Below are 51,392 nucleotides of genomic sequence, written 5' to 3'. Positions count from 1 at the left end.
ACCACCGCCGACGGCAAGCGCAGCATGACGTCCATGGCGAACACCTCCAACAACGGCACCGTCAACACCATCCTCGGCGGCACCCTCGAGGCCGCGTTCTGCGGCACGACCACCGCCAAGGCCACCACGCTCAAGACCACCGAGGGCGAAACCTTCACCGAGGACATCGCCCCCCAGGTCGTCCGCCGCTGACGTAGCCTCACCCGCGCTGGGTCCCCGGCCGCGGGGCCGGGACCAAGGGGCCGGCACGCCATGCAGGGCACCGCGGTCGTCCAGTGGCCTGTGGTCGGCCTGTGCCGGACGGCGCGGAGCACACTGCCGGTGCTCCGCGCCGCGGGAACATGCCTCGGCGGTGACCCGAGCAGGGAAGTCCCGGACCTGCCCCTCTGCCGCCGGGTGGGCACGGCGGCCTCCGGGGTCGATTGCCCGACCGTAGGTGCGGCACCGTCGCGGATCTTGCGCGAAGGCGCACGGGATCTTGACCGACGGCGCAGCTCCGGACCGGTCGCAAGGCGACTTCCGGTGGGCGAGGAGAGGGGCGCGCACATGACGCGTCCCCGATCGGTGCCGGTTCGTGGCGGCTCGTGTGCGAGCCGGTGAGCGGCCCGGCCGGGGCGATCGGGGACGCGCGGTCACGTCGCGGGAGTTCCGCGAGCCGCGTCAGGCCTGTGGCACCACGCCCTCGGCCGGGGACCGGGCGGGCCTCGGCGCGGCGCGGTCGTCGGCCGACTCCTCGGCGCGGCTGAGCGCGGCGTTCCTGGTGTCGGGCATGAGGACGTAGGTGACGAGGGAGACCAGCGCGCAGGCCGACACGTACCAGAAGAAGGCCGTCTCGTGGCCGGCGTCCTTGAACCACAGGGCCACGTACTCCGCCGTACCGCCGAACAGGGCGTTGGCGATCGCGTACGGCAGGGCCACGCCGAGCGCCCGTACGCGGGTCGGGAAGAGTTCGGCCTTCACGGCGGCGTTGATGGAGGTGTAGCCGGTGACGATGACGAGTGCCAGCAGCGAGAGACCGAGCGCGGGCCAGTAGGAGGTGGCCGAGCCGAGCGCCGTCATGATCGGGTAGGTGCCGAGGGTGCACCCCACCGCGAAGGTGATCAGCAGTGGCCGGCGGCCGATCCTGTCGGAGAGCGCCCCGGCCAGCGGCTGGAGCAGCGCGAAGACGAACAGTGCGGTGAAGCTGACCAGGGTGGCCGTGTTCTTGGCCATGCCGGCGCTGCCGATGAGGTACTTGGTGAGATACGTGGTGTACGTGTAGTACGCCACGGTGCCGCCCAGGGTGAGCGCCATGACCAGCAGTGCCTGCCGCCGGTGCTCCCACAGCAGCCGGAGCGAGCCCCGGGCGCTGTCCTGGGTGCCCGCCTCCTCGGTGAAGGCGTCGGTCTCCTCGAGCCTGCGCCGGATCCAGAAGACCACCACCGCGAAGGCCGCGCCCAGCACGAAGGGCACGCGCCAGCCCCAGTCGTGCAACTGGTCGGTGGTCAGCACGTGCTGGAGGGTGATGAGGATCGCCAGGCCGAGCAACTGGCCCGCCGTCATCGACACGTACTGGAAGGACGACCCGAGGCCGCGCCGGTTGCGGGCCGACGCCTCGGTCAGGTAGGTCGCGCTCGCCGCGTACTCGCCGCCGATGCTCATACCCTGCAGCAGCCGGGCGAGCAGCAGGACGAGCGCGCCGGCGTAGCCGGCCTGCCCGTACGTCGGGGCGATCGCGATCATCAGGGCGGCGACCGACATCATGGTGACGGTCAGCGTCAGCGCGCTCTTGCGGCCGTGGCGGTCGGCGGCGCGGCCCAGCACCCAGCCGCCGACGGGGCGCATCAGGAAGCCGACGGCGAAGATGCCGGCGGTGTTCATCAGCTGGGTGGTCGGGTTGTCGCCGGGGAAGAAGGAGTCGGCGAAGTAGATGGCGAAGCTGGCGTAGACGAACCAGTCGTACCACTCGACGAGGTTGCCGAGCGAACCTCCCACGAGGGCGAGGCGGCGCTTGCCACGCTCCTCGGCGGACGGGGACGCGGGCACGGCGGAAGTCGGCGACATCGGCGGCTCCTGTGGGAAAGGCCCTGATGGGGGACGGGGCGAAGTGCCCAGAGCATGTGGGCCCGCGCCGCGCGCGGACAAGGTCCGGCGCCGATGTCTAACGTCCCGCTAAGAATCCGGGTCACGGACGCCGCGTCGCCCGGGTACCCCGGGGAGCGCCGTCGACACGGTCGCGTTCGCGTACGTGGTGGTCGCCGATGAGCTTGGGCGAGCGCTGGATCACCACCATGGCGGCGTCGTCGCGCAGGGGGCCGCCGACATGACGGATCAGGTCGTCACGGAGGTGCCGCAGCAGCGCTTCGGGGCCGCTGCCGCTCCACCGGGCGACGCGCTCGGCGAGCGGGTAGAAGGAACCGCCGGGTGACCGCGCCTCGAGCACGCCGTCGGTGTGCAGCAGGAGCGTGTCGTCGTCATCGAAGGCGAAGCTGTCCGTGGTGAGGCCTTCCCTGGGCAGTCCGCACATCCCCAGGGGCGGGGCCGGGCGCCCGGGGTGGAGGGTGTGCACCTCGCCCTTGCGCAGCAGGAGGGGCGGAGGATGGCCGCAGTTGATCATCCGGGCGCCGGGCTCGCCGTCCGCTATGTCGAGCACGAGCGCGGTGACGAAGTGCTCGCTGAACTCCCCTACGGTCTCGTCGGCGGGCGGCGGGGAGCCGTCCGGCGCCTGCCCCGCGGACTCGACGTACTCGGCGTGCTCGGCGTGCTCGGCGTGTTCCGCCAGATGCCGGCAGATGCTCGTCTCCAGGCTGTCGCCGAGGTCCAGGAGGTCGGCGCAGCGGTGGGCGGCCTCCCGGAAGGCGCCCATCAGCGCGGAGGCGTCCCCGATCGCGGTCAGGCCCTTGCCCCGGACGTCCCCGATGATCAGGCGGGTGCCGGAGCCTCTTCGGGTGGCCGCGTACAGATCGCCGCCGATGTCGGCGTCGTGCTCGGCGGCCAGGTAGAGCGAGGCGATCCTCAAGGGGCCCATCCGATGCGGCAGCGGACGCAGGACGACGCGCTGTGTGGCCTCGGACACGGAGCGGACGCGTTCGAGTTCCCGCCTCCGGCACTCGCGCGGTCGGCACAGCCCCACGAGCAGCACGGTGATCACGGCCAGGGCGACGAGCTGCGCCTGGTGGTTGCTGGTGAACCCGCCGCGCAGCACGGAGATCGCCGCCTGCGCGGCCACTGCCAGTGCCCCGATGACCGCCGTGAGCGCGGTGCCCGCGAACCACGGGGTGATGGCGGGCGCGACGACCAGCAGGGGCCCGAGGTGCACATTGCTGGGCATAACCAGGTCCGTGACGGTGATCGCGACGACCAGGCCGAGCGGGATCGCCACCAGCGCGTGGCCCGGCTGCCACGGCTGCCCCAGGTCAGCGATGCGCCGCTGGAGGCCCATATGCGTTGTCTGCCCGGTGTGGCCGGAATGACGCGGCCCCCCCGGCCTAGGGAACGCCGAGTTCGAAGAGCACGTATCCGGCGTACGAACCGGAGGCCAGCGCGGCGCAGCCCAGCAGCGCGACCCGGGCGGACGGGCGGGCGCGGGCGAGGGCCAGCGCGGGCGGCACGAACAGCGGGAAGGCGGGCAGCAGGTAGCGCGAGACGTTGCCGAAGATCTGCTGCGTGCCCAGCACGGTGACGACGTTGAGGACCGTGTACACGACCAGGACGAGGGGCGGCCGCAACCCCACCAGGGCCGGGATCAGGCCGAGCGCGAGCACGACGACGCCCACGCCGACGAGGTCCTCGACCGGGCAGGCGGACAGGTAGTCGAAGTGACCCACCGGCACGGAGGTGAAGACCTCGAAGGTGTGCCGGCCCCAGTCGAAGGTGTGGGCCCAGGCGCCTTCCTGGAGTGTGAAGTAGCCCGCCGGATCGCCCATCCGGTGGCCCACCCAGGCGAGGTAGCCGAACAGGCCCAGCGGGGCGGTCGTGATCGCGGTCAGCGGCCGGCCCACGCCGTCCGTGCGCGGCTTCCGCAGGGCGAGCAGGCCGGCCAGGACGAGGGCACCGATCAGCGCCGTGGCGGTGGGCCGGGCCAGACCGGCCGTGAAGGTGAGCAGGCCCGCGGTGAGCCAGCGGCGGGTCATGACCGCATGGCAGGCCCACACCGCCAGGGCGACGTACAGGGACTCCGAGTAGCCGGACCACTCGGTGCCGGAGCCGGGCCAGACCGCCCACAGCCCGGCCGCGCAGAGCCCGGCGCGGTGGCCGCCGAGTCGGGCGGTGACGGCGTACACGCCGAGGGCCGCGACGAAGGAGGCGAGGACGGACACCAGCATCCCGGCCCCGTACAGGCCGAGGCCGGTCGCCTCGGAGGTCAGGCGCATCGCGGCCGGGTAGAGCGGGAAGAAGGCGGCCGAGTTGCCCTCGAGGGTGATCGGCCCGGTCGCGCCGGGAACGGGGACCAGCGCCGGGTGGTAGCCGTGGGCGGCGATCTGCTGGTACCACCAGCCGTCCCAGCTGGCGAGGACGTCCCAGGGGCGGGCTCCGCCGCCGAAGCGCGGGTTCTTGTCGCGGAAGTCGCCGGTGTGGTGCAGCAGGTACAGGAAGACGGCGAACCCTGCGAGCTTGAGCGTGCCGTAGACGGCGAGTGCACGCCCCCATCGGGCGGCGCGGGAGGGCTCCTCCCGCGGGCCGGCGGCGGTGGCCTCGACCGGAGTGGCGGCGAGCGTGCTGGTCATGAGGGGGTGGGTTCCGTCCGGGGGTCGTGCCGGCCGCGGAAGACCCAGGACCGGAGGAGCAGGAAGCGCAGCAGCGTGGCGGCCAGGTTGGCGGCGACGAGCACCGCGAGTTCGGCCCGGTGACCGGCGGCCGGTGCCGTGTGGTGCAGCGCGGTCAGCGCGCCGCTGGTGAGCCCGAGGCCGACGAGGAACGCGAGCAGCCCGCGCACGTGCTGGCGTACGGCGCCGGAGCGGCCGCGTACGCCGAAGGTGAGGCGCCGGTTGGCGGCGGTGTTGGCGAAGGCGCAGATCAGCAGTGCCACGGCGTTGGCGGCCTGGGGACCCACGGGCGGCCGCAGTGCCGCGTAGAGCAGCAGGTGGCAGAGGGTGCTGAGGGCGCCGACGGCCGCGAAGCGCAGCAGTTGGGAGAGGAGTCCGGCCGGGGCTTGGGTGCCCGCGAAGCCGCGGCGCAGTTCGGCGAGCGGGAGCCGGCCGGTGGCGAGCGCGCGGCCGATGCGGGCGATGCCGCGGAGGTCGGCCAGGGCGGTCGGGAGGATGTGCACCCGGCTGTCGGGGTCGTCGACCCAGTCGACCGGCACCTCGTGGATGCGCAGCCCGGCGCGCTCGGCGATGACGAGGAGTTCGGTGTCGAAGAACCAGCCGGAGTCCTGGACCAGGGGCAGCAGCCGCTCGGCGACGTCGCGGCGCACGGCCTTGAAACCGCACTGGGCGTCGGAGAAGCGCACGGCGAGCGTGGAGCGCAGCAGCACGTTGTAGCAGCGCGAGATGATCTCCCGCTTCGGGCCGCGCACGACCCGGGCGCCGCGGGCCAGGCGGGTGCCGATGGCGATGTCGGAGTGCCCGGATATCAGCGGCGCGACCAGCGGGAGCAGGGCAGCGAGGTCGGTGGAGAGGTCGACGTCGAGGTAGGCCAGGACCGGCGCGGACGACTGCGACCAGGCCGCGCGCAGCGCCCGGCCCCGCCCCTTGCCGGGCAGCCGGATCCACGCCACCTCCGGCAGGTCCGACGCGAGGCGCTCGGCGATCCGCGGGGTGCGGTCGGTACTGGCGTTGTCGGCGACGGTGATCCGGAAGGCGTACGGGAAGGTGTCGCGCAGGTGTGCGTGGAGGCGCCGGACGGACGGCTCCAGGTCCGCCTCCTCGTTGTGGACCGGAACCACCACGTCGAGAACGGGGTCCGAGTGCCGGGCGAGGAGGGGCGCGCGCTCCATCACGGCGACCGGGCGGTCTTCTCTCATGTTCTGTCCGCATCTGTTCGCTGTGCGCGGGCATGCCGAAGGCACGCGGGGACGGGCTGGACGACGACGGCGCGCACGGGACCGGGGTCCGGGCAGCCGGGGATCGGGGCAACGGAATCGGGGGGCCGAGGATCGGGGCGGCCCGGGTTCAGGGACTGGCGGTCCCGCTCGGGCTGACGCTGCCGGTCGGCGGGTTCGTGGCGGCGCCGGAGGCCGTCCCGGTCGGGAGCCCGCCGTAGCCGCTGTAGCCGCCGTCGCCGGTGCCGGCGAACGACGACGAGGGTGTCCGCGTGGGCGCGCCGGAATCGGTCGCGGTGGGGTCGGCGCCGCCCTGGCTCGTGGTCGGGGAGGCCGGGCTCGTGCTCGTCGAACCGCCGGGACTCGGATAGGGCGTGCCGGTCGCCGGCGGGGTGCCGGCCGGCTGCGGCGCCGGGGCGGCGGGCTCGTTCGCACCGAAGGCGCCGGGCCGAACGGGCCGCGGCCCGTGCCAGCACCTTGCGCACGTACGCCTCGGGCGCCTGGTCGGCGACCCGCGGCCAGGCGAACCAGAGTTTGACCAGGGCTTCCTGCAGCAGGTCCTCGGCGCGGTGCCGGTCGCCGCCGGTGAGCAGCCGGGCGAGGTGGAACAGGGCGGACCATCGGGCTGCCACGAAATCGTCGAACCCCCCATCGGTCCGGGAATCCCCCATCAGCACCGCCCGCCCCTTGCTCTCGCCGAACCCTTACGTCATGGAAAAGGCATCAGCATGCCTCGCGCTATGCAGGTCCGGGCTGTGATCCGGGTCACGCGGGCGGGGGCGGCGGCCAGGAGCCGGTCGAGGTCGCACCGCAGGTGAGGCCGTCGCGGTCCTCGGCCGGTACGACGGAGACCGGGGCGAGTCCGCCGATGCGGCCGGGCACCTGGGCGCCGATGGAGCGTGCGGGGCGGCCCTCGGCAAACCCGCGGCACATGTCCGCACCGGCCTCCGCAGGACACGTACGGCGCCGTGCCGCGCGAACCCCCCGGCACGTGGGGTGGGGTTGAAGGACCGCCAGGTGTGTCCCACGGGGCTACGGGATCGCCCCACGTTGAAGGAGGCGACGGCGCGGAGCGCCCCGGGGCGGCGGGCGCTGCGCGATCGGGGAGCGCGCACACTGGCCCTCGGGCCACTGTCGGCGGCGGCCCTGCGCCAGTTGGCGACGGACGTCCTCGGAGCGGCGCCGACGCCCGCCCTGTCCCGGCCCGCCTGACCCGGGGGGCGGCCGGTCCCTGATGCTGCTCGGCACCGGGGCGCCGGCGGATCTGGTGCGACGGCTCAGGTAGCCGCCCTCCGGGCCCTCGATCACGGGTTCCAGGCAACACTCACAGTCGTACGCCATCCGGACGGTCGCGGGCCGGCGGTTCCGGTGAGGTGGCGGAACCGCCGGACGCCGCGCGGACGGTCAGAGCCTGACGCTCCGCCGGCTGACGGGGACGCCGTCGCCGTCGACCCAGCCGAGGACCAGCCGGCGGAACTCCGTGTGGCTGATCATGCGGGTGGTGGTGTCCGCGGAGCCGCACTGGGCGCCGATCTCCCGGCCCTGGCCGTCCTCCTCGCCGTCGTCGGTGGCGAGGTAGAGGCAGCCCGGGTCGTCGACCTCCTTGGTGACGAGGGCGTCGACCTCCCAGCCGCGCCCGGCCCGGTGGACGGTGATCACGGCGTGGCCGACGCGCCCCGAGTCGTAGACGGCGAGTCGTACGCTCCGGCCGCCGTCGCGGTGCGGGGTCCAGCCGTCCGCGGCCCGGACGGAGGGCGCCGCGGACAGCAGCACGGCCGCGGACAGGACGGACACGGCGACAGGGCGGACACGCACGACGGCCTCCAGGTCGGATGCGACGGCCACCGGTCGGCGGCCGCCCCCATCCAAACCCCCGGACCCGGCCCGGGCCCCGGCGCGGCACGCCGGGCGGGCCCTTGATCACTCCGCTGGCGGCTTCCCCGCCGCGCCGGCCAGCAGTACGAGTGCCGCCGCGCCGGCGACGGCGGCCACCGTGCCCGCGGTGCGGAAGCCATGCGAGGAGCGCCAGGACAGCACCGACCAGCGCGACTGGGCGGACAGCACCGAACCCACGCTCAGCCAGGAACCGGCCGACAGCAGCGACAGGGCGGAACCGGAGGAGCCCGCGGACAGGGCGCTGCCGATCGAGCCGACGGACAGCACCGAGCCGACGGAGCCGATGGAGAGCACGGAGCCCACCGAGCCGATGGAGAGCACCGAGTCCTTCGACCACAGGGACAGGGTGGAGCCCCGGCCGGTGGAGCCCGCACGGGCGGCCGACCGCAGTGTGGAGGGTTTCGTCATGGTCTCCATCCTGCCGAACGCGGGCCCGTTCCAGCACGCCTGACGTCAAGTCAGGGAGGTGATGGCGCGTGAGCCGGGGCGGACCGGGAAGGCGCGCAGTGAGGGGGGTGGGGCGCACGGAGGACCGGCGCGGAGCGGACGGAGGCAGGTGAGGGCCCGTGAGCGCGACCGGGCACCGCGGCGGCGGTGACGAACGGGTGGGCGATCCGGTGCCCGCGCGTCGGAGCGGGCGTCGCGACCGGTGCGCGAGGAACTGCGGCCGGCCCAGGCGGAGATGGCACGCAAGGGCCGGCGCTCCGGCCCGGGCGGCCGCCTGTTCGGCGGGGCGGGCCTGTTCACGGCCGGGACCGCCATCGACAGCGTCAAGGCCGGCATCGCCGAACTCAGGGAAAGGGCACACCGATGACGAGCGACAAGTCACCCACGACCGACGAACTGCGACAGCGCGTCGAGGCGACGCGCGAGGAACTGGGCCGCACCGTCGCGGCACTGGCGGCGAAGACCGACGTCAAGGGCCGTCTGTTGGAGCGGGCGGGCCAGGCCGGGGCCAAGGCGCACGGGGCGGCGTCCCGGATAGCCGAACTCGTCCGGGAGAAGACCCCGGAACCGGCCCGCGACAGGGCGGTGAAGGCGGCCGTGCGGATGCGGCTGCGGGCCGTGCAGGCCGGCCGTACCGCCCGTGCGAAGGCACCGGCGGCACGGGCGCGTGCCGGACAGACCGCGCGGGCCGCCCGGGCCCACCGGGCGCCCCTGCTCGGCGCCGGCGCCGCGATGGGGGTGTTGCTGCTGGTGCGCCGCGCCAGGAGGAGGCGCGGGTGAAGGCGTCGAGCATCGTCTACAAGCCCGTGGGCATGACCCTGGGCGCGGTCTCCGGGCTGATCGCCGGCGCACTGTTCAAGCGGGCCTGGAAGACCCTCGGCCACGAACAGGACGCGCCCGGCGCCACCGACGAGGACCGCTCCTGGGCCGAGGTACTGGCCGCGGCGGCCCTGCAGGGCGCGATCTTCGCCTTCGTCAAGGCGGCGGTCGAGCGTGGGGGTGCGACCGCCACCCGGCGGCTCACCGGTGTGTGGCCCGGTTGAGGCGGACGTGGTGGCCGGCGCTCACGTGCGGGCCGGCGCTCACGTCGTACGGGCGGTCTCCCGCAGCCAGGCGTCGTACCACGTGGCGAAGGTGAGCAGGGTGCCGTCGGGCCCGGTGGCCGGGCGCAGGTCGAGGTCGTCGGCCCTCTCGTCGTCCCAGATCTGACCGGCCGCCGGGCCCGACACGACCAGCCACTGCCGCTGCGCGCAGCCCAGGTGGCACAGACAGACGGCACCGACGGTGCGGTCATCGCCCCACAGCAGGGGTGCCCAGTGCTCGTCCCATGCCTCGAAGGCGGCGTCGAACTCCTCGATGTCCTCGAAGTCCTCCTCCTCCGGGCAGGCGGCCGCCATGGCGGCCAGTTCCGCGGCCGTCGCCCGCGTCGTGGGGAAGGGTTCCGCCAGCCGGTCCAGGTCCGTGAGGTCGGCGCCGTCGCCGTGCCACGCCCAGCGGCCGTCCGCGCCGCGGCGGACCGGGAACACCCCGTAGGCAGGGCCCGCTCCGCCGGCGCCCATGAGGAGCAGGAACTGCCGGTACTCCTCCGGCAGGCGCACGCCGATCTGGCCCTCCAGCTCGGCCAGTTCGCCCGGGATGAGCGGCTTCTCCAGGCCCGTCACCCGTTCCCGCAGCCCGGCCCACCGTTCACTCGCACCGCTCATGGGGCGGACGCTACCTCACGGGCCGGATGTCAGTGGCGGCGCCTACCGTGGTGCTTGTCCCGATCCGTATGGCTTCTCGGAACCGGACCCCGGAGAGCCGGCCCTGTGGCGGGGCCGGCCTCCCTCATGGACAGGAGGCACGACGACCGACGGCGGCTAGCTGATCAACGACGGCAGCCACTCCTTCCGCAACCCCGCGGGCGCCCGCGCCCGGCCCGCCGCCCGGCTCGAGAGGATCGCACGGGCCCTGGCGCCCCGATCCCTGCCGCTCCCCCGCTCCCCCTGCTTCCCCGCCGTCGGCCGGGGCACATCGGGGGCTTCCGCATCACGCGGCCGAGGAGGCCGGCCGGGCGCCGGACGGGCAGCCCGCCCCCGCCGCGACGCGCGGGCGCGCGCTCTCCCGCGCACCGGGCGCCAAGCCGCCCTCCAGCACATATCATTCCGATGTCACCCCTTTGCCCGGAAATGTTCATGCGGGCCTCCGGGTGTCGTTCATGTCTTCCGATCTCTCCACGCCGAGGTGCCGCACGCACCGGCGCGCAGCGAAAGTGCAGGAGGTACGGCATGTCGGACCGGTCTCCCGATCTGCGGGTGCACTCCGTTCCCGCGGGGCCCGAACTCGCCGGGCAGCACGAGTCCCATACGCGCCTGACCGTCCTGCTCGGTCCCGGCGGCACCGCGCGCACCGAGGCCGTCCTGATCGGCGAGCTCGACGCCGGCACCGCGCCGGAGCTGCGCCGCGCCCTCTTCGCCGCCCTGGAGGCGGGCGACGGCCTCGACCTGGACCTGCGCGACGTCACCGGCTGCGACGGCGCTGGGCTGAACGCCCTGCTCGAGCTGCGCAACCGCGCCATGGCCGCGCACCGGACGCTGACCGTGACCGCCGCCAGCGACACCGTCCTGCGGCTGCTCGACCTCACCGGCAACCGAGGGGCGCTCACCCCGTCCCGCCCGTCGGCCCGCCGGCTCGGCGCGGACGTCCGGCGGCTGTACACGGCGGTGTGCCTGGCCCTGCTGGACGCGGGGCTGCCGCTCGCCCAGCACGGCGGCGAGGACCGCCCCGTCGTGGAGGCCGGGCCCCGGGGCGTGGTCGTGCGCTGGGACACCCTGCTCGGCACCGGCGCCACGGCGACCCATCCGCCCGGGGCGCACCGCCGTCCCCTGCACAAGGCGGTGCTGGACGCGCTCGCCCTCGCCGGTTTCCGCACCGTCGAGGACAGCACGGCGACCCGCGAGATCATCGTCACGGCCCTGCCGGAGCGGACCCGCCGCTGATCCCCCTCCGTGCCGCCGCTGCGTGCCCTGACGAAGTCGGGGTAGGCGGCAGCCAGGTACGCGGGCTTGATCCCAGGCCCCGGCCCCTCAGGAGGACGACGTGCTGCTGGCCCACCCCGCCGTGCTGAACGACCTGGTCGACCGTTTCGAGACGCTGCGGCTGCTCGACCCCGGGGACCCCGAGGTGCGGCGCCGGATGGCGGACGTCTCGTACACGCTGTGCGTGGCCACCGGCACGCGGGACGTCGACGCGGCGCTGATCGCGGCCCGGCTGCGGCTGCCGGGGGCCCGTCCGGAGGACGACTCGGTGCTCGCCTGACGGAGCGTCCGCGTCTGCCACCCCCCGGCGCAGTGCGGCACTGCTGCGGCCGGGGGCGTCGCAGGCCGCCTGACCCACCCGCCGGTCATGGAACCCGCGCCGGCCGAGGCCGTGGTCCGCGCCCTGTTCGACCACGTACGCGACGTCCTGGAGGGCAACGGCACCCGCGTCCGGCGCGATCCGTTCCGGCGCACCGGCGACCTCCGCGACGTGGCCGCGGCAGGCGTCCGCCGCACCCGCGCCTGAGCACGACCGTCTCCACTGTCACCGGGCCGCGTTCACCCACCGTTCGACCGCGCGCCACCCCTCGGCCCGCACGGGACCTCGTCAGGTTCCGGAACGGCGGCATACCATACGCATGCGTACGGAGCGGCACTTGGGGGAGGCACGCTTGTTCGGCAGCACGCGTGGAAAGATGCCGGAGCTGCCGCGCGGTGTGCGGCTGTACCGGCTGGGCCCGGACGGCTCCGTCGTCCTCGCCGATCGTGACGGCACCCGGGACCTGCGGCCCGAACAGGACCTCTTGCGGTTCATCGACGACGGACAGTTCGCGCACTACCTCGTGGGGGACGCCGCCACGTCCCCCGAACGCCCTTCCAACGCCACCGTCAAGCTCGGCATCGTCGGCCCGCGCAGCGCCTTCACCCCGCACGCGCACGGCGGGGAGCACTTCGTCCTCAGCCTCGGCCACGGGGCCTGCGGGCTGTACGACGCCGAACGCGGCCAGGTCACCGACGTCCCGCTCGTGCCGGGCGAGTTGATCCGGATCCCGGAGATGGTGCCGCACTCCTTCGCCAACCGCGGCACCGCCCCGCTGACCCTCCTCGCCGCCAACACCGGCTTCGGCATCGACCACGAGGACTACGCCATCACCGCCCCCGAGGCGGAGCGCAGGGCCGCCGGGGCGCCGCACGCAGCCGCCCCGCCCGGCGGGCGCACGGGCACTCTCGCCCGTACCGACTACCTGGTCCTCGCCGCCGCCCTGCGCGACGTCGAGCGGGCCCAGCGGTTACGCGGTCCGGGCGTCACGACCGCGCGGGAGCGACTGGCCGCCCGGCTGCGCCGGCTGGCCTGGGGACTGGAGGGCCGCCGGTGATCTGCCCGCACTGCGAGAAGTCGCTGCTGCGCAAGGAGCGGCCCGGCAACGTCTGCGGCAAGTGCGGGCGCCGGTACGCGCTAGATCCCAAGACCAATGCGATGCGCCTGAGCGACCTCCGGGTCCGCCGGATCGCGATGCGCCTCACGCAGGACGGACAGGTCCCGTGCACATCGGGGCAGTTGTGGTACGCCCTCTCGCGCACGTCGCTGCGGACCGCGTGGGGCACGGTGGGCTGCGCCGTCCTGCCGGCCATCGTGGGTGTCGTGGCCGGGCTCGTCGGGCTGGGCCAGGGCTCCGTCGCCTTCGGTGTCATCGGCGGTGCGGCGCTGCTCTTGGCGTGCGGGTTCGTGGTCGCCGAGGTGAAGGGGGTGGGCCGGGGCCGGCCGCGGCTCGCCCGGGACGCCTTCCGGGCCGGGCCGCTCGAGGACTGGAAGCGGGTCTACGGCTCGCTGCCGACCGGGGTGGTCGACGACAGCCGCTATCCCCGGACGCCCCACGAGGCCGGCGCCCTGGTGCTGGTCTGCCCCGACCGCTCGGTGGCCGTCTTCGTCGAGGCCTCGGGGCTGGCCGCCCGTCACCGGCTGACCCTCGTCGTCGGACCGGGGGCGCTGCCCGCCCCCTCCGGCCCGGGCCCCGTCCTGGTCCTCCACGACGCCGACGCGGACGGGCTGCTCCTCCCCCACCAGGTGCGCTCCGCGCTGCCCGGGCGCCGGGTCGTCGACATCGGCCTGCCGCTCGGCGCCGTGTACGGGCGTGACCGCGCGGTGCCGGTACGCGGCGACAGGCCCGGCCAGGAGGTCATGCGGGCCCTGGAGGCCACCGGGGAGTACAGCGGTGAGCAACTGACCTGGCTGCGCCGGGGCTGGGGGTTCCCGCTGGTCGGGGTGGCTCCGGCCAGGCTCCTGGCCGCCGTGGCCAGGGCCGCGGAACGGGCCGGGGAGCAGGCCGAACCGCAGGGCCGCCGGGCCGCCGCCCTCGGCTTCATGACCTGGCCGGGGGAGGGACCGTGATCTGCCCCAACTGCCGTGCGTCGCTGCTGCGCAAGGAGCGTTCCGACAGCGTCTGCGGCAAGTGCGGACGCCCGTTCGCCCTCGACCCCAAGGTGCACGGCAGGGGCATGCACGACACGCGGATCCGCCGCGTCGTGGAGAAGGCCACCGACGGGGGCCGCCGCAACGTCACCGTCACCCAGCTCTGGTACCTGGCACGGACCGCGAACCCCCGCCGGGCCGCGGGCCCGGACAACAGCATCTCCCCGCGGACCGCGCACTCCATCGGGGCTGTACTCCTCCTCGGGTTGGTGCTGCTCGGCTTCATCGTGCACGGTCAGTCCTTCGCGACGATCCTCCTGTGCGTGGGCACGGCGGTGTCCGCCCTCGTGTACGGGGCCGCGCTCAACGCGCGGAACCAGTCCGGGGCGCCCGCGCACGCCTCCGTGGTGCCAACGCAGGCGAGTTTCCGGTTGATGATCTGCAATCGATGGGCGCAGGTGTACGGCAGCCTGCCACCAGGGATCGTCGACGACCGGCGGGGCCGGGAGGCCCCCGCGTACGGGCACCGGCCGGGAACCGTGGAGCTGCTCTGCCCGGACCCGGCCGTCCGCGTCTTCCTGGCCGCCAACGACCTTCCGGCACGACTGGACCTGGCCCTCGCCGCCGACGTCGGGGAACTCTCCGGGACCGGGACCGGGACCGGGACCAGGCCCGTGCTCGTGCTCCACGACGCGGGTCTGCGCGGCCTCCAGCTGGTGGCGGACGCCCGCGCGCGACTGCCCCGGCGGGTGGTCGTGGACGCGGGGCTGCCGCTGCGGGTGGTCGTCAGCAACGGGAAGGCCGTGGTGCTCCACGAGGATCCACCGGCGAGCGTGCTGGAGGAGCGACCGGAGTGGCTGCGCCGGCTCGCGCAGGAGGCACCGGACGACGCCGAATGGCTGCTCCAGGGCTGGTTCAGCCCGCTCGCCGCCGTCCCGCCCGCTGTACTGGAGTCCGCGGTCGTGCGGGCCGTCCGGGAGGCCCGCGACGCTGCCGACCGAGAGCAACGCGAAGCCGAGGCCGCCGGTTTCCTGAACTGGCCGCGGTCCCCGGAGCCGGCGGTGGAGGATGGGTACTGACATGCCGGAACCCATACGTCCCGTAGGGCGGCTGCTGCTGGAGCGGGCGATCGGCGTCGCCGGTCGGCGTGCCGCGTCCCCCGGGGGTCTGCGCTTCACCGAGCGGCAGCTGTACTACGAGACGTGCCGCGTGCTGCGCCCCACGCCCGCACCGCTCCGGCGCATCACGCGCACCACGGCCCCGCCGCTGCGGCTGTCCCGTTTCACGCAGGCACTGCGCGGCAGGGAGCCCGCCGGGCTCCTGCCCGCCGCACCGACCGGTGGCGCCGGGATCGGCGGGATCGGCGGGCCGGGCCGGGAACCCGATCTCCACGACTACGGGCTGCCCCGGCTGCTGGTCTGTCAGGACCGTTCCATCGCCCGGATGCTGCTGGCGAACCATGTGCACCTGGAGGCGGGCTGCCCCGTACTGGACGCCGCGGGCGGCCTGCCGCTCGACGCGCGGCTCGTGGAGGCCCTGGAGCGCGCCGGGGACGCCACCGTGCACGTCCTGCACGACGCGAGCCCTTCCGGGATCGCCCTGCCCGGCCGGGTGCGCGAGGCGCTGGGCACGGAGGCGGTGCACGTCGTCTCCCTCGGGCTCGTCCCCCGGCACGCCGAGGCGATGCGCCTGGTGTCCGGGCGCGGGCGCCGTCCCGTCCCGCCCCTCGGGCCGCTGCCACAGGGCCTGCGGCCGCGTGAGGCCGAGTGGCTCGCCGCGGGCCGGTTCGCCGAGGTCGCCGCGGTGCCGCCGGCCCGGCTGCTGCGCACGGTGCTGCGGCTCACCCGCGGTCCGCGGCCGCCCCGTCACTCCGTGTGGGGCGATCTGCGGGAGCTGCGTGCCTCCGGGTTCATGACCTGGCCCGACGCATGAGCCGAAGGGGAACCCGTGCCCGCACCCGATCCAGCTCCCGTTCCAGCTCCCGATCCCGACGCGAGGACCGTATGCCCGGACAGCGCAGACCCCAGGACGGAGGAACATGATCCGCCCCCGCGAGATCGGTTACACCGACACCCTGCTCGCCGACTGCAGTGTCCACCGCACCTACGAGGACGGCCGGCAGGAGTGGCGCCGGCGCGGCCCGAACGGGGTGGTGCACTGGCACGACGGCCAGGGCGGCGACGGGACCGACGAACAGCTGGGCCACCGGATCGTCAAGCGCGTGCTCGCCGACGGCACGGTGACCTACGGGCGCGACATCGGCTACGGCCGGACCCTCTGGGGACGCGGCGACACCCTGACGGTGAACCGGACGTCCTTCGGCGGCCGGATGGGAGCGGCCCTCGTCGGCCTCGGGGTGGCGGGACTGGCGATCAGCGCCGCGCAGCTCCCGCCGCTCAGCCTCACGCCGGAAGAGGAAGAGGAGCTGCGCCGGCAGGCACAGGGTTCGTCGTCCGGCGGAGGGGCCGACGGCGGTGACGGAGGCGGTTGGGACGACGGGGACTGGGACGACGACGACGGCGGCTGGACCGACGACGACTTCGGCTGACCCGACGGCCGGACCCGGGCGACCGGCGGGCGGACCCTCCCGGCACGAGTACGCGACGACAGGAAAGGACTCTCGGATGGCGCGCTTCTGCGTCTGCCTCGCACCGGCCACCCCGCCCGCCGACGGCCCGCCCGCCGACGGCCGGCCCACGGCGGCCGACGCCCACCTCACGGCCATGGGCGCCCGGCCCGTCGGACCGGGGCTGGCCCTCGTACGCGAGGAACCCGGTTGCGCGCAGGGGCCGTTCGACGCCCACGGGATGCGCGCCGTCGGCGAGGTCACCCTGCACAACCGCGGCGCGCTCCTCGACGCCCTCGCCGCGGACCGCGCCCCCGCGCCGCCCGGCACGGGCGACGGCGAACTGCTGCTGCGCTGCTGGGCCCGGCTCGGCGAACGGGGCGTGGCGCTGGCCGACGGCATGTTCGTGCTCGCGGTCCTCGACGGCGACGACCTCGTACTGATCCGCGACCACGTCGGCGCGCGCACCCTCTTCTACGCCCGGGCCGCCGGCGCCTGGGCGGCCTCCACCTCCCTGCGGACCCTGCGCCGCTGGCCCGCGCTGGGCACCCGCATGAACCTGTCCGCCGTCCGTTCCTTCCTCACCTTCGCCTATCTGCCGGGTGAGGAGACATTGCTGGAGGGCGTACGCGAGGTGCTCCCCGGCCGGGTGCTGCGGCTGGCGGGCGACGGAACGGTGACGGAGACCGTCCACTGGGAGCCCCGCGAGCTGCCGGGCGGATCCGGCGACCCCGTCCTCACTCTGCGCGCCCTCCTCGAGGACGCCACAGCGCGGCGGCTGCCCGAGGCGGAGGCCGTAGGGGTCCTGCTCTCCGGCGGGATCGACAGCTCGCTCGTCACCGCGCTCGCCGGGAAGCTGCACAGTCACCCCGTGCACACGTACTCCATCAGCTTCGGCGACGAACTCCCCAACGAATTGGGCTACTCGGGACTGGTCGCCGCCCACTGCAACACCCGCCACCGGGTGCTGACGGTCTCCGGCGCCGCGGTCGCCGCCCGGCTCGCCGGTACCGCCGCCCTGCTCGACAGCCCGGTCGGCGACCCGCTGACGGTGCCGAATCTGCTGCTGGCCGAGGCCGTGGCAGGGGACGGGCTCGGGGTCGTCCTGAACGGCGAGGGCGGCGACCCGGTGTTCGGCGGGCCGAAGAACCTCCCGATGCTGGTGCAGGAGATGCACGCCTCCGCACCGGGAGCCCGCGGGGAGCCCTGGTACGAGGACCGGGCCACCGCCTATCTGCGGTCCTACCGCAAGTGCTGGACCGACCTCCCGGACCTGCTGACCGTCAACGCGCTGTCCGCGCTGGCGAACGCGCCGGCCCCGCAGCGCTTCGTCGAGCCCTACCTGACGGGCCCGGGCCGGATGACGCATCTGCTCAACCAGCTGCTCCACTGCAACCTGCGGACCAAGGGCGCGCACCACATCCTCACCAAGGTCGAACGGCTGACTGCCTCGCAGGGCATCGAGGGCCGTGCCCCGCTCTTCGACCGACGCGTGGTGGACCACGCCTTCGCCACCCCGCCCGCGCTCAAGCTGCGGGGCACGGCCGAGAAGTGGGTGCTCAAGGAGGCCGTACGGGACCTGCTGCCCGCCACCGTCGTGGACCGGCCCAAGAGCGGTATGAGGGTCCCGGTGCAGCAGTGGCTGAGCGGCCCGCTGCGCGAGCTGGGGGGCGACCTGCTGCTGGGCCGGGCCGCCCGGCGGCGCGGGCTGTTCCGGCCCGAGACCGTACGGACGTGGCTGCGCGGCGAGGGCACCCTGCTCCCCCGGCAGGGCGGCAAGCTGTGGCTGGTGCTCACGCTGGAGCTGTGGCTGCGGGCGTACGACCTGTGAACGGATCCCCGATGGAGGCGACCGCCCTGTGAACACCACCCTCGTCGACCCCCGCACCGGCCGTGTCCGGGGCAGCGCCCCCGTGGGCCGCGAGGCCGAAGTGCGGTCCGCGGTCGCGGCCGCCCGCGCGGCCCTGCCCGGCTGGCGCGCGCTCACCCCGAGGGAGCGGTCGCGCCGGCTGGAACGGCTGGCGGCGCTGGTGGAGGAGCACGCGGACGCCTACGTCGCACGGGAGGCAGCCGGGACGGGCAAACCGGACTCCGAGACGACGGCGGAGGTCGAACAGGTCGCGGACCTCTTCCGGTTCTTCGCCTCCGCCGTCCGCGCCCAGTCGGCCCCGGCCGGCGGACGGCTCGTCGCCGGCCACGAGAGCTGGGTGCGCCGGGAGCCGATCGGCGTCGTCGGTGTGGTCGTGCCCTGGAACTACCCGTTGCTGATGGCCGCATGGCGGTGCGCGCCGGCCCTGGCCACCGGCAACACCGTGGTGGCCAAGCCCGCGGAGACCACCCCCGACACCCTGCAGCTGCTGGCCGGGCACGCCGAGCAGGCGCTCGGTCCCGGTGTCCTCACGGCCGTTCCGGGCGACCGGCAGACCGGCCGGCTGCTGGTCGGGGCCGACGTCGACATGGTCGCGTTCACCGGCAGCGCGACCGCGGGGGCCGACGTGGCGGCGCGCGCCGCGGGTCGCCGGGTCAGTCTCGAACTCGGCGGGAACGCCCCGGTGCTGGTCCTGCCCGACGCACCCGACGACACCTGGGCACAGCTCGCCCGGGCCTGCACCTACAACGCCGGGCAGAGCTGCGCGGCGCCCGCCCGGGTCATCACGCTGCGCGAGAACCACGAGGAGACGGTGGAGCGGCTGGTCGCCGCGATGCGGGAACGCCTCGCGGGGCGGGACTTCGGCCCGCTCAACAACCCGGATCAGACGGCCCGTTACGACGGCCTCGTCAAGGCCTCGGCCGCCGGCCGGAACATCGCGGCCGACATCGCCCCGCGACCCGGCGAGGAGAACGGCTTCTGGCGCCCCGCCCGGATCCTGGCCGACCTCCCCGACGACGACCCGGCGGTGGTGGAGGAGGTCTTCGGCCCGCTGCTCACCGTGCAGCGGGCCACCGGCCTGGACGCTGCCGTGGCGCTGGCCTCCGGGGTCACGCAGGCCCTTGCCGCGTCCGTGTGGACCCGCGACCTGGCCACGGGGCTCGACCTCGCCGGCCGCCTGGACGCCGGCGAGGTCTGGCTCAACTGCCACCTCGTGCAGACGGCCGAACTCCCCCACGGCGGCCGCGGCGCCTCCGGCCACGGCACGGACCTGAGCACGCTGGCCCTGCACGAGTACCAGCGCCCCAAGACCGTGACCGCCCGGCTGACGGGCGGGAGCTGACCCGCGTGGCGGACGCCGGCACACAGACGTGGCCGCCGCGGCGGAGGGCGCCCGGCCGGGTGGTTCCGGCTCGGGCGCCCTCCGTTGCGGTCTAGAAGAAGCCGAGCTTCTTCGGCGAGTAGGACACCAGAAGGTTCTTGGTCTGCTGGTAGTGGTCGAGCATCATCTTGTGCGTCTCGCGGCCGATGCCCGACTGCTTGTAGCCGCCGAAGGCGGCGTGCGCCGGGTACGCGTGGTAGCAGTTGGTCCACACGCGGCCCGCCTGGATGGCGCGGCCGGCGCGGTAGGCGGTGTTGCCGTCGCGGGTCCACACGCCGGCGCCGAGGCCGTACAGCGTGTCGTTGGCGGTGGCGATGGCGTCGTCGAAGTCGCCGAAGGAGGTGACGGCGACGACGGGGCCAAAGATCTCCTCCTGGAAGACGCGCATGCGGTTGTCGCCCTCGAGGATGGTCGGCCGGACGTAGTATCCGCCGGCGAGTTCGCCGCCCAGGTCGGCGCGTTCGCCGCCGGTGAGGACCTTGGCGCCCTCCTGCTGGCCGATGTCGAAGTAGGAGAGGATCTTCTCCAGCTGGTCGTTGGAGGCCTGGGCGCCGATCATGGTGGAGGTGTCCAGCGGGTGGCCCTGGACGATCTTCTCGGTGCGGGTGACGGCCGCCTCGAGGAAGGCGTTGTAGTGGCCGCCCTGGATCAGCGCGCGGGACGGACAGGTGCAGACCTCGCCCTGGTTGAGGGCGAACATCGTGAAGCCCTCGAGCGCCTTGTCGTAGAAGTCGTCGTCGGCGGCGGAGACGTCGTCGAAGAAGATGTTGGGGCTCTTGCCGCCGAGCTCCAGGGTGACCGGCTTCAGGTTCTGCGAGGCGTACTGCATGATCAGCCGGCCGGTGGTGGTCTCGCCGGTGAAGGCCACCTTGGCGACGCGCGGGCTGGACGCGAGCGGCTTGCCGGCCTCGACGCCGAAGCCGTTGACGATGTTGACCACGCCGGGCGGCAGCAGGTCGGCGATCAGGCTCATCCAGAAGTGGATGGAGGCCGGGGTCTGTTCGGCCGGCTTGATGACGACGGCGTTGCCCGCGGCGAGGGCCGGGGCGAGCTTCCACGTCGCCATCAGGATCGGGAAGTTCCAGGGGATGATCTGCGCGACGACGCCCAGCGGCTCGTGGAAGTGGTAGGCGACGGTGTCGTCGTCGATCTCGGCAAGGCTGCCCTCCTGGGCGCGGATGGCACCCGCGAAGTAGCGGAAGTGGTCGATGGCCAGCGGGATGTCGGCGGCGAGGGTCTCCCGGACCGGTTTGCCGTTCTCCCAGCTCTCGGCGACGGCCAGTTCCTCCAGGTGCGCCTCCATGCGGTCCGCGATCCTGCCCAGGACATTGGCCCGCTCGGTCACCGACGTACGGCCCCAGGCCGGCGCGGCCGCGTGGGCGGCGTCCAGGGCCCGTTCGACGTCCTCGGCGGTGCCGCGGGCGATCTCGGTGAAGTCCTCGCCGGTGACCGGGGTCGGGTTGCCGAAGTACTCGCCGCGGGCGGGCGGGACGTACTCGCCGCCGATCCAGTGGTCGTAGCACGATTGGTACGACATGATCGCGTCGGTGGTACCGGGGTTGGCGTACCGGGTCATGGGGCGGCCTCCCATTGCGAGCCGCCCGCTCCGTCGCGGACGGCGGTTGGGGGGGACCGTAGGACGCCCAAGGTTGCAACAGGGTTGCGGCGGAGCGCCACCGCGGAACTACACTCGGCAGCACCCCACCCGGTGCCGCCGGGCACCGGTCCGTGCCGACTCCCGGGGACGGCCATGACTGTCTCGTACGCGGCGTCCTACGCGGCCTGGCCGCCGGGGACCGATCCGGACCTCCTGCGACGGGACGTCGCGCGCGCCCACGAGGAGTTCCTGACGACAGGACGCCCTCCGCGGCCGGTGCGCGACGTCGTCCTCGACTCCTGGCAGCGCTCGCTCAGCCGCGGCGTGGACCCGGAGGCCGACGGCCCCCGCTCCCCCGGGCTCGGCGCGGCGGAGTTGCGGGAGTACAGGCGGCAGCACCCGATGGCGGCGGTGCTGCCCGTGGTGCGCAGCCTGCTCGTCGAACCGGCCCAGGACAGCGACCAGTTGGTGGCGGTCGGCGACGAACACGCCCGACTGCTGTGGGTGGAGGGCACGCCGGGGCTGGCGGCGCGGGCCGAACGGATCGGCTTCGTCGAGGGCGCGGAATGGGCGGAGGACGCGGCCGGCACCAACGCGCCCGGCACCGCGGTCGCGCTGGGACGGCCCCTGCAGATCTACGCGGGCGAGCACTTCATCCGTCCGGTGCACCCGTGGAGCTGCTCGGCGGCCCCGGTGCGCGACCCGGACAGCGGCGCGGTCATCGGCGTGATCGACCTGACCGGCGGCGACCACATCGCGGCCCCGCACGCCCTGGCCCTGGTGCGGGCCACCGTGGCGGCGGCGGAGGCCGAACTGCGGCTGCTGCGGCTGCGCGGCGTGCTCCCCGCGGCCCCCGCCCCGGGGGCGAAGGCCGCGGGGGCGCGGCTGGAGGTACTGGCACGCGACCGGGCACTGCTGACCTCGCCGTACGGAACGGTCGAACTGAGCCCGCGGCACTCGGAGATCGCCTTCCTGCTGGCCCGGCATCCGCGGGGGCTGGGCGCCGACGCGCTCACCGTGCGGCTGCACGAGCACGAGTCGGCGCGGGTCACCCTGCGGGCCGAGATGTCGCGGCTGCGCCGGCTGCTCGGCCCGCAGGTGCTGGGCTCACGCCCGTACCGGCTGCTGCTGCCGGCCACCACGGACGCGGACGAGGTCCGCGCGCTCCTCGCGCGCGGGGCCCACCGCCGGGCTCTGGCCCGCTACCCGGGGGCGCTGCTGCCCGGCTCGGACGCCCCGGCCATCGTCGACGCGCGCGAGGAACTCCACTGGGCGCTGCGCCGCGCCCTGCGCGACCGCGGCGACGCCAGGCTGCTGCTCGACTGGCTGGACCGGCCCGGCAACCACCACGACGTCGACCTGATGCAGGCGGCGCTGCGTGCGCTGCCCCCCGAGTCGCCGCGGCGTCCCGTGCTGCGGGCGCTGCTCGACCGGGCCCGGCTGTGACCTGGCGGGAACTGCTGTGACCTGCCGGGACCTGCCGGGACCTGCCGGGGCACACTGGTGGGGTGGATGATCCGAGCATCGCGCACGTGAGCGCCGCGTCCCGGCTGGCCGACCCGGCCGAGGGCATCGGCATGGACGAACTGGGCCTGGCGGCCCGCAACCACGCGCTGCCCCTGGAGGCCCTGCGCTACGACGTCACACCACCCGGCCTGCACTACGTGCTGGTCCACTTCGACATCCCGCCGGCCGACGCCCGCACCTGGCGGCTCACCGTCGGAGGCAAGGTCCGTACCCCGCTGGAACTGTCCGTGGACGACCTGCGCCGGTATCCGGCCGTCACGCACCGGGTCACGATGGAATGCGCCGGCAACGGCCGGGCCGGGCTGACACCACGGCCGGTCAGCCAGCCCTGGCTGAACGAGGCGGTCGGCACCGCCGACTGGACGGGTGTGCCGCTGCGCACGCTGCTGCGGGAGGCGGGTGTGGAACCCGACGCCGTCGAAGCGGTCTTCACCGGCGCCGACCACGGCGTGGAACGCGGGGTCGAGCAGGACTACCAGCGCTCGCTCACGGTCGACGCCGCCACCGCCGAGGATCCCGAGGTCCTGGTGGCGTACGCCATGAACGGGGAGCCCCTGCCGCCGCAGCACGGCCACCCCGTCCGCCTGGTCGTCCCCGGCTGGTACGGCATGGCGCACGTGAAGTGGCTGCGCGACATCACGCTCACGGACACCCCCTTCGCCGGCTTCCAGCAGGCCGTGGCGTACCGCATCCGGCAGAAGCCCGACGAACCCGGCGAGCCGGTGACCCGCATCGCGCCGCGCGCGCTGATGGTGCCGCCCGGCTTCCCCGACTTCATGACGCGCACCCGTGTCGTCCGGCCGGGCCCCCAGCGTCTGGAGGGCCGGGCGTGGTCGGGCCGGGCGCCGGTCGTCGGCGTCGAGACGAGCACGGACGGCGGCCGCACCTGGCACGCGGCCGAACTCGACGACGCGGGCCACCCCTGGGCCTGGCGGCACTGGCACACCACCTGGGACGCCACCCCCGGCCGGCACGTGCTCAGCGTCCGCGCCACCGACGCGGAGGGCCACACGCAGCCGCTGGAACAGCCCTGGAACCGCGGCGGTTTCGCGAACAACCTCGTCCAGCGCGTCCCGGTGGTGTGCCTGGCGGCCGGCGCCTGAGGCCCGCGCGGGGCGCGGTCACCCGTCGAAGGCGAGCCAGTCGAGGGCGTCGTGGGGCAGGGGGCCCAGGGCACCGCGGTCGGTGGCCCCGGCCCGTACGTCGAACCGGTCCTCCCTCCGGCCTTTCGAGACGCTCAGGACGAGTCCCGGGGCCACGTGGAAACGCGTGGCCGACCTGGGCTCCAGGGGCCGGAGGGGAACCGGGCGCAGTTCCCGGACGATCGGCGTCCCGGCAGGGCCGATGATCATGGTCGCACCACCCACGGGGAGGCGCTCCGCAGTGGATGGGGCGCCGATCAGCGCCAGCGCACGTCCTTCGTCGAGCACGTCCCCGCGGGCGGGGCCGGCGTTCCCGTCGACCATGCGGCCATCCTCCCGGGCGGTCACCGGCGGGCCGTGACTGGGGGCGGCAGGGCCAGGCACGCGGGCGGGCGGCGAACTAGCGTGGGCGCATGGACGGCTCGAACGTGATCGGCGACTTCCTGCGGGCCCGGCGGGAACTCGTCCGGCCTGAGGACGTCGGCCTCAACGGCGGTGGGCTGCGGCGCGTGCCGGGGCTGCGGCGGGAGGAGGTCGCGATGCTCGCGGGCATCAGCTCGGACTACTACCTCCGGCTGGAGCAGGGGCGCGACCGCAATCCGTCGGTACAGGTCCTGGAGGCACTGGCGGGGGTGCTGCGGCTGGACGCCGACGCCTCGGCGTACCTGATCGGGCTGGTCGGACCGCGGCCGCGCAGGACCAGGCGACCGGTGCAGGAGAAGGTGCCGGGGCACGTCCTGCAACTGATCGACCAGTTGCCGATGCCCGCGCTCGTGCAGGGCAAGTACCTCGACGTCCTGGCCGCGAACGCCATGGCGCGGGCGCTGTCCCCCAACAATGTGCCGGGGGTGAACCGGCTCCGCGCGGCCTTCCTTGATCCGGAGGAACGGGAGCTGCACCGCGACTGGCAGACCGCCACGGTGAACGCCGTCGCGAGCCTGCGCGCGGTGGCCGGTCCCGATCCCGACGACCCCCGGCTGGCGGCGCTCGTGGGGGAACTGTCGCTGAAGAGCGACCGCTTCAGGAAACTGTGGGCGCGCCACGACGTGCACCGGCGCGAGGGCGCGCTGGCCCGGATGCGGCACCCCCAGGTCGGCGACATGGACCTGTACCGGGAGAAGCTGAGCATCAACGGTGCCGAGGGACAGGTCCTGGTGATCTACCACGCCGAGCCGGGGTCGGAGGCAGCGCGCTCACTGGCCCTGCTCGGCTCGCTCGCCGCCGGCACCGCCGACCCGGACGCCCGGCCCGCGGCCCCCGTCGTCGCGGACGGGGACCGGCGGGGGACGGACCAGGTCTAGCCCTGCGTCCGCGGCGCGCGGACCAGCAGGAACAGGGTCCGGCGGCGGGGACTGAAGCCGATCGACTCGTACAGCCGCAGCGCGTTGGTGTTGCTCGCGGCGGCGTGCAGCACCGGGGTGTCCCCGCGCTCCTTGATGCCCGCGGCGACGGCGCTCACCAGTCGGGTCGCCAGGCCCCGGCCGCGGTGGCCGGGGTCGGTGCAGACGGCGCTGATCTCCGTCCAGCCGGGCGGCTGGATGCGCTCCCCGGCCATGGCGATGAGCCGGCCGTCCTCCCGGATGCCCAGGTACGTGCCGAGTTCGAGGGTCTTCGGCAGGAAGGGCCCGGGCCGGGTGCGGGCGACCAGGTCCATGACGTCGTCGGCGTCGGCGGCGCCGAGCCGTACGGCCTCCGGGGCGTGCTCGGCACGGAGCGCGGTGTCCACCATCTGCACGCCCTCGCCGCCCTCCACGACCTCCCAGTGGCCGGGGACCACCGGTGAGCCGGTGACCAGGGCGGTGCCGCCGGGGCCGAGCAGGTCGGCCAGGTCGTCCCAGGCGGCGGGGTCGGCCGGGTCGGCGAGGCCCGCGAAGACGGACACGTCGGACCGGTAGCGGGCGGCGCGGCCGTGCACCTCGGCGAAGCGGGCGTGCGGGCCGCTGAGGGCGCCCCACACGATGTTGTCCAGGGCGGGTGCGGCGCCGTTCCGGGCGGGCTCCCCACCGGGCTCGGCGGCGTGTGCGTGATCAACGGTGGTGGACATGGGTGGTGCGGGTCTCCGTCCATCGTGGGGCCGGCGCTGTCCGCTGGATCAACGCCGGCGCGCCCGCCCGCAATCCCGGCCGGGGCCGGATCCACCGTACCTGCGGTGATGGTCGCGGGTCGGCGGCCGGGTTGCGCACCGCGGGCGGCGTAATAGCGTGGCCGGGAGGCGGGGGCTCGCGCTACGAGGGAGATGGCGCATGGCCACACTGGTCGCCGTCAGCGTCGGTTTGCCCAAGGACGTGCCGTGGCACGGCCGGACGACGTACACGGGTGTCTGGAAGGAACCGGTGTCGGGCCCGCGCATGGTCCGGCGCCTCAACATCGACGGCGACGGGCAGGGGGACCTCGGCGGGCACGGCGGCGAGCAGCGCGCGGTGCTGGTGTACCAGCTGGACTCGTACCGCCACTGGCAGAGGGAGCTCGGCCGGGACGACCTCACCTACGGCAACTTCGGCGAGAACTTCACCGTGGACGGACTGCCGGACGACGAGGTGTGCATCGGCGACCGGTACCGCATCGGCGGGGCGGTCTTCGAGGTCACGCAGCCGCGGGTGACCTGCTACCGGGTCGGGATGCGCATGGCGGAGCCGAGGATGGCCGCGCTGCTGGTGGCCCACCGGCGCCCCGGCTTCTACTTCCGGGTGCTGGAGGAGGGCGAGGTCGCGGCGGGCGACGAGATCGTCAAGCTCGGGACCGGGCCGGAGGCCATGACCGTCGCCGACATCGATGCGCTGCTGTACCTGCCCGGGCATCCCCGGGACCAGGTCGAGCGCGCGCTGCGCATCCCCGCGCTGAGCCCGGGCTGGCAGGAGTCGATGCGGACGCTGCTCGACAGCCCGGCGGAGGAGGGCGGCACCGGTGCCGGCAACCCCGGGTTGACCGGGACGGCGGCCCCTCCCCCGGCCTGGCCGGGCTTCCGCCCACTGCGGGTGGACCGGGTCCGCGACGAGAGCAGCAGCATCTTCTCGCTGACGCTGGCCGCGCAGGACGGCAGCCCGCTGCCGGCCGGGATGCCGGGGCAGTTCCTCACCGTCCGGATGCGGCCCGACCCGGAGGGGCCGCCGTTGATCCGCACGTACTCGCTGTCGGGGCGGCCCGGCGCGGCGGAGTACCGGATCAGCGTCAAGCTGGAGCCGCACGGCGCGGGCAGCGGCTACCTGCGGCGGCACGTGCGGGAGGGCGATCTGCTGGACGTCGCCGCGCCGCGCGGCACCTTCGTCCTCGGGGAGGGCGACACGCCGGTGGTGCTGCTGTCCGCGGGAGTGGGCGCCACGCCGGTGATGGCGATGCTGTACGCGCTGGCCGACGCCTGCGGCCGACGTGAGGTGTGGTGGCTGCACGTGGCACGCGACGGCGAGAGCCATCCGTTCGCCGCGGAGTCCCGGGCCCTGGTGGGACGGCTGTCGGGCGCGCACGCCTACGTCGCGTACAGCAGGCCGCGGGAGAGCGACCGCGCGGGCACCGACTACACCGGGGCGGGCCGGCTCGACGCGGCGCGCATCGCCGCCCTGGACCTGCCGCCGGACGCGGACGCCTACGTCTGCGGGCCGCAGGCCTTCATGGACGACATGGCGCAGGCGCTGTCCGCGGGAGGACTGGCCGCGGACCGCATCCACATGGAGACCTTCGGCACGCTGTCGTCGATCAACCCCGGCGTGGTCGACGCGACGGCCCGCCCTCCGCACCCGCCCACCGCTCCGCCCGGTGAGCCGTCCGGCCCCTCGGTGTCCTTCGCCCGCAGCGGCCTGAGCGTGCCGTGGCACCCGGGGTACGGTTCGCTCCTCGAACTCGCCGAGGCGTGCGACGTGCCGACGCGCTGGTCGTGCCGTACCGGGGTCTGCCACACCTGCGAGACCGCGGTGCTGACCGGCGGTGTCGCGTACGCCCCGGAGCCCGTTGACGAGCCCGCCGCGGGGAACGCCCTCATCTGCTGCTCCCGGCCGCGCACGGACCTGGTGCTCGACCTGTAGGGCCGGGTTCGGCACGGGAGCCGGCGGCCGACGCCCCGGGCGGTCAGCCGCGGACCGCGGGCTGCGGGAGGTCGTGGGCCTCCAGGGCCATGAGCTGGTCCGCGGTGGGGTCGTCCAGTTCGGCGACGCGCTGCGCCTGCCGTTCGGTCATCTCCTGGAACATCTGGCGCGCGGACCGGCCGTTGCCGAAGCCCTCGCCGCGCGGGAGGAGCTCGAAGAGCCGGGTGAGTTCCGCACGGGCGGTGGAGGTGAGTTCGTACTGGTGCTCCGCGGCCTGGTACTCGACGATCGAGACCAGCTCGTCCGCCGCGTAGTCCTCGAAGAGCAGCGTGCGGCCGAAGCGGGAGGACAGGCCCGGGTTGGAGCTGATGAAGCGGTCCATGTCGCCGGGGTAGCCGGCCGCGATCACGACGACGTCGTCGCGGTGGTCCTCCATGAGCTTGACGAGGGTGGCGACGGCCTCCGTGCCGAAGTCGTTGCCCGCACCGACGGGGGCGAGCGAGTAGGCCTCGTCGATGAAGAGCACGCCGCCCAGGGCGCGGTTGAAGGCCGCGGTGGTCTTGGGGCCGGTGTGGCCGACGTACTCGCCGACCAGCGCGGTGCGGTCGACCTCCACCAGGTGGCCCTCGCGCAGCAGTCCGAGGGCCTTCAGGAGCCTGCCGTAGAGGCGGGCCACGGTGGTCTTGCCGGTGCCGGGGTTGCCCGCGAAGATCAGGTGCCGGCTGAGCGGCGGGGCGGGCAGTCCGGCCTCCTCGCGGCGGCGGACGGTCTGCATGAGCTTCACCAGCGAGCCGACGTCGTGCTTGACGCGGTCGAGGCCGACGAGGGCGTTCAGCTCGCCCAGCAGGTCCTCCAGGCTCTCCTCGGGCACGTCCCCGTCGTCGCCGGTGGCCGCGGGGCGCGTGCCCGCGGGCGGTGCGGCGGGGACGCCCGGGGTGGCGGGCGCCGCCGGGGCGGCCGCGGGTGCGCCGAAGGTCAGCGGGGCGCCGTCGGCGGTGCAGTCGTCCAGTTCCGGTGCCGCGCCCTCGTCCGTGCCGAGCGCGTCGGCGCACTCGCGGATCCGGCAGTGCCGGAAGACGGGGTCCGCGCCCGTGCCCACGTGGAGCGCTGGGAAGCCGGAGCCGGACACCTCGAGGGAGGTGAAGGTGCCGGCGGCGCCCTCGGCGAGGAAGACGCCGTTCTTGGCGGGCCGGTCGATGCGCAGGTCCGCGACCGTGGACCGGGCCCCGGTCCACACGACGACGCCGGAGCCGGCGCAGTCCTCCACCGAGCCGCCGTTGAGGGTGGCCTCGGCGCCCTTGTCGACGACGACGCCCGCCGCGCCCGCCCCCGTGACCCTGATGCCGGTGAGGACGGCGGTGCCACCGGTCGCGACCTGCACCCCGATGTCCTTGGTGCCGGTGACCGTGGTGTGCTCGACCCGGCTCTCGGAGGTCGAGCCGACGCCGATGCCCGTCGCCACGTCGTCGATGCGGCAGCCGGTCACCGTCGCCACCGCCTGCTCGGCCACGGCGACGCCGGTCATGGCGACGTTCCTGATCCCGCAGTCCGCGAGTTCCAGACGGGCCTCGCCCGCCGCGTGGACGCCGTGCTCGGCCCCGTCGCGGACGAGGCAGTCGGTCAGCCGCCCGGTGGCGGTGCCGGACAGATGGACCGCGCTGAAGGCGCTGCGGTCGATCCGGCAGTCCGCGAGCCGGGCCTGCGCGGCACCCGTGACGAGCAGACCGTTGGCCCCGGCATCCGCGACGGCGCAGCCGTTCGCGTTCAGCACCCCGTTGTCCTGGACCACGACCCCGCTGGCCGAGGCCCCGCGGATCCGGCAGTCGGTGAGCTCGGCGCGCGCCGTGCCGGTGACGTGCACACCGGCCGCACCGGGCGACTCGATCCGCAGTTCGCCGGCCGTGGCCTCGGCGGCCTCCTCCAGCAGCAGCCCGGCCCGGCCGGTGCCGGTCAGCGTGGAGTCGGCGAGCCGCAGGCGTGCGCTGCCGCGCAGCCGGACGCCCGACCCGGTCGTACGGTCCAGCCGCAGGCGGGCCGCGTCCAGCCGGGCCGTTCCGGAGAGCACGACGCCGGTGCCGTCCACGCCCGTGACGCTGGTGTCCTCGGCCCGGGCGCGGACCGCCCCGGCCAAGTGCAGGCCGGCCAGCCGGGCGCGCTCGAGGCGGCAGCGCCGGAGGATCAGGGCGGTCGTCCCGCTCTCCTCGTCCTCCGGCCCGCGGGCCTGGACGCGGCCGCCCTCGACGGCGCAGTCCTCCAGCACCAGTCCGGCGCCGGGCGAGACGGCGATCGCGGGGGCCCCGTCGTCGGCGCCCCACACGGTGACGCCGTGCACGGCGCAGTCCGGGCCGTCGACGGTCAGCGCGGGACGGTCCCCTGGCGGCGCGGCCAGCACGACGCTCCCCCGGCCGTGCTCCGCCGTGAGCACGACGGCACGGTCCAGCACCACGGCCTCGGTCCAGGTGCCCGGGGCGATCACCACCACGTCGCCGGGCGCGGCGGCGCGCACCGCGTCGGCGATCCGGTGGAAGGCCCCCCGGCCGCCCTGTCCTTTCGGGGCCACGGTGTGACGCGTCATGTTCCGGATCCTCTACTGCTTCTACTGGGTGCCGGCCGGCGGCACCTGGTACCAGGACGGGTTGATGCTCGCACGGTACGCACCGGTCAGGTAAACCGACTGGATCGACTTCTCGAAGATCTTGAAGGGTAGCTGGATCCAGAAGTCCGCGAAGCCCTGACGGTGGAAGAGCCGGCTGCCGCCGCCCAGCACCACCACGTTCTTCACCAGCGCGGTGGAGGCCGACGTGGTCAGCGCCGCCGCGGCGTTGATGCCGCCGTCGAAGAAGGCGTCGGCGCCGCTGAGCTTGACCGTGTTCCCGTTGGCGTCGCTGACACCCCACACGGCCGCGTTCATGGCACCGTTGACCCACCCCGAGATCACGCTGGTGCCCGCGCTGAAGGTGAAGTCGTAGATCCCGCCGCGCCAGCGGGTGGGGGTCTCGTTCCCGGCCCACTCGTTGGTCCAGGTCTTGTCGTGGTTGAACGGCCTGCGCTGCGGGTGCTTGCCGCCGTCGATGTTGGCCAGCGTCGTCTTGGGGTTGCCGAGGTTGCGGAGCCCGGGGATCCGGTTCTCGTGCACCGCGATGCCGACGCCGGTCTTGACGCCCGAGGACACGGCGGCGTTGGCGAACGCCTTCAGCACGTCCTTGCCGGTGAACGGCTTGTCCTGGGCCGCGGCCACGATGCCGTTCACGGCCAGGTTGGCGCCGAACTCCAGGACGAACTCCTGGCCGAACTCCACGGCGGCCTTGTACGCCACCGTCCGCCAGTACGGTTCGTACCGGGCCTCGCGGAGCGCCGGGCCGGCGCCGTCGGGGACCACCGTCCCGGACCACGGCATGCGCTGGGCCTCGCGGATCCGGCGCCCCCAGCCGCGGATCTCGGTCAGCGGCCCGCGGTAGTCGTACTCGTTGCCGACCAGCCTCATCTGCCCGAACGGACCGCCGCGCTCCCAGACCAGGCCGCTGTCGGTGCGCTGGGCGACGAGTTCGCCGCCGGCGTCGTAGCGGTTCCACTGGCCGCGCCAGGCGTCGGTCTCCAGGTAGCCGGTGCCCTCCGCCCGTCGCTCGCGGACCACGGAGCCGTGGTCGAACTCCCTCCACACCGAGTGCGCGGTCGCGGCCGCGGGGTCGTACTCGCGCACCCGCAGCGGGCCGCCGAGGCCGACCGGTACCTCGCGGAGCCTGACGGCGGCACCGTCGGCGCCGGGCAGCGGCCGCAGTTCGTCACGGAAGTGCCGTGCGCCGCGCGACCACTGGTCCTGCCAGGCCGTGCCGTTCCACCAGGTGCGGACCTGCTGTCCCGGGGCGGTGGCGACCGGGTTCCCGTTCCGTTCGTACTTCGACGTCAGCCAGCGGTCGCCCGCGGCCGGGTCGCGCCATGCCTCCACGTAGCGGCCGTTGTCGAGCATGCGGCGCTCGCGCACCAGCCTGCGGTTCGCGTCGAAGTCCCGGAAGGAGTCGTCCCACGACAGCTTCGGGTCGCTGGAGCCGCGGAAGAACTCCCTGGTGCCGGAGGGGCCGAGAGCGGTGCCCTCGGCGTTCACCTCGCGCCACCTCCACTTCGCGGAGTCCGTCTTCCCCACACCCTCGATGAAGCTGTCCGCGACGCCGTTGGGGTTCCGGTACCGCACACCGGTCAGGTTTCCGTGCGCGTCACGGGTGACCCAGGCGCCGTGGCCCGCGGGGACGTCCACGGCCGGCGGGTCGGTGTACTCGCGCACCACCCCGCCCGGGAGGCCCTCGCGGGCCACCCGGTGCACGCCCGTGGCGTCGGTGAACTCGTCCCGCCACAGGATGCGGGCGTCCGTGCCCGGCACCCGGTAGCCGGTCCGCCCGCCGGCCTCCCACGGCTGGGACCCGGCGATCGCGGGGTCGTGCGCGGGACGCCCGGCGTGGTCGCCGACCTTGAGCGTCGTACCGTCGTGCAGCTTGGTCGTGAGGCGCGCGAAGTCGCCGTCCGCCGTCAGGTCCAGGACACCGCCGTCCAGGCCGACGTACCGCAGGCCCGAGGATCCGGTGCCGGTGCCGGTGCCGATCGGCCGCTTCTCCCAGCCGAACATCTGGTACGCGTTGTCGCCGAGCACATGGGCGTACGCGCGCTCCGCGTCCCCCGCGCCGGGGAGCAGGCCCCTGCGGACCCAGACGGGCGGGCGCTGCTCGCGCCACCGCTCGGTGACCAGCAGTTGACCGTCGACGACCTCTGCCTTGCCGGCCTCCTTGCCGTGCGGCGACTGACGCTCCCACGTACCCGGCAGCGAGCCGTCCCGCGACAGCGTCCACTCCTGGTACTGCCCGGCGCGCTCGGGCTGGTGGCCCATGCCCCACTGCCGCTGCACGACCTCGCCGTCCCGGTTGCGGTCGGTCCACCCGGAATCGTGCCGGTCCCGGGTGCGGGGGCCGGAGTCCAGCTCCTTGGCGGTACCGTCGAACCGGTGCCACGTCCAGGAGCCGTCGGTCTCCTTCACGGCCACGGTGTGGCCGGTGCGGCCGTCGTACTTCTGCAGTCCGTCCCGGTACTCGCGCAGCGCGCGGCCCAGGCCGTCCACGTCCTGCCAGCCGGTCCCCGCGGTGTCGTAGTGACGGGAACCGGAGCCGCGCAGCGAACCCGCGGAGTCCCAGTGCGCCCAGGTGGTCCGCGGGTTGGTGCGGCCGAACGCGATGGTGTCCGTGCGCCGGAAGGCGTCGAGCACCTCGCCCCCGGGCAGCGGACGCCGTTCGAAGACGGGGACCGGCGCGCCGGTGGAGGACAGCAGCCTCAGACGCCCGTTGGCGGCTCCCGCCGCGTCGACGGTGCCGTGGTGGAACACGCCGTCGCCGGAGCGGACGCCCGCCTCGTCGGTGCGCCGCCAGGTGCCGCCCGCGCGGTCCACCTCGTACCGGAATCCGGTGGGGCGGCCGCTGTCGAGCACGTTGAAGCCCTGCCGGACGATCGTGCCGTTCGGGTCCAGCCCGATGAACTCGCCGCGGCGCGGGCTGCCGGGCCGCGTGTACTCGATCCGTACGTCGCCCTGCGGCCCCGCCGTGACGTCCCAGTGCGCGAGGCGGTTGCCCGTGGCGTCCTCCAGCCAGTGGGCGCCGTTGGGGGCGTCCGGGCCCGGCGCCTGCGTGACGAGGACGCGGCCGCCCGGCTGGTCCGGCAGCGGGGTGCCGTGAGCGGTCAGGGCGCCGGTCCCGTCGTGGCGGGCGAAGGAGCCGTCGGCCGCGGTGACCTGGCGGCCGCCGCCGTGCAGCGGGGTGACCTCCTGCACCAGGTGGCCGGTCGTGCCGTGGAACACCTGGTGGCCGTTGCCGGGCCGGGCGATCTCGATGTGGCCGTTCGGGTGGACGGTCACGGCCCGCTGGGGGTCGGGCGTGAACGTGTCGTCCACCCACTGCCGCCCCGCGCCCGCCGGGCGGTCCAGGTGGCCCGCCGGTGCACCGCCGCGGCCGGTGAGCCGCACGCCGTCGCCGGTGAACGTCCCGTCAGGTGCGAACGTCTGGTGACCCTCGGCGTGGGTCACCCGGAAACCGCCGGCGCCGGGCAGGGTCCGGACCCGCTCGGGCAGCCGGGCGCCCGTGGCGTCGGTGAGCCGGTGGCCCGCGGTTTCGCCGGGAACGACGAACCGGTTGCCGCGCGCACCGTTCACCGGGTCGGCGAGTGCCGTACCGGTCTGGACCGGACGGGCCTGGGCGTCGTGGAGCACGGACCGCCCGGTGGTGATGTCCAGCGTCCGGAGGCGGCCTCCGCCGACGTCCGTCACGCGCTCGGTCAGCGGATTGCCCACGCCGTCCGTGAGGCGCAGCCCACCGTCGTCCGGCACCGCGATCCGGGCTCCGCGCGTCCCGTCCACCGGGTCCGCGAGGGCGGTCCCGGCGTCCTGCCACCGGCCGTTCGGGGCGTAGCGCGTGGTCGCGCCGGTCGCGTCGTCGGTGATCCGGAAGCCCGCGTCGCCCGGAAGGGTGGTGACGGTCCCGCGCTGCGGGACGCCGTGCGCGTCCGTCAGCGTACGGGTGCCCGCGCCGCCCTCCGGCAGGAACAGCCTGCCGCGGCCGCCGGTCTCGTCGGTGAGCGAGAGCCCGCTCTCCTGGAGCCGTCCGGCACCGTCGTGACGTCCGTACACTCCCGTGGCGTCGTCCGTGATCCTGTAACCGGCACCGTCTCCCAGGGGGGTCACCGTGCGGGCGACCTCGTCCCCTTGGACGTCGGTGAGGCGAGTGGTGCCGCCCTCGCGCACCAGCACGAGGTCTCCCTCGGCCGTGGCGCCGTCCGCCCCGCGCAGCCGCAGCCCCTCGTCGAGGGGGTGACCGCTGCTCCGGAAGCGGGTGGTGACGCCGGTACGGGTGTCGGTGACGCGGACCGTCCCGTCCTCCAGCGGTTCCGCGAGGTGGTGCTCGGCGTCCGGGCCGAGAACGCGGGCCGCGTCGGGACGGCCGCGGCCGTTGAGGTCGGTGTGCAGCCGCAGGCCGTTGGCATCTCCCGCGGCGTTGCGCAGTGGCACCTCCTGGGCGGTCCTGATGCCCGACTCGTTGTAGCGGACCACTGTGTCCGACTCGGTGTGCCGCACGTCGAACCCGCCGTCGCGGAAGGCAACGGTCCGGCCCTCGTCGGGCTCGAGCCCGCGGCCGAGGACGCGGTGGGTCACGCTGCCGTCGCCGGCCGCGACGCGCTCGATGACCAGTCCGTTGGGCCCGTCGACGCCGGAGTCGCTCAGGTGGACGCGAGGCCCGGCCGTCACTTCGGCGGTGTCGGGCAGTTCGTCCAGTGTCCCCGCGCCGGGAGTCGCACCGCGGTCGGCGGCGGCCCGTTCGTTGATCTCGCGGATCCGGTTCTCGACCTGGTGCGGGTCGATCCCCTGGTCCCGCAGGTCGTCGATCGCGGACGTGACCCGGTCGCGGGCCGCCAGCGTGTCGGAGCGCAGTTGCTCCTCGATCGCGCTGAGCCCCTGGGACGTGCTCGCCTCCCCGTGCGGAAGCGCGTCCTCAGCACTGCCGAGGTCCTGCCGGGCCCGGGTCAGTTCGGCCCAGCCCTCGCGGCGGGGATCCCCTTCGCGGCCGAGGAGTTCCTCCACCCGGCGGTAGTCCTCGGCCCACGGTACGTCGTCGGCGCCGCGCCCTGCGGCCGCCGGGGCGGGGGCGGGGGCCGGCGCTGCCGACACATCGTTCCCCGCGAGCAGGCGCAGGGCGCCGGCCTGACGTTCGGTGTCGGTGAGGGCCGTCTGGAGCCGGGTACGGGTTGCGTCCTGGAGGTCGCCACGGGCCAGGAAGGTACGAATGCGCTCCGCCAGATCGTCGAGGGCGGCCACGCCGCCGCCGTGGCCCGTGCCGGACCCGGCGTGCTCCTGCAGGAGCCGGTGGGCACCGCGCTCCGTCTCGGGGACGTCGTGGAACGCGGTCGGCCCGCCGTCGACAGCGTCGGTGCCCGAACGGGGGCCGGCACCGGTCGGGGTGGATGTCCGCGCCATGACGACTGCCGGGTCGAGCAGGTCGGACTCCGGCGAACCTCCGCTGCCGGGCACGGTCGTGTCCACGGCGTCGTGAGCGACGGGCGCACCGCCGCCGTCGACGTCGGCGTGCGGGGCCGCCGGCCGCGTGTCGGCCGGGAGCGGGCGCGTCCCGGGCCCGTCGACGAGCCGGCTGACGACGGCATCGGACGGCGTGACCGTGCTGTGCGGAACGGAGACACCCGGCGCCTCGGCGTCGCGCGGCGGCGGACCGCTCGGGCCCTCCCCGCCGTGACTGCCCTTGGGGCTCGCGGCGAACCCGTCGGCCGGGGCGGGGCTGTGCGGCACGGCGCCGGATCCGCTTGCCACCGCGGTGTGCGGCAGGCCGGAGCCGCCCGCGAGGGGCGGGACGTGGAGGTCCGCCGCCGGCTGCGCGGGGAGCAGCAGGTCGCGTCCCTGCTGCGTAAGGAACAGCCCCTCTTCCTTGCCTACGACGAGCTGCGCCTTGTCCAGGGTTCTGAACGCCCTGCTGAACTGCGCCTTGCTGAGACCGACCGCCGCGGTGGTCTCCAACGTGTCGTTCGCGTTGTGGAGCGGTCTGAAGCCGTCGGAGTAGGCCAGCACCCGGGCCATCTTGAGAACGTTCTCATTCGGCTTCGGCATCACCGTCGCCAGTGCGTCCTCCACCGGCTTCGCGGGACGCTTCAGCAAGTCGTCCACACTTACGACGTTCAGGTTCTCGCCGGCCTTCGGCGGCACTGTCTCCGGTGCGGCCTCCACCAATATCGCGGGACGTTGCGGCAAGGCCTGCCGGCTCTCCACGGTCAGCTTCCACGACGCCTGCTCCGCCTCGATTCTGGCCAGAAGGTCGCTGCGCTCCTTCAGAAGCCGTTCGGCCATCTGAAGGCGCGCACCGTCGGCGCCCTCCAGGAACTGCCCTGTGAGTTTGACGGACAGCTCCGCGTGGGTCCTGGCCTTGCGCAGGAGGAACGTCACCGAACCGGTGTGTCCGCTCGTCTTACCGTTGCCGGCCTGACGCAACTTGTCGGACGCTTCGTCGAACTGCTTGCCCGCGGCCCTGGCGATCGGGTCGACCGTGCCGTCGGCGAGGTACCGGCCGTCGCCGTCCGGCTCCACGACCTTCAGTGGAGCCGGCCAGTCGGAGAGCCGTGCGCCGCCGGACGGGTTGATGGGCAGCCCGGAGCCGAACTTCGCCTCAGGACGGAAGAACCTGGAGACGATGGACCCCAGGGCGTCCTGGTCCCCCATGACCTTGAACACGTGCGCCCGGAAGTCGGCCGCGACGGAGGCGACCTCACGCACCACCGAGAGGGACAGGGCCTCCTGCGCGTGCGCCCCGTGGAAGACCTCCTGTTCGAAGGAGACGTGCCGGGGTTCCCCTCCGCCGGGGTACTGGTACGTCCAGCGGGAGCGCTGACCGGTCTCCTTGAAGCCGTCGTCGGGCGCGGCCGTGCGGACGCTCTTGCCCTCCCACTTGAGGTCGCGCATCGTCTCCCGGTCCAGGGGGTTCAGCTGGTCGTGGAGCGAGACCCAACCGCCCTTCTCCTCGAGCACCTTGGCGTCGAAGATCAGGGTGGTGGGTCCGTAGCGCGTCTGCATCGCCTCGTCGCCGGCCTCCATCCGGAAGAAGACGAAGTCGTCGTTGCCGAGGTTGGACGTGTTCTTCGCCGAGCTCTTGCCGGACGCGAGGAACCTCACGCCCCTGCGCTCCAGGTCGCCCTGGGACGCCATGAGTCCGCTGTTGGCGATGGCGTGATACGCGGGTGTCGCGTGCTTGACGCGGTAGTCCAGGTCGTTCAGGTTGTCGAGGAGTGCCCGGAACTGCGCCGCTTCACCGGGTTCCATACGGCGAAGGAGCTCGTCGACCTCCTTGCGGAGGCCGGTGATGTTCTCCTCCGAGAGCTTGCGGACGAACGATTCCCGGTCCCGGAAGGAGAGTTCGTCGAAGTCGCGGATCAGCGTCTTCCACGCCCGCTCGTCACCGGGGAGGACGGTCTTCCACTGGGTTCCTCCGGGCACGTCCCCGTACGCCTTGGCTGTGCGGAACTTCCGGAAGGTCTCGACGACGCTGCCCCGCAATTGCAGTACCGCCGCGTCGACGCTGAACGGCTCCTTGAGACTCACCGGTTCGCCTGGCGTGGCCTTGCGGGCGGCATCGTCCACCAGACGCGCGTAGCCGTCCGCAGCAAGCGACAGAGAGCCGTGTTCATTGCGCAGCGCATAGAGGCCGCCGTGGGGGGCCGCGTCCTTGACGAATCCGTTCAGCATCTCCTGGAGACGTCCTGCCGAACGGCTCAGTTCATCGGCGCGCTCGATGATCTGTGTGGGGGTGGCCGCGGACTCAGGCTTCAGTGTGTTCTCGAGATGGGCGACCTCCCGGCGCACCCTGCCCACCTGCTCCTCGATCTCGCCGGCGGACCAGATGGTCTGGTCCGCGCGTCCGGAACCGTGCGGTTGCGCACGGTTGGCCTTGTCGAGGTCCAATGCGTGCGCGCGGAGCCGCAGCGCGAGCTCCACGTCCCCGGAACCCGCGCGCGCGTCCACGAGGTGGCTGAGCTGGACCTGGGTGAGGTGCCGGGAGTTCTCGTGTTCCGTCACGATGTCGTCCACGGCGGCCCTGGCCGCCAGCTCGTCCGCCTCCTTGGAAGCCACCTTGGCGTTTGCGGCGGGCCACTTGTCGGCTCCCTCCGAAACCTGGGCCAATTCGTTCTCGGCCTGGCGGAGATCACTGACGGCCTTGGTGTGTTCGTCCAGAGCCGTGTGCAACGGCTTGAGGTCGACGGCCGGATACGTCACCGGCTCGTACAGGCCCGCGACGATGCGGGGGCGTTCGCGCAGGCTGGCGGTGTAGAGGGCGTCCATCTCCCGTTCCATGCGGACCGGGTCGATGCCGAGGCCCTCCAGACGGCGCTCGGCTGCGTCGACGTGGAACCGCGCGACGCGCACATTCGTGTCGGCCGCGATCTGGTGGACGGTCGGGCCGTTCGAGGAGCCGCCAGGGCGCTCGCGCACGAGGTCCTCGGCCCGGCCGAGGTCATAGCGTGCCTTCACGTAGTCGCGCCAGGCTTCGCGCTGTGCCCCGCGGGTCGCGTCGTCCACGCCGTCGAAGAGGGCGTCGACCCGCTCGCCGTCCTGGAGCCAGCGCTGCTCGATCTCGTCCGGCGTGAGGCGGGACTGCGGCCGCGGGAGTTCCGGGCCACCCGTGTGTGCACCCACAGTGTGTGCCGTCCCGGCCTGGCCGGGGGTGTGAGGCGTGGCGACGGGGGCCTCGTGCCAGGAGGCGGGGACGGGCAGCGGGTTGAAGAGGTCGTTGTTGTGGAGCACCGTGCCGCGCAGGTCGGCGGCGATTTCACTGAATCCCGCGCCGCTCCACTTACCGTTGAACTTACCCTTGCCACCGGTGATGTCGACCCGCACCGTCTTGGCTTCCGAATCGTGGGTGATCTTCACCTCGAGCTTGCCGGCCAGACCCGGACGGCTGATCTCGAGGGTCTTCACCTGGAGCTTGCCGGCCGGTTCGGAACCGCTGATCTCGAGGGTCTTCACCGACGGGTCTGTGTCTGTCTGGCGGACCACCGCGTCCTCCAGGCCCTCCCAGCGTCGCACCGCCTCCTGCTCGAAGGCCCTGCCGAAGTCGTTGAAGGCCGTGGCCGGGTCAAGGCCCTCCCACTTCTCGGTGATGAGACGCTCGAGGTCGTTTGCCGCGATCTGCTCCGCGCGGACGGGGATGACGGTGATGTCGTTCTCGATCCGGGAAGGTCCGGTCCGGACCAGCTTGGTCGGGGAGAGCGTCACCTCCCACTGGTCCTGGTTGAGCGCCACCGCGTCGTCACCGGCCTTGCCGTAGCCGGGCGGGTATGCCATGGCGAGCTTGCCGTGGTCGGCCGGGACCTCGATCTCGAACACCACGCGGTTGCTGCTGACGCCGTTCTTCGCCCACTCCGCCTGGAACTCACGGTTGTTCGAGGTGGAGGCGGGCAGCCGCTCGATGAACTCGTCGGCCCGTGCGGCGTGCGGGTCCATCGACACGCCGCGCCACACCGTCATCGGCTCGTTGGCGCCTTCGTGCAGCAGGTCCCTGGTGACCGCGTTGAAATGCCGGACCTTTTCGACAAGACGCGAATCCGCGGCCAGGACACCGGGGTTGACGTACCCGCCGTATCCCTTCTTGGAGGTGAAGGCGCCGCCGATGATGTTCTGCATGAACAGCTTGACGCTGTTGTCCGAGGCGGCCCTGCCGAGATGTGACTGGGCCAGGTGGACTCCGGCCCGCCAGCTGTCGGCCTGCGCGGACGGCAGGTTCTCGGGCAGGGCGAGCGGGGCGCGCGTGGGCGCGTCGCTCCGGATCAGCGCACCCGTGACACGGTGGTAGACCTGGTTGCCCGCGGGTGAGGCCACGAAGACCTCCCCGTCGGGGCCGAGCTTCGTGGGCCAGGTGGCGTCGCCGACGCGGAGGTCGGTGACGGCGCCGCTCGCGAACCTGATCTCCGTGCCGCCGAAGTGGCCACCGGAGAGCGTCATGGTCTCCTGGGCCACACGCAGCTGGCCCACCCGGCGGTACGTCCAGGTGTGCACGGCCGAACCACTGTTGTCCAACTGCCGGACGGTGAACACGGCGCCGCCCCTCTGCACGTCCACCACGTCGAAGTGGTGGCCACCGCCGCCGAGCACCTGGGGCGTGCCGTTCTCCACGCGGACGACCACACCCTCATGACCCCCGATGCCGACGACCGTCCGGCCGTCGATCGCGGGAAGTGCGGAGGGTCCAGCGACAGGGGAACTCCCCGCCACATCGTCGCCGACGGACGCGGGCGGCATGCCGGCGCGCAGCCTCGGAGGCGTCTCACCGAGCGCGACCGCCGTCACGTCCTCGGCCAGGGCCCGGGTGGTCATCCTCGGCAGGACGCCGCCGTGGTACCCCTGCAGCGTCCGGAACGCCTCGTCGAACTCGGCGCGCGTGACGGTCCCCTGCCCCAGCCTCTGGAGCTTCAGGTTCACCGTGTGGAACAGCTCGTCCTCACGGGACAGCACGTGCCGGGTGTCGGCGATCCTGGCGGCCTCGTCCATGAGGTCCGCCCGGGGCACGCCGCCCTCGTCCAGGAGCGAGGCGGTGAACCGGAGGTCCTCGTAGTTCTCGTGCACTTCACCGGCCGCGCCGCCGGACTTGCTGCCGCCCGGTGCGGGCGGAGTGCCGGGACCCCCCGGGTGGCCGCTGGTCGGCCCGGGCCCATGCACCGACGAGGGACCCGCGCCGCCGGTTCCACCGGGATGGGCGCCACCGGACCCAGGGGGCGTCGGGGGCGCGCCCGGGGCGGAGACCGCGGCGCCCGGTCGCGCGTTGTGGACCTCGACCGTGAACGAGAGCCCCTTGTCCGTGGCGAACTGCTCCAGCTGCAGCTTCTGCGCCTGCAGTCCAGCCGGGTTGAAGCCATCGTTCACGAGCACGACGCGGTCGAGGTCGCCCCACTTCACGCCACCGTGGAGCTGGGCCTCGAAGTACCTGTTGAGCCTTCCCTCGATCTTCCCGGCATCGCGCAGGCCGCGGAACGCACTGTCGTACTGGAAGTCGGTCGCCTCGGCGAAGGCGAGCCGGACCAGCTGCTCGGGGCCGTGGTTGAGCAGCGGAAGCATATTGCCTCGCCCGGTGACGCTCATGGCGCCGTCCAGGCCCTGGCCGAAGCTGTCCGCAGGCGTGAACGTGGCCCGTTCCATCAGGTTGGGCTTGAGGTGGAAGACCGCCTGCCCGTACATCTTCACGCCGCTGGGCCGGTACTTGGAGGTGAGGGCGGCGTAGTTCGGGAGGTCCGCGATGTCGGCCGCGGTCGGGGCGAACTGCTTGCCGCCCTGGCCCGGGTAGATCCCGGAGGCGTCCGCCGTCCGCTTCACGGACGACGGCAGGCCGAGGGCCTCTTCCGTGTTGCCGCGCGTGACGTAGTACCCGGCGCCGGCGTTGTCGATCTCCCATGCGTTGCGGAGCAGCTGCTGGTCCGCGGTCATCGCGTCCAGCAGCGTCCCGCCGCCCGGCAGTTGGTTGCCGAGCTTGAGGTTCACCGTGAGTGTGAGGTCTTCCTGCAGATGCTTGTGGACCTTCGTGATGAGCTCACCGGCCTCCGCCCCGTCGAGCCGGTAGCCCTTCGCCCACTCCCAGTCGTCGCCGCGCAGCTTGGTGGTCAGCTGGTCCGTGTCCGCCGCGAGCGTGCGGATGGCGCGCCGTTCGGCCATGACGATCGCGGAGAGCTGCGGCATACGCAGGTTCCGCAGTTCCGTTCGGCCTTCGAGGGCCTGGAACAGCCGCACGTTCTCGTCGAACGAGTTCTTCTGCTGCTGCAGCACCGACTTCAGCGCGTCGTCGTGCTCCGCGCCCGCCAGCCCCTTGGTCAGGATGTCCTGGTGGGCCTTGAGGTCGCCTTCGTAGGCCTCCTTGCCCTGGCCCTTGGGCCAGCCGTGGGCCGACTGCGGTTCGCTCAGCCAGTGGGCCACCGTCAGGTCCTGGCCGCTGGGCACCAGGGCGTGGCTGAACTTGCCGCCCTCCAGGGGGGTGACGACGTGGGTCGCCGACGGGACGTGGTCGACGGACTGCACGACTCCCGCGGGAGCCGGGGGGAGTACGTCGCCGCGGCCCTTGAGGTGGAGCAGCGAACGCAGCCCTTCCGGCAGGCGCGGCGCGCCGCCGCCGAGGCCGTGGCCGGTGTAGGCCTGCACCTCGGGGAGCGGCGCTCCGCCGGTCAGGTCGTTCCAGTGGGCCTCCGCCTGGGCCAGAGCGGCGTCGGCCTGCCTGACCTGCTGCCACGACTCGAGGTAGCGGACGCCGTCGACCTCGGCCGAGGTGCCGACGCCGTCCACGTAGCGCGTCTGCAGGTCGTCGCGGATCGTCCGGGCGTTGATCAGCTCGCGGCGGGCGTCGGTGATGGCCGCCGACGCGTCGATCTCCGACAGGTCGTCCGCGAAGGTCCCGCGCACGCCGCCGTGGTCCGATCCGGTACCGGTGGTGTCCAGGGTGCCGGCGGACGGCTTGCCCTTGCCCTTGTCCCCCACCACGGGCGGAACGTCCGTGACATCGGCCGTCACGTCGCGCACCGCCCTGCCCGCCGAGCCATCGGGCACCGCCGGCCGCGCGTCGAGCACCGCGTCCATGAACCCGTCGGTGAACCGGCCCGCGTCGGTGTGCCACAGCGGCAGGTTCCGTGCCGCGTACAGATAGGCGTTCTCCAGCTGTGCCGCCGTGATCCGGTGCTCCTCCAGGACGTGCGTCCCGCCCCCCGGGGCACCGTCGGCGGTGCCCCGGACGACACCGAGTTCGCCCGGCGCGCCCGGGCCCAGGGGCACCGGCGCGTCGCGGCCCGGCAGCCAGACCGTCAGCGAACGGGCGCCCGTCGAGCCGTCGGTCCCCAGGACCAGCCGGATGTCGGCGGCGGGGTCGGCGATCGCGTGCTCCAGGTGCTGCCGCACCGGCCGTGTTTCGTCCATGAACCGAACGACGTCGTCCCCGCCGGTGCCGACGTGGACGTCACCGCCGGTCCCGGGGTGCACGGGCGACGGAGGACCGGACGGCAGGTCGTCGAGCGAGTGCCGGAACAGCCCCATGTCCTGGAGCATGTCGTCGATCTCGCCGAACATGTGCTGCACGTCGGACGGGTAGTGCACCGAGGACGGCGGCAGGTGACCGGCGGAGTCCCCCGCTGCCGACCCACCGGGGCTCGGCACCGGCTCCGGCACGCTGTCGACGGAACCCCGCCCGATCCCGGAGAGCGAGTCGTCGGCGGCGGGCACCGTCACGGACGGTCCCGGCAGGTCGGACAGCCCCGGACGGAGCGTGCCGTACGTCTCGCCCAGCTGGCGCGACAGCTGGCGTCCCGCGTCGTCACCCGAGGTGAGGATGGTGTGGGTGATCATCTTCTCGAACTGGCCGAGGATCGCGAGACGTTCCTTCTGCGGAACGGTCGCGATGTTGCCGTCGATCAGGGGACGCTGGTGGTCGAAGAACACAAAGGTCTTCGCCTGGTCGGTGGCGTCTCGCGCCCCGTCCGGGTCGACACGCCGCCAGTCCTCCACCTCCCCGAAGGCGTCCTGGTACCGGATCGTGTCGTCGGCGGTCAGCTTGGCCACGGGCGACGTGCCGTCCGCCCAGTGCCAGGCGCCGTCGCGGCGCAGCATCGTGTCGACGAGGCGGTACGGGGCCGCCACCCACAGGTCCGCCACGGACTTGCCGAGCGCGGCGGAGACGAAGCCCTCGGCGAACCGCACGCAGTTGTAGCGGAACAGGTCGTACACGGCACCGGAGTTGGCCATCGCGTAGCGGTACCCGTCGAACAGCTGCGCCGCCGTGATCCGGTAGGTGCCCAGTACGCGGACGTGCCCGGAGACGAGGTATTCGGCGTCGTTGACGATGGCACCCGGTTTGCCGAAGAGGTTCCCGTCCTCGGGGTAGAAGCCGATCGTGAGCGGTTGCCGCTCGCCCGGCAGGATCACGGCCACCATGGCGTGGCCGACGTCGTCGGAGAACTCGCGCCAGGTACGGCCTCCCGGGCTCGCCACGAGGGCCACCTCGATGTTCGCCGCGGGGTTGTCGATGGCCTCTTCCACGTGCTGCCGCAGCGGCCGGATCAGGTCGATGAACTTCGCGAAGCCGTCAAGGTCCTCGGTCCCGTGTTCGCCGACCGGGGTGCCCGGCACCGAGTCGTCGTCCATGTCGAGGTGCGAACGCATCGGCGCCCCGGTGTCGTCCAGGTCCACGTCGTCGAGCCCGTCGAGCAGGCCGCTCTCCGGCCGCGGAGGCCGCGGCGGGACCGGCGGTGCGTGGTGCCCGCCCGGCCCCGGGGTGGCGGGCGCGTCGTCGGCGAAGTCCGTGTGCCTGACGCCGCCGGGAAGCTGCCCGCGTTCCGGGCCCGCGAGGTGCACGGCCAGCTGGTCGGCCTGCGCCCGGACGTCGACCTTGGTGAAGGCCGCGCCGCGGAGGTCCTCCAGCACCTGACGGGCGGCGGTCACGGTCTCCACCGTCACCGCGCCGGACCCCATCTTGCCCAGCTTCAGGTTGACCTCGTGGAACAGTTCCGTCTCATGCGAGTGCACTCGCCCGCCGCCCGGCCCGGTCGCCGGTGCCGGTGCCGGTTCCTGTCGCGGCGGAACGACGGTGTGTCCGTCGCCTGAAGTGATCCGCACGTCACCGTGGAGCGGACCGTCGAACGTGCCCGTCCCGCGGGTGGATCCGTTGCTGCCGCCGGTAAGCACCTCGTCGGTCGTCGCGTGGGCGTCGACCGGGTTGCCGGTGGCGCCATTGGCGTCGAGGTGGGGGGTGCCGACAGGTCCCGTCGCACCATGGCCGGCGCCGACACCGGTGCCCCGGATCTTCGCACCGTCGGCGAAGAGTTCGTTCATCTGTGCGTCGATGCGCGCGGGATCGCCGTGGAGTTCGGTGAGCTTCTTCCACGCGGCATCGATCCGTGCCTGGGCGGCGTCGACCTGCTTCTGCACCGCCAGATCGGTCACGCCCGGGCCGGTCGAGGTACTGGCCTCGCCGGGATCGCGCAACCGTGGCATCGCCTCACCGTGGTCGTTGCGGGCGGCCACGAGCTCCGCCCAGGTGCGGCGCAGCTCCCCGCCGTTCGGCCCCAGGATCTTCTCGACCCGCGCACCCTCGATGTCCGCCAGACGCCCGAAGTCCGACACGCTCATCCGGCCGCCACCGCGGCCCGCGTCGGTGAAGGCGCCCGGTGCGCGAGCGGCATCGTCGGTGACGGCGGCCGGGGAGGGGGAGGGAGAAGCGGACAGGGCTCCGCCCGGAGCCGGTGACGTGTCCGGAACGGTGACGTGCGTACCCCCGGCGTGGGTCGGCTTGGCATCCGTTCCGAGGACGACGGTGAAGGAGAAGTCGTTGTCCCGGGCGAACTGCTGGAGCTTCAGTTGCTCGTCCAGCATCGCGGCCGCACCTCTGCCGTCCTCGAAGAGCACGACGCGGTCGAGGTCCTGCCACGTCACGCCGCCGTGGATCTGGGCCTCGAAGTACCCGGCCTTCGACAGGTGCTCCTCCAGCTTGCCCGTGTCACGGAGCTGGCGGAACTGGGCGTCGTACTTGAAGTCGGTCGCCTCGGCGAACGCCAGGCGCACCAGCCCCCCGCGGCCGTTGTTCATCAGCGGCAGCATGTTGCCGAGGCCGGTGACGCCCTCGGCGCCCTCCAGACCCCGTCCGAAACTGTCCCCCGGCGTGAAGGTGGCCCGCTGGACCACCTCGGGCTTGAGGTGGAAGACCGCCGAGCCGTAGCGCGAGGCGCCCTGGGGCCGGAAGTCCGACGTGACGGCGGCGTAGTGCGGGAGCGTCCCGCGGTCTCCGGGACCCGGCGCGAACTTCTGGCCTTCCAGACCCGGGTAACTCCCGGACGCGTTCGTCGTCCGCTTGACGGTCGCCGGGTAACCCAGCGACTCCTCGGCGGGACCACGGGCGTTCAGGTACGACACCTGGCCGGGGTCGGTGCCCTTGACCTCCCACACGTTGCGGAAGAGGGCCTTGTTGTCCTGGAGCATCACGTCCAGGAGCGGCGTTGCGCCCTTCAGTTCGGCCAGGTTCCGGTTGACGGTCAGGGGCATGCCCTGCTGCAGGTGCTTCTGGACGGAGTCGATCAGGCCCTCGGGAACCTTGCCGTTCTCAACGTATCCCTCTGCCCACTTCCAGAGGGAGCGCTCCTTGTTCCAGCTGAGCAGATTGTCCGTCAGTAGCTTCCGGTCGCTGTCGAGGCTCCGCAGGGCGCGCCTCTCGATCATGATCACGGCCGCCAGCTGCGGCTCCTGCAGCCTCTGCAGTTCCGGACGTCCGCTCAGGAGCTCGAACAGCTTCTGGTTCTCCAGGAACGTCTCCTCCTGGTGCTGGAGGGCCTTCCCGAAGTCGCCGTCGGTACCGGCCTTGTTCCGCGCGTTCCTGAGGTCGTCCAGATCCCGCAGCGCGGTATCGAACTCCTGCCGTGCCTGGCTTGCCGTGGCCGTGTCCCACACATGGACGTCCTCCGAATTGCGCAGCCAGTGGGCCACCGCCAGGTCCTCGGCGTCCGGAATGAGCGCGCGACTGATGTCGTCCCTCTTGGGCTTGATCTCCCAGTGCGAACCCGACGGCACGTGCTCGATCTTCACCCGCTCGCTCTCGGGCGCCGGCCGCGACGTGACCTGGGGGACCTCGTTCTCGGAAGGCCAGGATCCCGGCATCTTCAGCTCGTCGTCGAGATCCGAGGGGTGCGCGCCTCCCGGGAGCTTCCCGCGTTCCTGGCCGTGGAGGTGCACGGCCAGCTGGTCGGCCTGCGCCCGGACGTCGACCTTGGTGAAGCCGGCGCCGCGGAGGTCCTCCAGCACCTGGCGGGCGGCGGTCACGGTCTCCACCGTCACCGCGCCGGACCCCATCTTGCCCAGCTTCAGGTTGACCTCGTGGAACAGTTCCGTCTCATGCGAGTGCACTCGCCCGCCGCCCGACTTCGCGGACGGAACCGGGGCGGGGTCCTGACGCAGCGGCACCGCGACGTGTCCGTCGCCGGTGACGGCGACCTTGTCGTGCGCGCCCGGGGTGACGACCGCGTCGTCGGTGCTCCGCGCGGGTGCGCCGGCGAAGGCGTGGCCCGCGTCGGTGTCCACGGCCTTGCCGGTTCCGGGCGCGCCGGCGAAGGCGGGCCCGTCGACGGGCCGGACGCCGCGGCCGTCGTCGAGGAGGTCGAGCGCGGAGCGGGCCGCGTCCTTGGGCGGCGTCCCGTGCAGGCCGGCCTTGGGCGAGCCGGGAGCGGGAGCGCCGTGCGCGGAGGGACCGGGCACGGTGTCGGTGACCACGGAGCCGGGGCGTCCGCTGCCGGCGGGCCGCACGATCTCGTCCAGGCTCAGCTGTGCCTGGTGGGCGCGGGCGGCACCGGCGACGTTGTCACCGAGGTCGGACCCGATGTGGGTGGGCACCGGGTTGTTCGGCGTCCCCTTGGCGCCGCCCGACAGCAGGTCGAACGCCGAGCCTCCTGCGGCACCAGTGCCGCTCTGGTGCCCGGGAACCCCGGTGAGCGGGCCGTGGGCCCCGGGCGTCCCGCCCGGAGCCCCCAGGAGGTCGTGGATCCCGGCACCGCTCGGCGGCGCCTGGACGCCGGTCAGCGCGGTGTGCGCGGCACCGGTTCCCGTACCCGGGGCGCCGGGGACGGCGAGCAGGTCGTGCAGGGCCGTGCCGCCCGGGGCGGGCGCGGGCGCACCGGTGAGGGCGGTGTGCACCGCTCCGGTCCCGCCGGGAGGTGCCGTCAGGACGCCGGCCGGGCCCTGCGCGAGCAGGTTGCCTCCGTTGCCCTTGGCGACGAGGGCGGCGACGTCCACGCCTTCGTGCACGACCGGGGCTCCGGCCGAGCCGGGCACGTACAGACCGGAGGAGTGCGTCACATGGCCGCCCGGGGCCGCCGCGCTCACCCCGAGTCCCCCGCTCATCTGGCCGGGCGCCACGTCGAAGGCGTCGATCCTCATCCGGCTCATCTGCGTACCGGCGATGTCGACCACGTCGTCCATGTGCCGCACTGCCCGGAATCCCGCCGTGGAGTTGTCGAACACGGCGTTCGCCCCGTGCACCGAGACGGGGTTGACCGTGCCGACCCGCAGCCCCGTCAGGTCGACGGTGCTGACGGGCGCCACGGAGAAGGAGGACGGGCGGACGGAGGTGTGGGTGTCGGCGAAGTTGCCGAAGCGCACGTTCTCCAGGTCCATGCGGGCCATGTTGATGTTGGCGTGCCCGAGGTCCAGGTGCGGGGTCGCGCCGTGCGGGCCCATCGGCACGGCGCTCACGGTGTGCGCGACCGTGCCGCCCACCGGCAGGTCCCAGACGCCGCGGCCCATGACGCCGCGGTCCCAGAAGCCCATGCGCAGGGCGCCCTTCAGCCCGTACTCCGCGATGTCGGTGTGCGTCACGGGGAGGATCAGGCGCGTCCACTTGGCGCCGCCCATCTGGCTGCTCCAGGACTCCTGCGCGAAGACCCGGAAGTTCTGCCACGCCCCGGGGGCGCCGGCCCGTATGGCCGACCCCCAGCCGCGCACCACCACGGGGATGGAGCGGACGCCCTGCACGACGACGAGTCCGCCCTTGACGAACACCGAGCCGCCGAGCGCGGGCACGTTGTGGAAGTTCTGCATGACCCACAGTCCGCCCTGGCGCACCCAGGTCAGGCTGATCCGCGCGACGTCCCTCAGACCGGTGAAGACGGTGGCGAACCGGAACCCGCTGACCATGTCCTTTATGGACATGAAGCCGTTGCGTCCCCACTGGAGGGCGGCCTTGAAGCCGGACTTGAGGAGGCCGCCGATGGCGAAGATCGGCAGCGCCTTCGTGGTGGGGGCGATGATGCCGAGGCCGGCGAGGAACAGGTCGAGGAAACCGATGTCGCCGCGGGCGAAATCGATGGCCGCCTTCACGAACAGCGTCATGTTGACGCCGAGGGCGAGCAGGGCGACCGGACCGCCGAAGATCAGCGCCGGGACGATGAGGATGATCGCCAGGATCTGGAACATCTCCCAGAAGACCTGGCAGTCCGAGATCGGCAGCCGGATGTCGGAGGCGTTGTTGACCGCGTTCGCGATGGTGTTGCCGACCTCGTCGAGCTCCGTGCCCGCGCTCTGGGCGGTCTGCCGAAGGGCCTCCAGTTGCGGGTCGTCCTGCGGCAGGCCGCGTGCGGCCGACAGGGCGCCGTCCGCCCTCCGCTGGGCGTCCTCGATGTGGTTCGCCCAGGCACCGAGGTTCTGGGAGACCTCCCAGAAGGAGTCGGCCACGTCGTTGATGTGGTTGCGCAGCCTGTCGTCGACCTTGCCCCGCAGCGCGTCAGCGGTCTTCCCGGCGAAGACACTGCTGTCCGCCGTGTTCATCACCTGGTCGATGGCCGTCGCGATGGACCTCGCCTGCGTACCGATCTTGACCAGGTCGTCGACCAGCAGACGGATCTGGACCGGGTCTCCGGGGGTCGGATCCCCGTGGAGGCCGAGAACGTTCCAGTCGCTCGGGCGAGGCATGTCAGGGATTCCTCCCGGTTCGGCGCAGAGAAGCACGGCGGAGCTCTCCACGTGGACCACGCGCGGGGCACGCGCGTGGTTCATGTGACGTGGGTCAAACCCGCGCGCGGCGGTGAACCGGCGGGGGGCGTGGTGCGTGGTCGTGGTGACCGGATTCTCCAAGGACCGTCCGGAGGTCCCCTGTGCCCGAGATCAAAATCGACTACGACGTCCTCAACGCGGCGAAGCGCGACCTGGAAGCCCTGGCGGGCGAGATCGACCCGCTCATCAACAAGGGCGTCTTCGGCCGCCTCGGCTCGGGCAGCGGTGAGGCGGAGGCGATCCTCGGGCACGAGGGCGTCGCCAGTGCGATGTCGCTCTTCCACACCAACGCCAGCAGCACCATGAAACGCGCGGACAAGGGCCTGAAGGAGCTGGCCTCCGCGTTCGGCGGCGTGGGCGAGGCGTTCCGCGAGTTCGACCGCGAGCTGGGCGCCGAGATGGGTGTGATGAGCGCCAATCTGCACGTTCAGAACTGGCGGCAGCAGAAGGACCTGTGGGACTACAAGCAGAAGCACCTCAAGGAGTGCGAGGGGCCCGGCGAACTGCCGGACTTCTGCTCCGCCACGAACCCCGGTGACACGCCCCCCGACTTCCACGTCGATACGCCCAACGGCGGATCGATCGACTCGCACGTGGAGGTCGACAAGGACGGCCACGTCACCAAGGAGGTGACCACCGTCAAGTACGACGGCAACGAGTACACCTCCACCACCACGTACAACGGCCCGAGCTACACGACGGACACCAAGTATCCCGACGGCAGCACCGCGCACACGGTGGCCAACATCAACAGCGACGGCAGCGGCTCCATGACCGTCACCGGCAGCGACGGCAGCCACACCGAGTACACCCGCGGCCCGAAGGGCTCCGACGGCAAGACGCCGGAGTGGACGTGGTCCGGCGGCAACAAGCCGGGCGAGGACCCGCACGACGCCAAGAACCCCAACAACCCGGACAATCATCCGCAGAACCCGGGTACCCACGGGGGCACCAACCCGAAGATCGCCTGATCGGGGACACCACCCCCAGGCCAGTCATCAGAACAGAAAGGCGACGCAATGCCCGCGATTCACATCGTTCCCGAGGACGTCCGGCAGCGGGCGGCGACTCACGCGGCCACCTGCCAGGAGTGGATGACCCGGCTCGGCAGCCTGAAGGGCCAGGTCGAGAGCATGCTGAACGACGAGCTGGTGCTGCCCCAGGCCAGCCCCGCCATCCGTGACGCCTACGAGCAGTTCACCGGCAGCCTCACCCAGGCCATCCACGGCCTGGAGAACTTCGGCGAGGCGTTCACCTCGATCGCCAAGGGTGCCGAGGACTTCGACGCCCAGGTCGCGGGCAACTTCAACAAGAAGTAGCGCTCGCACGCGAAGGGCCGGGCGGGAGTCGTCTCCCGCCCGGCCCTTCGTCGTGACCGGGGTCCGTGGGGGGGGGGGGCCCCCCGGGGGGGGGGGGCGCCGCGGGGGGAGACGGGCGGGGGGGGGGGGGGCGGGCCCCCGGTGGGGGCCAGCACGGTGGCCCCGCCCCC

Annotated in this window: 31 protein-coding genes and 3 pseudogenes; 20 read left to right on the top strand and 14 right to left on the bottom strand. The window is 73.4% G+C overall.

Translation table 11 applies throughout. The annotated features are described in order from the left end of the window. Positions 1 to 192, top strand: a pseudogene (locus ACFW3D_RS33060) (serine hydrolase domain-containing protein); the annotation flags it as partial. Positions 193 to 660: 468 nt separating this feature from the next. Here ACFW3D_RS33060 and ACFW3D_RS33055 read toward each other — a convergent pair. From ACFW3D_RS33055 to ACFW3D_RS33020, 8 genes and pseudogenes are all read right to left on the bottom strand, one after another. Further along, positions 661 to 2,043 carry an MFS transporter gene (locus ACFW3D_RS33055; RefSeq protein ID WP_500510589.1) on the bottom strand — a complete coding sequence of 461 codons (1,383 nt, stop codon included), beginning with the start codon at positions 2,041 to 2,043 and terminating at the stop codon, positions 661 to 663. A gap of 121 nt (positions 2,044 to 2,164) precedes the next feature. After that, entirely contained in the window at positions 2,165 to 3,421 is a 1,257-nt protein-coding gene (locus ACFW3D_RS33050; RefSeq protein ID WP_500510587.1) for a PP2C family protein-serine/threonine phosphatase, read from the bottom strand. A 46-nt stretch (positions 3,422 to 3,467) separates the two neighbouring features. Further along, complete coding sequence (locus ACFW3D_RS33045) at positions 3,468 to 4,706, bottom strand: putative hexosyltransferase (RefSeq protein WP_500510585.1); 1,239 nt, start codon at positions 4,704 to 4,706, stop codon at positions 3,468 to 3,470. Continuing rightward, positions 4,703 to 5,944 carry a bifunctional glycosyltransferase family 2/GtrA family protein gene (locus ACFW3D_RS33040; protein WP_500510584.1) on the bottom strand — a complete coding sequence of 414 codons (1,242 nt, stop codon included), beginning with the start codon at positions 5,942 to 5,944 and terminating at the stop codon, positions 4,703 to 4,705. Before ACFW3D_RS33040 ends, ACFW3D_RS33045 begins: the two co-directional genes overlap by 4 nt. 451 nt (positions 5,945 to 6,395) lie before the next feature. Further along, positions 6,396 to 6,633: pseudogene (locus tag ACFW3D_RS33035) on the bottom strand (sigma factor); the annotation flags it as partial. A 94-nt stretch (positions 6,634 to 6,727) separates the two neighbouring features. Beyond that, a complete protein-coding gene (locus ACFW3D_RS33030; protein ID WP_500510583.1) occupies positions 6,728 to 6,895 on the bottom strand; it encodes a hypothetical protein in 168 nt (55 codons plus the stop codon). Positions 6,896 to 7,366: 471 nt separating this feature from the next. Then, on the bottom strand, positions 7,367 to 7,777 hold the full coding sequence (locus ACFW3D_RS33025) for a hypothetical protein (protein WP_500510581.1): 411 nt from the start codon (positions 7,775 to 7,777) through the stop codon (positions 7,367 to 7,369). A gap of 105 nt (positions 7,778 to 7,882) precedes the next feature. Then, the gene (locus tag ACFW3D_RS33020; RefSeq protein WP_500510579.1) at positions 7,883 to 8,266 is read right to left on the bottom strand and encodes a hypothetical protein; all 384 of its coding nucleotides are present in this window, start codon (positions 8,264 to 8,266) and stop codon (positions 7,883 to 7,885) included. A 220-nt stretch (positions 8,267 to 8,486) separates the two neighbouring features. On the opposite strand from ACFW3D_RS33020, the pseudogene ACFW3D_RS33015 reads away from it, so the two are divergent. The 3 genes and pseudogenes from ACFW3D_RS33015 to ACFW3D_RS33005 all read left to right on the top strand — a co-directional run. Then, positions 8,487 to 8,672, top strand: a pseudogene (locus ACFW3D_RS33015) (phage holin family protein); the annotation flags it as partial. Next, positions 8,669 to 9,085 carry a DUF3618 domain-containing protein gene (locus ACFW3D_RS33010; protein ID WP_500510576.1) on the top strand — a complete coding sequence of 139 codons (417 nt, stop codon included), beginning with the start codon at positions 8,669 to 8,671 and terminating at the stop codon, positions 9,083 to 9,085. The pseudogene ACFW3D_RS33015 and the gene ACFW3D_RS33010, both read left to right, overlap by 4 nt. Continuing rightward, positions 9,082 to 9,348, top strand: a complete 267-nt coding sequence (locus ACFW3D_RS33005; protein WP_500510574.1) for a DUF4235 domain-containing protein — start codon at positions 9,082 to 9,084, stop codon at positions 9,346 to 9,348. Before ACFW3D_RS33010 ends, ACFW3D_RS33005 begins: the two co-directional genes overlap by 4 nt. Positions 9,349 to 9,387: 39 nt before the next feature. Here the strand turns inward: ACFW3D_RS33005 and ACFW3D_RS33000 are convergent, their stop codons facing one another. After that, the gene (locus ACFW3D_RS33000; protein WP_500510571.1) at positions 9,388 to 10,008 is read right to left on the bottom strand and encodes an SMI1/KNR4 family protein; all 621 of its coding nucleotides are present in this window, start codon (positions 10,006 to 10,008) and stop codon (positions 9,388 to 9,390) included. A 564-nt stretch (positions 10,009 to 10,572) separates the two neighbouring features. On the opposite strand from ACFW3D_RS33000, the gene ACFW3D_RS32995 reads away from it, so the two are divergent. From ACFW3D_RS32995 to ACFW3D_RS32950, 10 genes are all read left to right on the top strand, one after another. Beyond that, positions 10,573 to 11,283: an STAS domain-containing protein gene (locus tag ACFW3D_RS32995; RefSeq protein WP_500510570.1), complete on the top strand. Its 711-nt coding sequence runs from the start codon at positions 10,573 to 10,575 to the stop codon at positions 11,281 to 11,283. A 100-nt stretch (positions 11,284 to 11,383) separates the two neighbouring features. Further along, on the top strand, positions 11,384 to 11,602 hold the full coding sequence (locus tag ACFW3D_RS32990; RefSeq protein WP_500510568.1) for a DUF5133 domain-containing protein: 219 nt from the start codon (positions 11,384 to 11,386) through the stop codon (positions 11,600 to 11,602). 87 nt (positions 11,603 to 11,689) lie between these two features. Continuing rightward, positions 11,690 to 11,848: a hypothetical protein gene (locus tag ACFW3D_RS32985; RefSeq protein ID WP_500510567.1), complete on the top strand. Its 159-nt coding sequence runs from the start codon at positions 11,690 to 11,692 to the stop codon at positions 11,846 to 11,848. A gap of 145 nt (positions 11,849 to 11,993) precedes the next feature. Then, positions 11,994 to 12,698 (top strand): cupin domain-containing protein, encoded by a 705-nt coding sequence (locus tag ACFW3D_RS32980; protein ID WP_500510566.1) that lies wholly within the window; start codon positions 11,994 to 11,996, stop codon positions 12,696 to 12,698. Next, positions 12,695 to 13,711, top strand: a complete 1,017-nt coding sequence (locus ACFW3D_RS32975; RefSeq protein WP_500510563.1) for a hypothetical protein — start codon at positions 12,695 to 12,697, stop codon at positions 13,709 to 13,711. Before ACFW3D_RS32980 ends, ACFW3D_RS32975 begins: the two co-directional genes overlap by 4 nt. Next, positions 13,708 to 14,811 carry a hypothetical protein gene (locus tag ACFW3D_RS32970; RefSeq protein WP_500510561.1) on the top strand — a complete coding sequence of 368 codons (1,104 nt, stop codon included), beginning with the start codon at positions 13,708 to 13,710 and terminating at the stop codon, positions 14,809 to 14,811. Before ACFW3D_RS32975 ends, ACFW3D_RS32970 begins: the two co-directional genes overlap by 4 nt. Before the next feature lies 1 nt (position 14,812). Continuing rightward, positions 14,813 to 15,664, top strand: coding sequence for a hypothetical protein (locus ACFW3D_RS32965; protein ID WP_500510560.1), 852 nt, complete (start codon positions 14,813 to 14,815; stop codon positions 15,662 to 15,664). A 106-nt stretch (positions 15,665 to 15,770) separates the two neighbouring features. Further along, positions 15,771 to 16,280 carry a hypothetical protein gene (locus ACFW3D_RS32960; protein ID WP_500510557.1) on the top strand — a complete coding sequence of 170 codons (510 nt, stop codon included), beginning with the start codon at positions 15,771 to 15,773 and terminating at the stop codon, positions 16,278 to 16,280. Between the two features lie 76 nt (positions 16,281 to 16,356). Continuing rightward, positions 16,357 to 18,129, top strand: coding sequence for an asparagine synthetase B family protein (locus tag ACFW3D_RS32955; RefSeq protein WP_500510555.1), 1,773 nt, complete (start codon positions 16,357 to 16,359; stop codon positions 18,127 to 18,129). A gap of 28 nt (positions 18,130 to 18,157) precedes the next feature. Beyond that, the gene (locus tag ACFW3D_RS32950; protein ID WP_500510553.1) at positions 18,158 to 19,510 is read left to right on the top strand and encodes an aldehyde dehydrogenase family protein; all 1,353 of its coding nucleotides are present in this window, start codon (positions 18,158 to 18,160) and stop codon (positions 19,508 to 19,510) included. 91 nt (positions 19,511 to 19,601) lie between these two features. On the opposite strand, the gene exaC is transcribed toward ACFW3D_RS32950, so the two are convergent. Beyond that, on the bottom strand, positions 19,602 to 21,125 hold the full coding sequence (exaC, locus tag ACFW3D_RS32945; protein ID WP_500510551.1) for an acetaldehyde dehydrogenase ExaC: 1,524 nt from the start codon (positions 21,123 to 21,125) through the stop codon (positions 19,602 to 19,604). Between the two features lie 174 nt (positions 21,126 to 21,299). On the opposite strand from exaC, the gene ACFW3D_RS32940 reads away from it, so the two are divergent. Continuing rightward, entirely contained in the window at positions 21,300 to 22,592 is a 1,293-nt protein-coding gene (locus tag ACFW3D_RS32940) for a GAF domain-containing protein (RefSeq protein ID WP_500510548.1), read from the top strand. Positions 22,593 to 22,723: 131 nt separating this feature from the next. Then, positions 22,724 to 23,776 carry a sulfite oxidase gene (locus ACFW3D_RS32935; RefSeq protein WP_500510591.1) on the top strand — a complete coding sequence of 351 codons (1,053 nt, stop codon included), beginning with the start codon at positions 22,724 to 22,726 and terminating at the stop codon, positions 23,774 to 23,776. An 18-nt stretch (positions 23,777 to 23,794) separates the two neighbouring features. Here the strand turns inward: ACFW3D_RS32935 and ACFW3D_RS32930 are convergent, their stop codons facing one another. Beyond that, positions 23,795 to 24,139, bottom strand: coding sequence for a hypothetical protein (locus ACFW3D_RS32930; RefSeq protein ID WP_500510545.1), 345 nt, complete (start codon positions 24,137 to 24,139; stop codon positions 23,795 to 23,797). A gap of 89 nt (positions 24,140 to 24,228) precedes the next feature. On the opposite strand from ACFW3D_RS32930, the gene ACFW3D_RS32925 reads away from it, so the two are divergent. Continuing rightward, a complete protein-coding gene (locus ACFW3D_RS32925) occupies positions 24,229 to 25,116 on the top strand; it encodes a helix-turn-helix domain-containing protein (RefSeq protein ID WP_500510543.1) in 888 nt (295 codons plus the stop codon). Here ACFW3D_RS32925 and ACFW3D_RS32920 read toward each other — a convergent pair. Next, positions 25,113 to 25,859, bottom strand: coding sequence for a GNAT family N-acetyltransferase (locus tag ACFW3D_RS32920; RefSeq protein ID WP_500510541.1), 747 nt, complete (start codon positions 25,857 to 25,859; stop codon positions 25,113 to 25,115). The genes ACFW3D_RS32925 and ACFW3D_RS32920 overlap by 4 nt on opposite strands. A 199-nt stretch (positions 25,860 to 26,058) precedes the next feature. On the opposite strand from ACFW3D_RS32920, the gene ACFW3D_RS32915 reads away from it, so the two are divergent. Next, entirely contained in the window at positions 26,059 to 27,831 is a 1,773-nt protein-coding gene (locus tag ACFW3D_RS32915; protein WP_500510539.1) for an MOSC domain-containing protein, read from the top strand. A gap of 43 nt (positions 27,832 to 27,874) precedes the next feature. On the opposite strand, the gene ACFW3D_RS32910 is transcribed toward ACFW3D_RS32915, so the two are convergent. Further along, complete coding sequence (locus tag ACFW3D_RS32910) at positions 27,875 to 30,406, bottom strand: right-handed parallel beta-helix repeat-containing protein (protein WP_500510536.1); 2,532 nt, start codon at positions 30,404 to 30,406, stop codon at positions 27,875 to 27,877. Positions 30,407 to 30,427: 21 nt separating this feature from the next. Further along, positions 30,428 to 49,822, bottom strand: a complete 19,395-nt coding sequence (locus ACFW3D_RS32905; protein WP_500510534.1) for a hypothetical protein — start codon at positions 49,820 to 49,822, stop codon at positions 30,428 to 30,430. Between the two features lie 182 nt (positions 49,823 to 50,004). Between ACFW3D_RS32905 and ACFW3D_RS32900 the strand changes: the two genes are divergently transcribed. Further along, positions 50,005 to 50,874, top strand: a complete 870-nt coding sequence (locus tag ACFW3D_RS32900) for a hypothetical protein (protein ID WP_500510531.1) — start codon at positions 50,005 to 50,007, stop codon at positions 50,872 to 50,874. Positions 50,875 to 50,922: 48 nt separating this feature from the next. Further along, entirely contained in the window at positions 50,923 to 51,222 is a 300-nt protein-coding gene (locus tag ACFW3D_RS32895) for a hypothetical protein (RefSeq protein WP_500510529.1), read from the top strand. Positions 51,223 to 51,392: the final 170 nt, after the last annotated feature.

The organism is Streptomyces sp. NPDC058864, assembly GCF_042742985.1.
Taxonomy (GTDB): domain Bacteria; phylum Actinomycetota; class Actinomycetes; order Streptomycetales; family Streptomycetaceae; genus Actinacidiphila.
This window is presented reverse-complemented; position numbering and strand designations above follow the sequence as displayed.

Excerpts from the sequence above, each read along its gene's own strand:
- ACFW3D_RS32965 (WP_500510560.1), top strand. The coding sequence starts at position 14,813 with ATGCCGGAACCCATACGTCCCGTAGGGCGGCTGCTGCTGGAGCGGGCG.
- ACFW3D_RS32920 (WP_500510541.1), bottom strand. The coding sequence starts at position 25,859 with ATGTCCACCACCGTTGATCACGCACACGCCGCCGAGCCCGGTGGGGAG.
- ACFW3D_RS33000 (WP_500510571.1), bottom strand. The coding sequence starts at position 10,008 with ATGAGCGGTGCGAGTGAACGGTGGGCCGGGCTGCGGGAACGGGTGACG.
- ACFW3D_RS32935 (WP_500510591.1), top strand. The coding sequence starts at position 22,724 with ATGGACGAACTGGGCCTGGCGGCCCGCAACCACGCGCTGCCCCTGGAG.
- ACFW3D_RS32930 (WP_500510545.1), bottom strand. The coding sequence starts at position 24,139 with ATGGTCGACGGGAACGCCGGCCCCGCCCGCGGGGACGTGCTCGACGAA.
- ACFW3D_RS32960 (WP_500510557.1), top strand. The coding sequence starts at position 15,771 with ATGATCCGCCCCCGCGAGATCGGTTACACCGACACCCTGCTCGCCGAC.
- ACFW3D_RS32995 (WP_500510570.1), top strand. The coding sequence starts at position 10,573 with ATGTCGGACCGGTCTCCCGATCTGCGGGTGCACTCCGTTCCCGCGGGG.
- ACFW3D_RS33010 (WP_500510576.1), top strand. The coding sequence starts at position 8,669 with ATGACGAGCGACAAGTCACCCACGACCGACGAACTGCGACAGCGCGTC.
- ACFW3D_RS33045 (WP_500510585.1), bottom strand. The coding sequence starts at position 4,706 with ATGACCAGCACGCTCGCCGCCACTCCGGTCGAGGCCACCGCCGCCGGC.
- ACFW3D_RS32905 (WP_500510534.1), bottom strand. The coding sequence starts at position 49,822 with ATGCCTCGCCCGAGCGACTGGAACGTTCTCGGCCTCCACGGGGATCCG.
- ACFW3D_RS33050 (WP_500510587.1), bottom strand. The coding sequence starts at position 3,421 with ATGGGCCTCCAGCGGCGCATCGCTGACCTGGGGCAGCCGTGGCAGCCG.
- ACFW3D_RS32985 (WP_500510567.1), top strand. The coding sequence starts at position 11,690 with ATGGAACCCGCGCCGGCCGAGGCCGTGGTCCGCGCCCTGTTCGACCAC.
- ACFW3D_RS33055 (WP_500510589.1), bottom strand. The coding sequence starts at position 2,043 with ATGTCGCCGACTTCCGCCGTGCCCGCGTCCCCGTCCGCCGAGGAGCGT.
- ACFW3D_RS33030 (WP_500510583.1), bottom strand. The coding sequence starts at position 6,895 with ATGTGCCGCGGGTTTGCCGAGGGCCGCCCCGCACGCTCCATCGGCGCC.
- ACFW3D_RS33020 (WP_500510579.1), bottom strand. The coding sequence starts at position 8,266 with ATGACGAAACCCTCCACACTGCGGTCGGCCGCCCGTGCGGGCTCCACC.
- ACFW3D_RS32955 (WP_500510555.1), top strand. The coding sequence starts at position 16,357 with ATGGCGCGCTTCTGCGTCTGCCTCGCACCGGCCACCCCGCCCGCCGAC.
- ACFW3D_RS32940 (WP_500510548.1), top strand. The coding sequence starts at position 21,300 with ATGACTGTCTCGTACGCGGCGTCCTACGCGGCCTGGCCGCCGGGGACC.
- ACFW3D_RS33040 (WP_500510584.1), bottom strand. The coding sequence starts at position 5,944 with ATGAGAGAAGACCGCCCGGTCGCCGTGATGGAGCGCGCGCCCCTCCTC.
- exaC (WP_500510551.1), bottom strand. The coding sequence starts at position 21,125 with ATGACCCGGTACGCCAACCCCGGTACCACCGACGCGATCATGTCGTAC.
- ACFW3D_RS32925 (WP_500510543.1), top strand. The coding sequence starts at position 24,229 with ATGGACGGCTCGAACGTGATCGGCGACTTCCTGCGGGCCCGGCGGGAA.
- ACFW3D_RS32915 (WP_500510539.1), top strand. The coding sequence starts at position 26,059 with ATGGCCACACTGGTCGCCGTCAGCGTCGGTTTGCCCAAGGACGTGCCG.
- ACFW3D_RS32910 (WP_500510536.1), bottom strand. The coding sequence starts at position 30,406 with ATGACGCGTCACACCGTGGCCCCGAAAGGACAGGGCGGCCGGGGGGCC.
- ACFW3D_RS32895 (WP_500510529.1), top strand. The coding sequence starts at position 50,923 with ATGCCCGCGATTCACATCGTTCCCGAGGACGTCCGGCAGCGGGCGGCG.